At 63.7% G+C, this 57,671-nt stretch carries 44 protein-coding genes (2 of these 44 cut by a window edge); 22 read left to right on the forward strand and 22 right to left on the reverse strand.

Going from position 1 to position 57,671, the window contains the following annotated elements:
- The 7 genes in view from RA21_RS16325 to RA21_RS16355 are tightly spaced (at most 5 nt apart) and all read left to right on the forward strand, a layout consistent with a single transcriptional unit that may run on beyond the window.
- Positions 1-5,458: the 3' portion of a type I polyketide synthase gene (locus RA21_RS16325; RefSeq protein ID WP_039150853.1), read on the forward strand. Its footprint begins 992 nt before the window's first position; only the last 5,458 of its 6,450 coding nucleotides appear in the window; the start codon falls outside the window, past its left edge; its stop codon occupies positions 5,456-5,458.
- A gap of 5 nt (positions 5,459-5,463) precedes the next feature.
- Positions 5,464-6,480, forward strand: coding sequence for a glycosyltransferase family 2 protein (locus tag RA21_RS16330; protein ID WP_039150958.1), 1,017 nt, complete (start codon positions 5,464-5,466; stop codon positions 6,478-6,480).
- Positions 6,477-11,042, forward strand: a complete 4,566-nt coding sequence (locus RA21_RS16335; protein WP_039150855.1) for a MupA/Atu3671 family FMN-dependent luciferase-like monooxygenase — start codon at positions 6,477-6,479, stop codon at positions 11,040-11,042. Before RA21_RS16330 ends, RA21_RS16335 begins: the two co-directional genes overlap by 4 nt.
- Positions 11,039-11,728: a 4'-phosphopantetheinyl transferase family protein gene (locus RA21_RS16340; protein ID WP_039150857.1), complete on the forward strand. Its 690-nt coding sequence runs from the start codon at positions 11,039-11,041 to the stop codon at positions 11,726-11,728. The genes RA21_RS16335 and RA21_RS16340 overlap by 4 nt, the downstream gene beginning before the upstream one ends.
- Positions 11,725-12,663, forward strand: coding sequence for a hypothetical protein (locus RA21_RS16345; protein ID WP_039150860.1), 939 nt, complete (start codon positions 11,725-11,727; stop codon positions 12,661-12,663). Before RA21_RS16340 ends, RA21_RS16345 begins: the two co-directional genes overlap by 4 nt.
- Positions 12,660-15,164, forward strand: a complete 2,505-nt coding sequence (locus RA21_RS16350; protein ID WP_039150863.1) for a hypothetical protein — start codon at positions 12,660-12,662, stop codon at positions 15,162-15,164. The genes RA21_RS16345 and RA21_RS16350 overlap by 4 nt, the downstream gene beginning before the upstream one ends.
- Positions 15,161-15,997 (forward strand): glycosyltransferase family 2 protein, encoded by an 837-nt coding sequence (locus RA21_RS16355; protein ID WP_039150865.1) that lies wholly within the window; start codon positions 15,161-15,163, stop codon positions 15,995-15,997. The genes RA21_RS16350 and RA21_RS16355 overlap by 4 nt, the downstream gene beginning before the upstream one ends.
- Before the next feature lie 132 nt (positions 15,998-16,129).
- On the opposite strand, the gene RA21_RS16360 is transcribed toward RA21_RS16355, so the two are convergent.
- Positions 16,130-17,338, reverse strand: coding sequence for a glycosyltransferase (locus RA21_RS16360; RefSeq protein ID WP_039150868.1), 1,209 nt, complete (start codon positions 17,336-17,338; stop codon positions 16,130-16,132).
- Positions 17,339-17,574: 236 nt separating this feature from the next.
- Between RA21_RS16360 and RA21_RS16365 the strand changes: the two genes are divergently transcribed.
- Positions 17,575-18,945, forward strand: a complete 1,371-nt coding sequence (locus RA21_RS16365; protein ID WP_039150870.1) for an oligosaccharide flippase family protein — start codon at positions 17,575-17,577, stop codon at positions 18,943-18,945.
- 65 nt (positions 18,946-19,010) lie between these two features.
- Here RA21_RS16365 and RA21_RS16370 read toward each other — a convergent pair whose 3' ends face one another.
- The 3 genes from RA21_RS16370 to RA21_RS16380 all read right to left on the reverse strand — a co-directional run bounded on the left by RA21_RS16370 (position 19,011) and on the right by RA21_RS16380 (position 22,049).
- Entirely contained in the window at positions 19,011-20,252 is a 1,242-nt protein-coding gene (locus RA21_RS16370; RefSeq protein WP_039150873.1) for a chain-length determining protein, read from the reverse strand.
- Between the two features lie 116 nt (positions 20,253-20,368).
- Positions 20,369-21,286 carry a CpsD/CapB family tyrosine-protein kinase gene (locus RA21_RS16375; RefSeq protein ID WP_052257692.1) on the reverse strand — a complete coding sequence of 306 codons (918 nt, stop codon included), beginning with the start codon at positions 21,284-21,286 and terminating at the stop codon, positions 20,369-20,371.
- Between the two features lie 73 nt (positions 21,287-21,359).
- The gene (locus RA21_RS16380) at positions 21,360-22,049 is read right to left on the reverse strand and encodes a sugar transferase (protein WP_019298154.1); all 690 of its coding nucleotides are present in this window, start codon (positions 22,047-22,049) and stop codon (positions 21,360-21,362) included.
- 849 nt (positions 22,050-22,898) lie between these two features.
- Here RA21_RS16380 and RA21_RS16385 point away from each other — a divergent pair.
- Positions 22,899-23,750: a 2-dehydro-3-deoxygalactonokinase gene (locus tag RA21_RS16385; RefSeq protein ID WP_039150876.1), complete on the forward strand. Its 852-nt coding sequence runs from the start codon at positions 22,899-22,901 to the stop codon at positions 23,748-23,750.
- Positions 23,751-23,813: 63 nt separating this feature from the next.
- Here RA21_RS16385 and RA21_RS16390 read toward each other — a convergent pair whose 3' ends face one another.
- Both RA21_RS16390 and RA21_RS16395 read right to left on the reverse strand, forming a co-directional pair.
- Positions 23,814-24,614 (reverse strand): TIGR03084 family metal-binding protein, encoded by an 801-nt coding sequence (locus RA21_RS16390; RefSeq protein ID WP_039150878.1) that lies wholly within the window; start codon positions 24,612-24,614, stop codon positions 23,814-23,816.
- Positions 24,615-24,709: 95 nt separating this feature from the next.
- Positions 24,710-25,828: a THUMP domain-containing class I SAM-dependent RNA methyltransferase gene (locus tag RA21_RS16395; RefSeq protein WP_039150880.1), complete on the reverse strand. Its 1,119-nt coding sequence runs from the start codon at positions 25,826-25,828 to the stop codon at positions 24,710-24,712.
- A 267-nt stretch (positions 25,829-26,095) separates the two neighbouring features.
- Here RA21_RS16395 and RA21_RS16400 point away from each other — a divergent pair, with 267 nt between their 5' ends.
- From RA21_RS16400 to RA21_RS22060, 9 genes are all read left to right on the forward strand, one after another.
- Positions 26,096-27,829, forward strand: coding sequence for an ABC transporter substrate-binding protein (locus tag RA21_RS16400; protein ID WP_019298159.1), 1,734 nt, complete (start codon positions 26,096-26,098; stop codon positions 27,827-27,829).
- Between the two features lie 157 nt (positions 27,830-27,986).
- Positions 27,987-29,051: an ABC transporter ATP-binding protein gene (locus RA21_RS16405; RefSeq protein ID WP_029205027.1), complete on the forward strand. Its 1,065-nt coding sequence runs from the start codon at positions 27,987-27,989 to the stop codon at positions 29,049-29,051.
- A gap of 7 nt (positions 29,052-29,058) precedes the next feature.
- Positions 29,059-30,159 (forward strand): ABC transporter ATP-binding protein, encoded by a 1,101-nt coding sequence (locus tag RA21_RS16410; RefSeq protein WP_039150881.1) that lies wholly within the window; start codon positions 29,059-29,061, stop codon positions 30,157-30,159.
- The gene (locus RA21_RS16415) at positions 30,159-31,022 is read left to right on the forward strand and encodes a carbohydrate ABC transporter permease (protein WP_039150884.1); all 864 of its coding nucleotides are present in this window, start codon (positions 30,159-30,161) and stop codon (positions 31,020-31,022) included. Before RA21_RS16410 ends, RA21_RS16415 begins: the two co-directional genes overlap by 1 nt.
- A gap of 13 nt (positions 31,023-31,035) precedes the next feature.
- The gene (locus RA21_RS16420; RefSeq protein ID WP_019298163.1) at positions 31,036-31,833 is read left to right on the forward strand and encodes a carbohydrate ABC transporter permease; all 798 of its coding nucleotides are present in this window, start codon (positions 31,036-31,038) and stop codon (positions 31,831-31,833) included.
- Positions 31,833-32,111, forward strand: coding sequence for a DUF2160 domain-containing protein (locus RA21_RS16425; protein ID WP_039150888.1), 279 nt, complete (start codon positions 31,833-31,835; stop codon positions 32,109-32,111). Before RA21_RS16420 ends, RA21_RS16425 begins: the two co-directional genes overlap by 1 nt.
- Positions 32,112-32,355: 244 nt before the next feature.
- Positions 32,356-32,772 carry a BlaI/MecI/CopY family transcriptional regulator gene (locus tag RA21_RS16430; protein WP_019298165.1) on the forward strand — a complete coding sequence of 139 codons (417 nt, stop codon included), beginning with the start codon at positions 32,356-32,358 and terminating at the stop codon, positions 32,770-32,772.
- Positions 32,762-33,904, forward strand: a complete 1,143-nt coding sequence (locus tag RA21_RS16435; protein WP_019298166.1) for a M56 family metallopeptidase — start codon at positions 32,762-32,764, stop codon at positions 33,902-33,904. Before RA21_RS16430 ends, RA21_RS16435 begins: the two co-directional genes overlap by 11 nt.
- A gap of 401 nt (positions 33,905-34,305) precedes the next feature.
- Positions 34,306-35,700, forward strand: coding sequence for a M10 family metallopeptidase C-terminal domain-containing protein (locus RA21_RS22060; protein WP_052257693.1), 1,395 nt, complete (start codon positions 34,306-34,308; stop codon positions 35,698-35,700).
- 33 nt (positions 35,701-35,733) lie between these two features.
- Here RA21_RS22060 and RA21_RS16445 read toward each other — a convergent pair whose 3' ends face one another.
- The 10 genes from RA21_RS16445 to RA21_RS22070 form a co-directional block, all read right to left on the reverse strand.
- A complete protein-coding gene (locus tag RA21_RS16445; RefSeq protein WP_039150891.1) occupies positions 35,734-36,831 on the reverse strand; it encodes a GNAT family N-acetyltransferase in 1,098 nt (365 codons plus the stop codon).
- A 13-nt stretch (positions 36,832-36,844) separates the two neighbouring features.
- Entirely contained in the window at positions 36,845-37,780 is a 936-nt protein-coding gene (locus tag RA21_RS16450) for a sulfotransferase family protein (protein WP_082008984.1), read from the reverse strand.
- A complete protein-coding gene (locus tag RA21_RS16455; protein WP_241483515.1) occupies positions 37,777-38,829 on the reverse strand; it encodes a lipid II:glycine glycyltransferase FemX in 1,053 nt (350 codons plus the stop codon). Before RA21_RS16455 ends, RA21_RS16450 begins: the two co-directional genes overlap by 4 nt.
- Before the next feature lie 56 nt (positions 38,830-38,885).
- Entirely contained in the window at positions 38,886-40,061 is a 1,176-nt protein-coding gene (locus tag RA21_RS16460) for a GNAT family N-acetyltransferase (RefSeq protein WP_039150898.1), read from the reverse strand.
- Complete coding sequence (locus RA21_RS16465; RefSeq protein ID WP_052257694.1) at positions 40,054-41,217, reverse strand: glycosyltransferase family 2 protein; 1,164 nt, start codon at positions 41,215-41,217, stop codon at positions 40,054-40,056. Before RA21_RS16465 ends, RA21_RS16460 begins: the two co-directional genes overlap by 8 nt.
- Positions 41,214-42,437, reverse strand: coding sequence for a glycosyltransferase family 4 protein (locus RA21_RS16470; protein ID WP_039150900.1), 1,224 nt, complete (start codon positions 42,435-42,437; stop codon positions 41,214-41,216). The genes RA21_RS16465 and RA21_RS16470 overlap by 4 nt, the downstream gene beginning before the upstream one ends.
- Position 42,438: 1 nt before the next feature.
- Positions 42,439-43,881, reverse strand: a complete 1,443-nt coding sequence (locus RA21_RS16475; RefSeq protein WP_039150902.1) for an O-antigen ligase family protein — start codon at positions 43,879-43,881, stop codon at positions 42,439-42,441.
- On the reverse strand, positions 43,857-44,810 hold the full coding sequence (locus RA21_RS22065; protein ID WP_206540070.1) for a polysaccharide deacetylase family protein: 954 nt from the start codon (positions 44,808-44,810) through the stop codon (positions 43,857-43,859). Before RA21_RS22065 ends, RA21_RS16475 begins: the two co-directional genes overlap by 25 nt.
- A 349-nt stretch (positions 44,811-45,159) precedes the next feature.
- The gene (locus RA21_RS16485) at positions 45,160-46,626 is read right to left on the reverse strand and encodes a hypothetical protein (RefSeq protein ID WP_039150905.1); all 1,467 of its coding nucleotides are present in this window, start codon (positions 46,624-46,626) and stop codon (positions 45,160-45,162) included.
- 85 nt (positions 46,627-46,711) lie between these two features.
- The gene (locus tag RA21_RS22070; RefSeq protein WP_199275839.1) at positions 46,712-47,734 is read right to left on the reverse strand and encodes a sugar transferase; all 1,023 of its coding nucleotides are present in this window, start codon (positions 47,732-47,734) and stop codon (positions 46,712-46,714) included.
- Between the two features lie 552 nt (positions 47,735-48,286).
- On the opposite strand from RA21_RS22070, the gene RA21_RS16495 reads away from it, so the two are divergent.
- Positions 48,287-49,852, forward strand: coding sequence for a lipid II flippase MurJ (locus RA21_RS16495; RefSeq protein ID WP_039150907.1), 1,566 nt, complete (start codon positions 48,287-48,289; stop codon positions 49,850-49,852).
- Positions 49,849-50,946 carry a DegT/DnrJ/EryC1/StrS family aminotransferase gene (locus RA21_RS16500; protein WP_082008987.1) on the forward strand — a complete coding sequence of 366 codons (1,098 nt, stop codon included), beginning with the start codon at positions 49,849-49,851 and terminating at the stop codon, positions 50,944-50,946. Before RA21_RS16495 ends, RA21_RS16500 begins: the two co-directional genes overlap by 4 nt.
- 7 nt (positions 50,947-50,953) lie before the next feature.
- Here RA21_RS16500 and RA21_RS16505 read toward each other — a convergent pair whose 3' ends face one another.
- Positions 50,954-51,688 (reverse strand): hypothetical protein, encoded by a 735-nt coding sequence (locus tag RA21_RS16505; protein ID WP_039150912.1) that lies wholly within the window; start codon positions 51,686-51,688, stop codon positions 50,954-50,956.
- Positions 51,689-51,806: 118 nt separating this feature from the next.
- On the opposite strand from RA21_RS16505, the gene RA21_RS22075 reads away from it, so the two are divergent.
- Positions 51,807-52,970, forward strand: coding sequence for a glycosyltransferase (locus RA21_RS22075; protein ID WP_052257696.1), 1,164 nt, complete (start codon positions 51,807-51,809; stop codon positions 52,968-52,970).
- A gap of 48 nt (positions 52,971-53,018) precedes the next feature.
- Here the strand turns inward: RA21_RS22075 and RA21_RS16515 are convergent, their stop codons facing one another.
- Positions 53,019-54,248, reverse strand: a complete 1,230-nt coding sequence (locus tag RA21_RS16515; protein WP_082008988.1) for a polysaccharide biosynthesis/export family protein — start codon at positions 54,246-54,248, stop codon at positions 53,019-53,021.
- A 27-nt stretch (positions 54,249-54,275) separates the two neighbouring features.
- Positions 54,276-55,406, reverse strand: coding sequence for a GNAT family N-acetyltransferase (locus RA21_RS16520; RefSeq protein ID WP_039150920.1), 1,131 nt, complete (start codon positions 55,404-55,406; stop codon positions 54,276-54,278).
- A 321-nt stretch (positions 55,407-55,727) separates the two neighbouring features.
- Between RA21_RS16520 and RA21_RS16525 the strand changes: the two genes are divergently transcribed.
- Positions 55,728-55,976: a calcium-binding protein gene (locus tag RA21_RS16525; protein ID WP_019298184.1), complete on the forward strand. Its 249-nt coding sequence runs from the start codon at positions 55,728-55,730 to the stop codon at positions 55,974-55,976.
- A 117-nt stretch (positions 55,977-56,093) separates the two neighbouring features.
- Here the strand turns inward: RA21_RS16525 and RA21_RS16530 are convergent, their stop codons facing one another.
- The 3 genes in view from RA21_RS16530 to RA21_RS16535 are tightly spaced (at most 1 nt apart) and all read right to left on the reverse strand, a layout consistent with a single transcriptional unit that may run on beyond the window.
- On the reverse strand, positions 56,094-56,318 hold the full coding sequence (locus RA21_RS16530) for a hypothetical protein (RefSeq protein WP_019298185.1): 225 nt from the start codon (positions 56,316-56,318) through the stop codon (positions 56,094-56,096).
- Positions 56,315-56,488, reverse strand: coding sequence for a hypothetical protein (locus RA21_RS22900; protein WP_019298186.1), 174 nt, complete (start codon positions 56,486-56,488; stop codon positions 56,315-56,317). The genes RA21_RS16530 and RA21_RS22900 overlap by 4 nt, the downstream gene beginning before the upstream one ends.
- Position 56,489: 1 nt before the next feature.
- Positions 56,490-57,671 carry the 3' portion of a nitric oxide reductase activation protein NorD gene (locus tag RA21_RS16535; protein WP_039150924.1) on the reverse strand. Its footprint extends 699 nt past the window's final position, so the window shows 1,182 of its 1,881 coding nt (coding positions 700-1,881); its start codon lies beyond the right edge, outside the window; its stop codon occupies positions 56,490-56,492.

Below are 57,671 nucleotides of genomic sequence, written 5' to 3' on the forward strand. Positions count from 1 at the left end.
TCTGGGCGACCCCATCGAAGTCTCTGCCCTGACTGACGCCTACCGGGCCACGACCCAGGACAGCGGCTTTTGCCGCATCGGCTCGGTCAAGACCAACATCGGCCATCTGGACACCGCGGCGGGTGTTGCCAGCCTCACCAAGACGGCGCTGGCGCTGCACCACAAGGAAATCCCGCCCTCGCTGGGATTTGAAGCCCCGAACCCGGCGATTGATTTTGAAGCCTCGCCGTTTCGCGTGAACGCGGAGCTCACCCCGTGGACCCCGCATAAGGGGCCGCGGCGCGCCGGCATCAACTCTTTGGGCGTCGGCGGAACCAATGCGCATGTGATCCTGGAGGAAGCGCCGGAGCGCGCGGCCTCGGAAGAAAGTGATTTTCCGTTCCAGATCCTCTGCGTGTCCGGCCAGTCCAAGGCGGCGCTGGACGCCAATACGCAAACCCTTGCAGAGTACCTGAAGACAAACCCGGAGGCCGATCTGGCCGACGTTGCCTATACCCTCAAGGAAGGCCGCCGCGGCTTTGCCAAGCGCCGGGTGCTGGTGGCAGAGACCGCCTCCGAAGCCATTGACCTGATTGAGGAAAACGACCCCCGCAAGGTCTTCACCCACGACCGGCTGGGCGGCAGCCCCGAGGTGGTGTTCATGTTCCCCGGCGGCGGCGCGCAATACGCAGGCATGGCGCGTGACCTTTACGAGACTGAGCCAGTCTTTGCTGACTGGATGGACCGCGGCCTGGATCACCTGCAACAGAGCCTCGACTACGATATCCGCGCGATCTGGCTGCCGGAGGACGGTGAGGAGGACGCCGCCAATGCCAAGCTCCAGCAGCCCTCGGTGCAGCTGCCGCTGATCATGATCGTGGAATACGCGCTGGCGCAGCTGTGGATCAGCTGGGGCGTCAAACCCGCCGCGCTGGTCGGCCACTCGATGGGAGAAAACACCGCCGCCTGCCTGGCGGGCGTCATCTCCTTTGAGGACTGCATCGACATGGTGCTGCTGCGCGGACGGCTGTTCGACACTGTGCCAGCAGGCGGCATGCTGTCGATTGCCCTGCCGCTGGCCGAGGTTGAGGCCATCATCGGCGAGGATCTGGATATCGCCAGCGTCAACGCCCCCTCCCTCACCGCGGTCTCTGGCCCGCAGGAGGCGCTGGACAGGCTGTCAGCCGACCTGACTGCCCGCGAGGTAGAACACCAGCGCATCCCCATCGACATCGCCGCCCACTCGCGGATGCTGGACGGCATACTGCAGGAATACGGCGATTTCATCCGCTCCTTGTCCCTCTCGGCGCCAACCCTGCCGGTAATCTCCAACCGCACCGGTGTCCCGCTGACGGCAAACCAAGCCACCAGCGCCGATTACTGGGTCGGCCAGCTGCGCAATACCGTGCGCTATGCCGACTGCGTCGAAACCCTAGCCAAGACCCCGGACCGGGTGTTCCTGGAGGTCGGCCCCGGCAAGGCCCTCAGCGCCTTGGCGCAGATGTCGCCTGCGGTGAAACAGGGCCAAGTGCTCAGCACGCTGCGCCACCCGGATCACCAGGTGATGGACGACAGCTATTTCTTCGGCGTCATCGGCCGGCTTTGGGCCTGCGGGGTGGAGGCCGACTGGCCGCAGATCTGGGGCGACGCGCGCCGCAACCGCTTGCCCCTGCCCGGCTATGCCTTCCAGCGCAGCCGCTATTTCATCGAGCCCGGCAAACCGGCAATCGAAGAAGAAGCCCAGACCCCGGCGCGCCATGACGATCTGAGCAAATGGGGCTACCGCCCGGCCTGGCGCCCGCGGCTGGCAGATTGCGCGCTGGATGTCGCGCAAGAGCTGGCGCAGGAGCCGTACAACTGGCTGATTTTCGAGGACGAGGCAGGCCACTCGGCCCGTGCTGCCGAAAGACTGGAAGCAGCGGGCCACAGCGTTGTGCGCGTCCGCGCAGGCGACACCTATGCGCAGCTTTCACCCGCTTCCTATATCCTGCCGCCGGAACAGGGGCGTGCCGCCTATGGCGCGCTGCTGGCTGATCTGGCAGAGGCCGGGCTGCTGCCGGACCGCATCGCGCATTTCTGGCTGGTGACGGAGCGAGAGAGCTTCCGCCCCGGCTCCTCCTTCTTTGATCGCAACCTTGAGATGGGCTTCCATTCCCTGACCGCACTGGCGCAGGAGCTGGGCAATACCGATCTGCCCGGTCCAGCGCATCTGACGGTCTTTACCACCGGTGCCGCGCAGGTCCGCGGCGAGGCGCTGCCCTACCCGGAAAAGGCCATGATCGCAGGCCCCCTGGGCGTGATCCCGCGCGAGCTGCCGGGGCTGACCTGCTCGGCTGTGGACATTGAACTGCCGCAGGCGCCGCAAGGCCTGTTTGCCCGCCGCAATCCGGCGCAGGCCGGTATCACCTCCCGCTTGCTGGAAGAGCTGATGGCAGAGCCGGCCAGCAGCACCGCCGCCTGGCGCGGCGAAAAACGCTACGAGCTGAGCTGGCGCCCGCGGCCGCTGCCCGCGCCGGAAACGCCTCCTTTCAAACAGGGCGGCCACTACGTGATCACCGGCGGCTATGGCGGCATCGGCCTGACCATCGCAGGCCACCTGATGCGCGGCTACGCCGCCAAGGTCTCGCTGATCTCCCGCGACGGACTGCCGCCGCGCGAGACCTGGGAGCGGTATCTGGCCAGCCACAGCCCGGCCAACCGTACCGCCCAGCGCATCCGCGCAGTGATGGCGCTGGAGGCGGGTAGCAAGGGTGCAGTACTACCGCTGGCCGCCGACGTCTGCAACAGCGGCGACCTGCGTGCAGCGCGGGAGCAGGCCGAGACGGCCTTTGGCCCCGTCACCGGGGTGATCCACGGTGCCGGCGTTATCAGTGATGGCCCGCTGCTGGCCAAGGACGAGGACCAGATCGCCCAGGTTCTGGCTCCCAAGGTCAGCGGGCTGCGGGCGCTGGATGCAGTATTCCCGGACGGCAGTCTGGAGCTGATGGTGCTGTTCTCCTCCTCCTCCACCGTGACCCGGCCTGCGGGGCAGGTGGATTACATCGCCGCCAACGAATACCTCAACGCCTGGGCCAAGCACCGCGCAGGCGGGCAGACCCGTGTGATCGCGGTGGACTGGGGCGTCTGGGCCGACACCGGCATGGCCGCCGACGCCATGGCAGGGCGCAATGGAAACACCGGCGCCAGCACGCCCGAGCCCTGCCCGCAGCCGCTGCTGCTGCAGCAGGCTTTCGATGCCGCCGGAAACCGCATCTTCACCCCCGGCTTCAGAACCGCGGACTGGCTGCTGGATGAGCACCGCACCAAGGATGGCACCGCGCTGGTGCCCGGCACCGGCTATATCGAAATGGCCGCCGAGGCGCTGGCGGCCATCGGTGTGGAAGATCCGTTTGAGATCCGGGACCTCTACTTCCTGCGCCCGCTGATCGCCGGCGAAGACAGCCCGCGGGGTGCGCTGGTAAAGTTAGAAGCTAATGAAAATGGTTATGAACTGTTTGTTTACTCGAGATTTACAAATGGTTACCGTCTGAACTGTCAGGCTTTGCTGGCCTTAGCGGCGGCGGCAGAACGCCCCGCCCCCCTCCCCCTCCAGACGATTTTCACCCGATGCCCGGAGGAGCAGGCGCCTGTGCGCGGGCGCCTGCGATCCCCGCAGGAGGCGCATCTGAACTTCGGGCCGCGCTGGCATGTTCTGGACCGCGCCGCACTGGGGGACGGCGAAGGCATTGCCGCCCTGTCGCTGCCGGATGCGGCGGCGGCTGACGGCTGCCTGCTGCACCCGGGCCTGATGGATCTGGCAACCGGCTGGGCCATGAACCTGATCCCCGGATATGAAGGCACCGCGCTGTGGGTGCCGGTGTCCTACGGGACCATCCGGGTCTTTGCGCCGCTGACACCGCAGGTCTTCAGCCATGTTCGCCTCTCCGAGGGCTCCGGCAGCGGCTCAGCAGCTTTCGATGTGACTCTGACCGGCCCGGACGGCACTGTGCTGGTCGAAATCGAGGGTTTCCGGATGCAACGCCTGGCGGGCGGGTTTGATGCGGCAGCGGAGCAGGGTGAAGCAGATGCCACCGCCGCCCAGCTGGGGCTGGAACCCGCCAGCAGCCCGCAGCCGCTATCGCCTGAGGAACGACGTCTGCAGCTGAACATCTCCAATGGCATCAAGGCAGAGGACGGCGGCGAGGCCCTTGCCCGCGCCGTGGCCTCTGGCCTGCCGCAGGTGGTGGTTTCTTCGCTGGACCTGCCCGCGCTGATTGCCCAGGCAGACCAGAGCACACCGGCCGAGACCGAGGCCCAGACATTCGACCGCCCGCAGCTCGACACCGATTACGTGGCACCGCGCAACCCGGTGGAGGAGCAGCTGGCCAAGCTGTTTGCCTCCCTCCTGGGCGTCAGCCAGGTCGGGATCGAGGACAGCTTCTTTGACCTTGGCGGCCATTCCCTGATTGCGGTCCGGCTGTTCGCACAGGTCAAACGCGCCTTTGGCGTGGAATTCCCGCTGTCGGTGCTGTTTGAAGCGCCCAGCGTCGCCGCCCTGGCAGAGCGGATCATCGAACGCACTGGCGGCGGTGTTGCCGAGGAACCGGGCAGCGAACCGCAAGCGGCGGAAGATAAACCGAAATTCACCCATCTGGTGCAGCTGCATCCGGGCGATGGCACCGGGCGGCGGCCCTTCTTCCTGGTCGCGGGAATGTTCGGCAACGTGCTGAACCTGCGGCATCTGGCGCTGCTGGTGGGCAAGGACCGCCCGGTCTACGGCCTGCAGGCCAAGGGGCTTGTGGGCAATGATGCACCGCACGACAGGATTGAGGACGCCGCCCGCAGTTGCCTGAGCGAAATCCGCCAGATCCAGCCCGAGGGCCCTTATCTGCTGGGCGGCTTCTCCGGCGGCGGCATCACTGCCTATGAGATGGCGCAACAGCTGAAGGATCAGGGCCAGGACACCGCGGCGCTGATCCTGCTGGACACGCCGCTGCCGGTGCGCCCGGTCCTGAACCGGCAGGACAAGGCGCTGATCAAGCTGGCCGAGCTGCGCAGCAAGGGGATAGGCTACCTTGGCGAATGGGCCAGGAACCGCATTGCCTGGGAGTTCGAAAAGCGCCGCGCCAAACCAGCCGAAACCGGCGCCCAGCCGGAGTTCAACAACCGCAAGATCGAACTGGCCTTCCGCGCCGCGGTCGAAACCTACGGCCTGCAGCCATGGCACGGCCCGCTGACCCTGTTCCGCCCGCCGCTCGACCGCAAATGGCAGGTCTCGGGCGGCAATTGGGTCAGCAGCGAGCGCGAATACGTGTTTGCCGACAACGACTGGACCCGCATGGCGCCCGCCGTTGAGGTCGAAGAGGTGCCGGGCGACCATGACAGCATGGTGCTGGTGCCAAACGTCAGCGTGCTGGCGGCAGGCGTCAAGGCGCGGCTCGACGCAGCGGACCGGGCAGCGGCCTCCGCCCCGCCGCGCACGGTCCGGGCGGCGGAGTGACTACCATGGCCCAGCAGCGTATCCTCATCATCCTGTTGAATTTCCGCACTCCGGAAATGACCCTGCAATCCGCCGAGGCGGCGCTGCAGGAGCTGGAGGATTTGCCGGGCGAGCTGCTGATCATCGACAATGGCTCCGGCGACGGCTCCTATGAGCATGTCCGGGCGGCGGCAGAAACCCGCGGCTGGCTGGACAGCAACCGGGTCCGGGTGATCGCCTCGCCGGTGAACGGCGGCTTTGGGGCCGGCATGAACATCGGCCTCAGCACCGGTTTGGCGGACGGCAGCCCGCCGGAGTTCTACTATCTCCTGAATTCGGACGCTTTTGTGCAAGGCAGCACTATCCGCACCCTGCGCGACTTCCTGCTGCAGCATCCGGGCGCCGGGCTGGCGGGCTCCTTTGTGCGCGGCACCGACGGGACCCCGCACCGCACCGCCTTCCGCTTCCCCTCCATCGCGGGCGAGTTTGAGGCCAGCGTGCGCACCGGCATCTTCACCCGGCTGCTGAAACCCTGGGTGGTCGCCATGGAGATGCCGCAGGCAGAGGTTCAGGTCGACTGGACCGCCGGAGCCAGCCTGATGATCCGCCGGGAGGCGGTCGAGGCCGTTGGCGGCTTTGACGAGACCTTCTTTCTCTACTTCGAGGAAACCGACCTCTGCCGCCGCGCCGCCCGCGCGGGCTGGCGCACCCACTATGTGCCGGCCAGCGAGGTGGCGCATATCGGCTCCGCCTCCACCGGCATGAAGGGCTGGCAGCGCACGCCCGGCTACTGGTTTGACTCGCGTCTGCACTACTTCGTCAAGAACCATGGCCGCGCCTATGCCGCCGCAGCCACATTGGCCCGCATCAGCGGCAGCGTGATCTATAGCCTGCGCCGCCTGATCCAGAACAAGCCGCAGGCTGATCCGCCGTATTTCCTGCGCGATCTCTGCCTGCACAGCCTGCGCGCGCTGTTTGCGCCGCGCCGCACAACACTTACGGAAACGCGCCTCCCTTCTCCGCTTGCAAAGGAGCAGAAATGACCGCATTCACCTGTGCCCTGATCGGCAATGAATCCCTTCTGATCGGCTGCGCCGATGCGCTGCTGGCGCGCGGCCACCTGATCCGGGCGGTGGTGTCCCAGGATGCGGACATTCGCACCTGGGCCGCAGGCAAGGGCTTGGAACTGCTGGACACTCCTGCAGACCTCAGTGGCGGCTTTGACTGGCTGCTGTCGATTGCCAACCTGACGGTGATCCCGGATGCGGTGCTGGCGCAGGCGGCCAAGGGCGCGGTCAACTTTCACGACGGGCCGCTGCCCCACTACGCGGGCCTCAACACCCCGAACTGGGCGCTGATCAACGGCGAGGCGCTGCACGGCATCACCTGGCACCTGATCGAGGGCGGCGTGGATGAGGGCGACATTCTGGCCCAGCGGTTGTTTGATGTGGCCGAGGATGAGACCGCCTTCAGCCTCAACTCCAAATGCTACGCTGCCGCGATGGACAGCTTTGGAGAGGTAGTTACCCAGCTGGAAACCGGTGATCTGAAACGTCAGAAACAGGACCTGAGCCAGCGCCGCCTGTTCAGGAAGTCGGACCGCCCGGCGGCAGGCGGGATGCTGGAATTCACCCGCCCCGCGGCGGAACTGGCGCGGCTGGTGCGGGCGCTGGACACCGGCGGCTACTGGAACCCGATGTGCGCCGCCAAACTGCGCATCGGCGGCACCGTGGTGCTGGCTGGCGCTGCAGAAGTTGCGGAGGGCAGCGGCGCACCGGGCACCGTCCTGGAGGTCAGTAAGGCCAGCGTAAAAATCGCAACCGGCAGCGGTGCCCTTACACTGTCCCGCCTGACCACATTCGCGGGCCAGCCTCTGGACGTTTCAAAACTGGCCGCAGCCGGAGACGAGGTTCCCTCCCTGACCGCAGCAGAGGCCGAGGCACTCACCGCCCGTCTCGCTGCGGTCCAGGGTGGTGAAAGCCACTGGCGCCAGCGGCTCGCCGCGATGCAGCCGGTGCAGGTCCCGCTGACATCGGATACTGGCGGCAGCGGTTTCAACCGCTTGGACATCGCCCTGCCCGCCGGTCTCAGCGAGGAACAGGCCGCAGCTGCTGCCCTCGCCTTTGCCCTGCTCAGCAGCGGCGCGGAAACCGGCGATGTGGCGCTGACGGTAGAGGGGATGGAGGGCCTGCCCGGCCTGATTTCCGGCTGGGTGCCGTTGCAGGCGCGTCGGCAGGACCGCGTTGCATACCTCGTTGAACGCAGCGCGCAAGAGATTGCCAAGGCCCGCAAAACCGGCGGCTTTGCCGAAGACATTGTGGCCCGCGCGCCGGAGATTTCGGCGCAGGCTATGCCCGGTTTCGGTCTTATGCTGGGGTCCGATGCAGCGATTGAGGGTTGCGCTGCTACAGCCTCCCTGACCAATGGCACCATGGTGCTGCACTGCGACGCAGCCGCTCTGACACCAGACGCCGCAGCCCTGCTCGCCGCGCGGCTGGAGCTGGTGCTGACTGCCATCGCAGAAGACGGCAGCTGCAACGTGGCAGAGCTGCCAATCCTGCCCGAAGCCGAGCGCAAACTGCTGCTGGAGGACTGGAACCAGACCGCCACGGACTACCCTGCGGACCTGACCATCCACGCCGCGTTTGAGGCCCAGGCTGTAAAGACCCCGAAGGCCACCGCGCTGGTGTTCGAGGACCAGAGCTTCACCTACGCCGAGGTCAACGCCCGCGCCAATGCAGTAGCGGGGCGCTTGCGTGAAATGAACGTAAAACCGGGCGTGCATGTCGGCATCCACATCCGCCGCGCGCCGGATCTGGTGTTTGCAGCGCTTGGGGTGATGAAGGCCGGCGGCGCCTACGTGCCGCTGGATCCCGCCTACCCGGCCGACCGCATCGCGCATTACATCATCGACAGCCAGGCGCAGGTGATCGTGACCCAAGGCGCACTGGCCGCCAGCCTGCCTGCCTCAGACGCGCAGGTGCTGAAAATAGAGGACGTCCCTGCGGGGACAGAAGGTGAAAACATTGATGGCGGTGCCACCGGCAGCGATCTGGCTTATCTGATCTATACCTCCGGCTCCACCGGCCTGCCCAAGGGGGTGATGGTCACTCACGACAATGTCGCGAACTTCTTTATCGGCATGGATCAGCGCATCCCGCACCAGCCCGGCGATGCCTGGCTGGCAGTGACCAGCCTCAGCTTCGACATCTCGGTGCTGGAGCTGTTCTGGACCCTCTCGCGCGGGTTCAAGCTGGTTTTGTCCAGCGATGAAAGCAGACTGGAGCTGTCCAAGGGGCCGGTGGCGCTCAGCGACCGGAAGATGGATTTCAACCTGTTCTACTGGGGCAATGACGACGGGCCGGGGCCGCAGAAATACCACCTGCTGCTGGAAGGCGCCAAATTCGCTGACCAGCACGGCTTCAACGCGGTCTGGACGCCGGAACGCCACTTTCATGCCTTTGGCGGGCCTTACCCGAACCCGTCCGTCACCGGCGCCGCTGTCGCCGCGGTGACGCAAAACATCGGGGTGCGCTCCGGCTCCTGCGTGGCGCCGCTGCACCATCCGGCGCGGATTGCCGAGGAGTGGGCAGTAATTGACAACCTGACCGCGGGGCGCGCCGGCATCGGCTTTGCCTCCGGCTGGCAGCCGGATGACTTCATCCTGCGGCCCGAAAATACCCCGCCCGCCAACAAGCCCGCGCTGTTTGAAACCATTGAGACCGTGCGCAAGCTGTGGCGCGGCGAGGAGGTGGGTTTTCCCCGCAGGGACGGCGGGGAGCACAGCGTCCTCACCCAGCCCCGCCCGGTGTCCAAGGAGCTGCCGGTGTGGGTCACCACCGCGGGCAACCCGGAGACCTGGCGCGAGGCGGGTGCGATCGGGGCAAATGTGCTGACCCACCTGCTGGGCCAGAGCATTGAAGAGGTCGCGGACAAGATCCGCATCTACCACGATGCCCTGCGCGAGGCCGGCCATGACCCCGCGGATTTCAAGGTCACGCTGATGCTGCACAGCTACCTGGCGCAGACCCGCGAAGAAGCCCGCAAGGTGGCGCGGGAACCGATGAAGGACTACCTGCGCTCTGCCGCAGGGCTGATCAAGCAATACGCCTGGGCCTTCCCCGCCTTCAAGAAACCCGAAGGCGTGAAGAGCCCGTTTGAAATGGACCTGGGCTCACTGTCGGAGGAAGAGTTGGAAGCCATCCTCGACTTTGCCTTTGAGCGTTACTTCGAGGACTCCGGGTTGTTTGGCACCATTCAGGACGCCTGCCAGCGGGTGGAGCAGCTGAAGCGGATCGGCGTCGATGAAATCGCCTGCCTGATCGACTATGGCATCGCGCCGGATGTGGTGCTGGAGGGGCTGAAACCGCTGGCAGAGGTTCTGCGCCTGTCGAACGCGCCGCAGGAACTGGCGGCGGATGACTTCTCGCTGGCGGCGCAGATTGTGCGTCATGGCGTCAGCCACATGCAATGCACCCCGTCGATGGCGCGGATGATTTCTGCAGATGCTGACGCCAGCGCCTGCCTGGGCCAGCTGCAGCATCTGCTGGTGGGCGGCGAGGCGCTGCCGGGGGATCTGGTGCAGGCCTTGCAGGACACCACAAACGCGAAGCTGCACAACATGTACGGGCCGACCGAGACGACGATCTGGTCGACGGTGGAGAAAATCAGCGCCGTCCCTGCGGGGACAGCCGGCATTGGCACGCCAATTGCCAATACGCAGGTCTATGTGCTGGATGAAAAACAGGCGCCTGTCCCCGCGGGGACTCCAGGCGAGTTGTATATTGGCGGCTCGGGTGTCACGGCGGGCTATTGGCAGCGGGAGGAGCTGACCTCTGAACGCTTCGTAAAGGCACCGTTCGCTGCAACACCCCTTTACCGCACCGGCGATCTGGTGCGCTGGAGCAGCGCGGGCAGTCTCGCCTTCCTGGGCCGCACCGATCACCAGGTGAAAATCCGCGGCCAGCGGATCGAGCTGGGCGAGATCGAGGCCGCACTGGTGGCGCAAGCCGGTGTGACGGGCGCCGTTGTGGTGCCGCTTGGCGAAGCTGGCGCAGAGCAGCTGGTTGCCTATATCACCGCCTCCGCACCTGTGTCCGGAGAGGCCCTGAAACAGGCGCTGGCGGCGCGGCTGGCTGAGGTCATGGTGCCGGCGCATATCGTCACCCTGGACGCCTTCCCGCTGACACCGAACAAGAAAATCGACCGCAAGGCGCTGCCAGACCCGCAGCCCGCGCAGGCCAATGCCGCCCCGGCAGTTGCGCTGGACGCAGGCGCGCAGGCCCGTATCGCCACGGTCTGGAGCCGCATTCTGGGGGTCAGCGGCATCGGGGCGCAGGACAATTTCTTTGCCCTGGGCGGCCATTCCCTGCTGGCGGTGCAGGCGCACAGGGAATTGCGCGAGGAACTGGGCACCGCGAAACTGTCAATCACCGACATTTTCCGCTTCCCGACCCTGGCAGGACTCGCTGCCCACATCGAAGGGCTTGCAGGTACCCCGGCAAATACGGAACAACAGCCTGAGGCAGCCGCAGCCCCAGACCGCAGCGACATGATGTCGAAACGGCGGATGATGCGGGCAAACCGCAGGGCAAGAACCGGATGACAGACAGCAACAGCAAACTGGCAGAGCGGCTGGCCCTGGTCCGGCCGCTTTTTGCCGCCGATGTGGCATTGGCCGGGGCGGACCCGCTGGGCACGCCGCCCGCGCCGCTGGCGGAGGAAGCTGCAGGGCTGTCGCCCAACGCGGTGGAGAAACGGCGCAACGAGTTTGCCGCAGGACGGTCCGCTGTGCATCAGGCGATGCGGCAGCTGGACGTGCCCCCTGCCCCAGTACAGGTCGGCAGCGACCGGGCGCCGGTCTGGCCCTTGGGGCTGGTCGGCTCCATCACCCACACCAGGAGCTGCGCCATGGCGGTTCTGGCGCGGGCCGGCGAGGTGCAAGGGCTGGGCATTGATGTGGAGGAAGACGTGCCGCTGAAGGACGAGCTGCTGCCAGCTATCTGTTCCGACCGTGAACAGGCCTGGCTAAAGCGGCAGGACAATCCCGGCCAGATGGCCAAGGTGATCTTTTCCGCCAAGGAGGCGGCCTATAAGGCACAGTACGCAATAAGCCGGGCGTTTTACGGCTTTGACGGGATGGAGCTGGAGTTTGATCTGGCCGCAAGCGCATTTCAGGCGTTTTTCACTGCCGACCGGCCACCTTTCAAGCGCGGTGAGGCGGTGGGCGGGCGGTTTGCCATTGGTGCGGGCCTGATCATGACCACGGCAGAAATCCGGGGGCGCGGATGATGGGGCGGCGCGGGCTTCTGGCCGCAGGCGCTGCCGCGGCCACGCTGGGGCTGATGGCGTTTGTCACCCGAAGCCGGCCGGTGCCGGTGCCGCCGCCGCTGGACCCGCCGCAGGGGCCGCTTAAGGTGTTTCACCTCGGCCATTCGCTGGTCGGGCCGGACATGCCGCATATGCTGGCGCAGCTGGCACCGGAGGGCCACGGATACAACAGCCAGCTGGGATCGGGCACCTCGCTGAGGGGGCATTGGGAGCCAGACGAGGCGATCCTTGATTTTGAGACTGCCAACAAGGCGCCAGCCTACCGCGATGCGAAGGAGGCCATCGGGTCGGGTGAATACGGCGCCGTGGTGCTGACCGAGATGGTCGAGCTGCGCGATGCGCTGAAGTATTTTGATGCTGCCAAGTATCTGGGAAAATGGGCTGATCTGGCGCGCGGGGCCTCGCCGGAGACGCGTCTCTACTTGTATGAAACCTGGCACCGGCTGGATGACCCGGATGGCTGGCTGGAGCGGATTGAGGGAGACCTTGAGGCCCTGTGGACGCGGCAACTGCTGGGTGCCGACAGCCGCCGCACTCCGCAGCAGCCGGTCCACCTGATCCCCGGCGGGCAGGTGCTGGCCGCAGTGGCACGAGCGGCGGAGGCCGGGGAAATCCCGGGGCTGGCTTCACGTGAATCGCTGTTTGCCCGCACACCCGAGGGAGACCTGGACACCATTCACATCAACGATCTGGGGGCATATGTGATCGCCCTGACCCATTATGCGGTGCTTTATCAGAGCTCACCGGAAGGTCTGCCGCACCAGCTGACCCGAGCGGACGGTTCCCCGGCGCAGGTATTCCGCCCTGAGGCGGCCGCCAAGGTGCAGGCTATCGTCTGGGAAACCGTGCGCGCCCTGCCCCGCACAGGGATTGCTGCCGCGGGAGCGCCAGCATGAAACTGGAAGCGCTGATCACCTCGGTTGTGATGATCGGCCATTCGCTGTTCGGGCCGGACAATCCGCAGATGCTGGAGCAGCTGCTGGACACGCAGGCAGAATCCCGGGTGGAAGCGCAGATCATCAATGGCGCGCCGCTCAGCTATAACTGGCAGCACAGCGACAGCGCCGAAGGTGTTGATTCACGTGAAAGACTGAAGGCGCCCGCGGATGCGGTGATCGTGACTGAGGCGATCCCGCTGGCCAATCACCTGAAATGGAGCGGCACGGAACAGGCGGTCACGCAGTTTTATGAGCTGGCGCGCACGGCCAATCCGGAGGTGCAATTCTACCTGCAGGAAACCTGGCACAGCCTGGACAGCGGCACCGGTGCCGATGTGCCTTTTGATGACGGTGCGGATGTGCCGTGGCGGGTGCGGCTGGAACAGGATCTACCGCGCTGGCAGGCGGTGGTGGAGGACGTGAACGCCGCCACCGGCGGCACCGTGAAACTGCTGCCAGCCGGCCAGGCAATGGCGCGGCTGGATGATGCGATCCGGGCCGGCACGATGCCGGGGCTCTCTAGCATCCGCGACGTCTTTGCCGATGACATCCACCCCAATGCCACCGGTTTTTATTTTATGGCACTGCTGCAATATGCGGTGCTGACCGGGGAAGATCCCGCGGGGCTGCCGCATCAGCTGAAGGACCGCTGGGGCAAGCCCTACCGTGCCCCCTCACCCGAACTGGCGGCACGGCTGCAGCAGATCGCCTGGGCCGCCGCCCGGGGGGACGGTGTGCGCACTGCGGCTTTGCCCGCAGATCCCGCGCCGCTGCCGCAGGACCCGCCTGAACCCGTGCTCAATGCCGCAGTGCTGGAAGCTACGGTGGCGCCGGCAAGAACAGCCTCCCGTCAGCCCATTGCTGTCAACCTCGCGGGCATCGCGGACTGGAGCACCCAGGCCCCCTTCCTCGACCATTTCAAAACCGCGCGGCCCTGGATCGGCCATCTGCCCAGGCGCTGGGGCGGCGCGGATCATGGTGATCTGCTGGCGGCGGGCTATCTTGATCCGGCGGGCTGGCCCACCGCAATCCCGCCGGAGCTGAGCTCTATCGGGACGGTGATCCTGACAGATATGCCAGAGGAAGCGGTGTCGCTGGCCGGCCGCTATGTGCTGCGGTTCGAGGGGGAAGGCATCGTCGAGGTTTTGGGGCGGGCAAAGAACGTCCGCTATGGCAAGGGTGAGGTGCGGTTCGACTTTACTCCCGGCCCCGGCCCAGTGGAGATCCGCATCCAGCGGATGGGCCGCGACGGCGGCTATGTGCGCAATATTACCGTGGTGAAGGAAGAGCATCTGGACGCCTACGATAGCGGCGCCCTGTTCAACCCGCTGTGGCTGGGCCATCTGGACGGATTTGCCGTGCTTCGGTTCATGGACTGGATGGCCACCAATGACTCACAGCAAACGGGATGGGAGGACCGGCCTTTGCGCTCGGATTACACCTGGGCGCAGAAAGGGGTGCCGGTGGAAGTGATGCTGGAACTGGCTAATACGCTGGGCGCCGATCCCTGGTTCAGCATGCCGCATATGGCAGATGACACTTATGTCCGGCAGTTCGCGCAGCAGGTGGAGCGCGGGCTGGACGAGGACCTGCGTGCCTATGTCGAATATTCCAACGAGGTCTGGAACTGGCAGTTCCTGCAAGCCGCATGGGCCGATGCGCAGGCAAAGACGCGCTGGGGCGGCGACGGGCTGTGGATGCAGTTTTACGGCGGCCGTGCAGCGGAGGTGGCGCAAATCTGGACCGGGGTGTTCGGCGAAGACAGCCAGCGGCTGGTGCGGGTAATCTCTTCTCAGACCGGCTGGCTGGGGCTGGAGGAGCAGGTGCTGGCTGCACCGCTGTGGAAGGCAGAGCAGGCCGGGCGCCGGGCACCAGCCGCATATTTTGATGCCTATGCGGTGACTGGCTATTTCGGCGGCGTGCTGGGGCTGAAGGAACGCGCCGCGCAGGTGCGGGCTTGGATCGCCGGCAGCCGGGAACAGGCGCAGGCGGTTGCCGCCCGGCGCGGGCTGAGCGGTGCGGCCGCGGAGGAGTTCACGGAACAGCACCGGTATGATGCCGCAAGCGCCCAGGCCGGCGCTGAGCTGCGCGACGGGCTGATTTCGGGCGAAGCAGCCGACACGCTGACCGACCTGCTGGGCCGGGTGCTGCCGTATCACGCAGAAGTTGCGCAACAGCACGGGCTGGAGCTGATCATGTACGAGGGCGGCAGCCATGTGGTGGGCATCGGCCCGATGGTCGAGGATGCGGCGCTGACCAGCTTCTTCACCCATTTCAACTACACTCCCGAGATGGGCGCGCTCTATCAGGAGCTGCTGGCGGGCTGGCAGGCGCTTGGCGGCAGCTTGTTCACCGCCTATTCCGATGTCGGGGCGCCAGGAAAATGGGGCAGCTGGGGCGCATTGCGGACATTGAGCGACCAGAACCCGCGCTGGGACGCGCTGGTGGCTGTGAAATGACGCCTCGTGTCTCGGTCCTGATCCCGGCCCATAACGAAGCGGGCTATATCGGTGATTGCCTTCAGGCGGTCTTCGCCTCTGATCCGCTGCCCGAGGGCATGACGGCGGAGGTGCTGGTGCTGGCCAATGGCTGCACCGATGCGACTGCCGCGCTTGCCCGGGATGCCTTGCCCCCCGACGGCTGGGATCTGCAGGTGCTGGAGCTGCCGGAGGGCGGCAAGCTGGGGGCGCTGAATGCGGGTGATGCTGCGGCACGCGGGGATATCCTGATCTACCTGGATGCCGATGTGCTGGTTTCGCCCGGCCTGCTGCCCCAAATCGCCGTGGCATTGGACTTGGAGGCGCCGCGCTATGCCAGTGGCTGCCCCCAAGTCTCCTCTGCACGTAGCCCGGTGACACGGGCCTATGCGCGGCTGTGGATGCAGCTGCCGTTCTTTTCCAGCGGAGTGCCGGGGTTCGGTATCTTTGCCATGAACCGGGCCGGACGGCAGCGCTGGGGGAACTGGCCGGATATCATTGCCGATGACATCTTTGCCCGGCTGAAATTTGCGCCCGGCGAGCGGGTGCGGGTTCCGGCAAGTTACAGCTGGCCGATGGTCGAGGGGTTCCGCAACTTGGTGAAAGTGCGGCGGCGGCAGAATGCCGGCGTGTCGGAAGTGGCGGCGAAATTCCCTCAGCTGACGCGCAACGAGGACACCGTGAAGGCCAGTGCGGGTACTGCGCTGCAACTTCTGTTGCGGGATCCGTTGGGCTTTCTGGCCTACGGCGCAGTTGCCCTGGCCGTAAAAACACCGCTGTTCGCCTCCCGAACCCGCTGGACCCGCGGCCGCTAAACGCTGATTTGCCGGGGCGCTCCCGCGCCCGCAGGTAGGCAGGCTGCGCCAGACCACCCTTCGCGGCCTCGGGCCAGGCTCAGCGGGAGCGGTGCATCTACAGATGCGCAGGCGACGGGCGGGAGGTGCCGCTTATTGTTTGATTGCCTCGCGGAAATGCGCGGTCAGCTTTGCGGCTTCGATTGCACTGGCGTGGCGCTCCAACACCCGAATGCGCCCCGCCTGCCCCATGGCGGCCAGCTGCTCCTCGGGGGTTTCCGCCAGATCCAGTACTGCTTGAGCCAGTTCAGTCTCGTCCCCCGCAGGCACCAGCCAGCCGGTCTGCCCCGGCACCACCAGTTCCGGCGTGCCGGCGATATAGGTCGCAATTACCGGACGGGCGGCGGCCATTGCCTCCATCACCACCATCGGCAGGCCTTCGGCAAAGGAGGGCATCACCAGCGCATGGGCGCGGGCCAGTTCCGCCCGCACGCCGTCCTCTGCCAGCCAGCCGGTGAGGGTGATATTCCGCTGCAGCCCAAGGTCGGCAATTGCCGCCTCCAGTTCCGGACGCATTTCACCATCGCCGATCAGCGCCAGATGCACATCCGGGATATGCTCCACCAGCTGCGCCATGGCGCGGACCAGCACCATTTGGCCTTTCTGTTCCACAAACCGCCCGATAGCCGCCAGCCGCAGCGGCCCTTGCGGCAGCGGTGCCGGGTCCGCGAAGTGTTTCGCTTCGATGCCGCAATGCACCACCTTCAGGCTGTTCCATTTGCCAAAAGGCGCCCATCGGCTCAGCTGGCTTTTACCGAAGCTGCTGACTGCCACGGTGAAGGCGGCGCGGCTGATCTTCTCGCCCAGTGACAGCGCATGGGGGGCGTCGAATTCCTCTGGCCCGTGCACGGTGAAACTGTAGCCAGGGCCACCCAGCACATGCGCCAGCATCGCCACCGCCGCGGAATTGGTGCCGAAATGGGCGTGCATGTGCTGCACGCCTTCTGCCTGACAGCGCTGTTTCACATGGGCCGCTTCACCCAGATAGACCAGATGCCGCAAGACGCCCTTGTCCGAAGCACGCGCCAGTTTGAAAGCCAGCCTCAGCGCCTTTGTAAAATGGAGCGGGCCTGCCAAAGCCTCTCGCGTCAAGGCGGCCAGAAGACCGGCCGCGCCAGCCTTCAGCACATACACTGTGCGAGCGGCCTCTGCCTGATCGCCCGGATCGGCCAGCGTTGTTTCGGAAGGGCGCATCGCCAGGCGCAGGACCTCCAAGCCCTGATGCTCCAGCGCCTGCAGTTCACGGCGGATGAAGCTGTGCGAGGGCTGCGGATAAGTGTTCAGAACATAGGCGATTTTCAACGCAGCGGGTTCCCTGCAAGTGCATGTATCCGCGGCAGGTTAGCGCCGGTTTGGCAGCTTGCCCAGCACCCGCTGCCGCTTGTCCCGCGGGCGTGGAGAATGCGGCACAGGCAGCAGGATTGTCGCTGCGTTTCAGCCGCTTGCACGGTTCCCGGCCTCCGCAGCCCCCACAAGATTGACGCCCCTGCCCCGCCCGCCTAGCCTGCGGCACCGGAGTTTTAAGGATGTGCGACAGAATGCAGCGGGTTGCCTCGCTTTTTGCCGGTCAGGGGATGATGGCGCGGGTGCTGCGCTCCGCCTCCTGGCTGATGATCGGATACGGCGGCAGCCAGGCCTTGCGGCTGGCTTCCAACCTGATCCTGACGCGCATCCTGTTCCCGGAAGCCTTCGGTATGATGGCGCTGGTTACGGTGGTGACGGTGGGGCTGTCGCTGTTTTCCGATGTAGGCATCGGGCCGTCGATTGCCCAGAACAAGCGGGGAGACGATCCAGCGTTTCTTGATACGGCCTGGACCATTCAGGTGATCCGGGGGTTCGGGTTGTGGGCGCTGACGGCTCTGCTGGCTTGGCCTGCGGCCGCGTTCTATGGCACTCCGGAGCTGCTGATCTACTTGCCCATCGCGGGAGCGGGGCTGGCGGTTGCCGGCTTCAACCCGACCCGGATCGAGACCGCACACCGGCATCTTCTGGCGGGGCGGGTCACGGTGCTGGATCTGGCGGGCCAGGTGATTGGGCTGGCGGCGATGGTCGGGCTGGCGCTGGCTACGCAATCGGTGATCGCGCTGGTGCTGGGCGGGGTCATTCAGGCCGCAGCCAAGCTGGCGCTGTGCCACTACGGCCTGCCGGGGGCGGCCAACCGCTTCCGCTGGGAGAAGGCCGCAGCGCGGGAATTGATCCATTTCGGCAAGTGGATTTTCCTGTCCACCGCGTTCTGGTTTCTGACCTCGCAAGGGGACCGGGCGATCCTGGGGAAATTTGTCAGCTTGGAAGTGCTGGGTGTCTACAACATCGGCTATTTCCTGGCGAGTTTTCCGATGCTGCTGGGCCATGCGGTGAACCAGCGGCTGATGATCCCTGTGTATCGCGACAAGCCCGCACAGGCGGCGCCGGAGAATCTGCGGCGGCAGCGGCAGCTGCGCGGCGGGCTGACCGGTGGTATCCTCGGGTTGCTTCTGGCGATGGCTTGGGCCGGGCCCTGGCTGGTTCAACTGCTGTATGATGACCGTTACATGCAGGCCGGGCCGATGATGGTGCTGATCGCGCTGGCACTGGCGCCTGCGGTGATCACCATGACCTATGACCAGGCGGCGCTGGCGGCGGGCGACAGCCGCGGGTTCTTTGTATTCTCCGCCGCGCGGGCCTGCCTGCAGACAGTCATGTTTCTGGGCGGGGTTGCCTGGTTCGGGCTGGCAGGCGGCATTACGGCGCTGGGTCTGGCAATGCTGGGGGCTTACCCGGTGCTGGTGCGGCTGGCGCGCAGGCATCACGTCTGGGATCCCCTGCATGATACTGGCTATGCGCTGCTGACACTGGCCGCTGGCGGGGCGGCGCTGCATTGGCATTGGGCAGAGGTAACTGCAATGGCGGGGGCGCTGGGAACACCCTGATCTCAATAACCAGGGAAAACTGACTCATCGGCCAGCTAACGGTTGCTGATTTCAGACAAAATTTCCTACGCCTTGCGCCGGAACAGCCCGCGGCGCGGCGGGCGCGTGTCCATTTCAGGGATGGACACCACCGGTACCAGGCCGGTTTCCCGCTCCATTTGTGCGGCGGTGCGCAGCACTGGATGGCGCAGTTCCTGCAAGAAAGCAGCCAGCAGGGCAAGAATCGCACTGACCGCCGCGCCCATAAGCGCCTTCGTTTTACGGGCACCGGTCACCGGGTAGTCCGGCAGAGGTGCCGGCTCAATCACCGTCAGCCGTTCTGCCTGACGGCTGGTCTCCAGCCGGAACCCAACCTCAGCCTCGTTGCGGCGGGCCGTCATTTGCGCCAGCTCCCCCTGCAGCTGCGCCAGCCGCCGGTCATAGGCGCCCAGCTGGCGCTCCACCTCCGGGGTGGTCTGCAATGACGCCTCAAGCCCGGCCTTGCGCTGGGTCAGCAGTGCCTCCTGGGCGTCCAGCGTGGCCAGCTGCTGCTCGGCCTCTTCCTGCATGCGCCGCGCAGTTGCAGGGCGTTCGGTAGTCTGGGCCTGATCAGCAGCGCGGCGGATCTCGATCCGCTCGCGGGCGATTTCCAGGAGACCCTCGTTCATCGCGGCGATTTCGGCCCGGCGGAATTCAATTGTGCCAGGCAAGGTCACATCATTTGCGTTGCGAAAGGCGGCGATCTCATCCTCCAGCGCCGCGACCTGATCCGCCAGGGCCGCTTCCTTTTCTGCAAAGAAGCTGAGCGTTTCGCGGGCCTGGTCGATGCGGGTGGCGATGCTGAGTTCTATGGTGCGGCGCCCGAATTCGCTGGCGACCTGCTGGGCCTGCTCTGCGGTTGGCATCCGGGCGGTAATGGTCAGTACCGAAATAGTGCCGTCGTCGGCAAAGCCTTCGCGAGCGGCTGCAACGCCCGTAATCTGCACGGAAGTCCGCAGCTGCACGACCTTTTGCAGATCGGTCAAGGCGTTCTGGTCAGCGTAAATGCCATATTTTTCGATGATTTCCAGCAGGGTGCCACGGGCCATCAGACGCTGTTCGATCAGCTGCATACGGCGGGCAGAGGAGCCTTCGACGGTGGATTTGGCCAGCTCTCCGGCGATCTGCGGCTGGGTGATCTGAAGTACCTCGGCGGTTTCATATTCATGCTGCTGACTGGCGGCGAACCACAGTGACACCAGGCAGCCGAGGACAAAAACGCAGGCGATCATGAACAGCCTGCGCTGCACCATGTCCAGAAAATCACCCAGAGAATAAATCGGCCCCATCTGTCTGCTCTCATGCTGCCGGGGTGCCCGGTGTGTTCAAATGCCAGCCGGCCTCATACGGACCGCCGCCCGGTTTTACACCATAGCAAACAGGCGAAACTATGGCGTTTGCGTCTTCAGTGCAGGGGGCAGTCGGATTTGCGCGCCCGGTTCAGCACCACGCCCAAAAGCTGAGTGTGTCCCGCCAGCACTTTTTCGCAGGCGGCCAGCTGCGCGGTGGTTGTGCTGGTGCCGTCGGAGATCAGCAGCACCCCGTCGACCTGCGGCAGGACGGCGGCAGTGTCGTCATGCTCCAGCACCGGCGGCAGATCAAACAGCGCGGTATCGGCACCGCTGCGAAGCATCAGTTCGTCCAAAGCGGCGCTGCAACTGCGGCTGTGCAGGATTTCGGCGGCGTTCTGATCCGCCGCGCTGTTCAGGCCAACCGCCAGCGACGGCAGCGGGCGCAGCAAGTGGTCTTCCATTGGGGCAGCGCCGGACAAAAACGCGTTCATATCCGCCTGAACCGGTATCCCCATGGCTTGTGCCACCCCAGGGCGGCGGAAATTCATGTCAAGCAGCACGGTCCGGCTGCCCGGCACCCTTGCCAGGCTAAGCGCCAGGTTGACCGCCGAGAACGTGGTGCCGCAGCCCCCGGCAGGGGCCGTCACCGCCACCCGCTTCCAGCCGCGGGCCTTCAGAGTGTGCAGCAGCCGAGTGCGCAACAGGTCAAAGGACTTGGACGCGGGCGCAGTGCGGAAGCGGCTAACCAGAGGCAGGCAACGCGACCCGTCTGCCCCTGCATCAAACGGGACTTGGCGGATCCGGTCCCAAGGCTCCGGCAGGGTGGCGGGCAACTGGGCGGCAACAGATGAGGCGGGGGCAGATAAGGGACGTTCCGCCGCGGCAGCGGAGGGTGTGGCATCCGCCGGCGCGCGGCGGCGGAACCGCTTGAAACCTTGCTCGGTCATGACGTCCTCGTCGTCCTTCTGTGTCTTCTGCTGGCCGCGCACCGGGCTGGCGGTGACGGCTCCTGATGACGCAAAATGCTTCACAACCTTGCTCCCTGCAATGGCTGGCTGATCTGCTGCATGCGCCTGACGGCCCGGACAACAGATCAAACTGGCCTTAATATCCCGTGCCTTTCAGCACGACACCGACGGTCCGCCAGATCAGCGACAGATCCCCGGCAAATGACAGCCCGCGCTTGTAGCCGGCATCCGCCTGCGCGCGGCTGGCGAAGCTGCCCTCATTGCGAACCGACACTTGCCAAGCGCCGGTAATGCCCGGCCGCAAGGCAAAATAGGCCCGCGCATCGCCATATAACGGCAGCTGCTCCGGCATCATCGGCCGCGGTCCGACCAGGCTCATGTCCCCCTTGGCCACGTTCCAAAGCTGCGGCAGCTCATCCAGCGAGGTGGCGCGCAGAAACCGCCCGACCCGGGTGATCCGCGGATCGTTCTTCAGCTTTTGAGTTTCCTCCCATTCCCGGCGCAGAGCCGGGTCAGTGTCCAGGTAGTGCTGCAGCAGCTGGTCAGCATCCCGCACCATCGTGCGCAGTTTCAGAATGCGGAACACCTGACCACCGCGGCCCAGCCGTGCCTGAGTGTAGAAGGGGCGGCCGCCCTCCAGCGCCAGCGCAGCAGCGCAAAGAGCGATCAGCGGAAGAACCACAGGCAGGCTCAGCAGCACCAGCAGCACGTCCAGCCCGCGTTTACCGCCGCCGGCGTATGCTCCGCCGCCAGCGCCCTTTACGGCTTGCCGAGCCGGTGAAAGGCCGCTCAGCGAGGCATTCATGTTTGCTGCCTTCAAATGCATAGAATTGAACAGGGGAACGGCCGTTGCAGACCGTCCGCCTTCCGCATCAACGTGCACCAAAGACAGCCCCGCCCCTCCGGGAACCATGTCTTTCATTCCACACCCCTCGATCCAGCCAGTCGCCTGGCCGGGCCGCCGCTGAATGCGGCGGTCATTCAAAACTCACATTGACAGTCCGCAAGCCAATGGCCGCGGAATGCCGCTACTGATTTTCCGGTTCAAAACCGGGCACGCCCCCACGCGCCCGCGCCATTTTTTTAATGCCGCCCAATTCCCAGGCGGCGGTGCGTTGCAGCACTCCGCCCTAATTAGGACAAATTTAGGCAATTGCGCGCAAAATTTTCATTTTCCTGCAAAACGACCTCAAACTGCGCCTTGCACAGGAAGAATCAGGAAACAATGGAAGAAGACTGATTAGAATTGTTTCCGCAAGAGTTCGAACGTTTCCCGGAATCAATGTTCCGCTGCTTTCGGGAATTTTCCGGGCCGCGAAGCCGCGGGAAAATGTCCCTTGCCACCCTCAACTTATTCGGAACCGAGCGGAGTAAACCCATCCGCCAGAGACGGTACCAACTGCACAGCAGACTGAAAATCGGGGCCAACAGAAAGCACTCGCCTGCTGATAGCCTATTGCCGGTGGATATTGCAATTCCCCGGGAATGGGGAGGAGCGATTGAATGATCAATACCGCAATTGCCCTATTGAACAGCAACAGTGCGGAGCATGAATATTGCAGAAAGTCCCAGTATTCCTGCATCTCCTCGCTGTGAACCGGCAGGCCGCACACTTGCCGGAAACCGGAAACACAGCCATAAGCCTCAGCAAAGCGATGGCAGAAGGGGCGTAGCCATGATGCAATCTCCCAGCAGCGGCGCCAGCTGGCTGGCCGCCAACCTGGACGGAACCGCACTGACCGCCTGGACCATGACCGGCAGCACTGCAGGCCCGGCACAGCGGCTGCACCTGCCCGGCAACGGCCCGGATAAACTTGCTGCAGGTTTACGGCAGCTGCTGGCAGGCGGGGCACTGCCGGTAGTGCTGGGTGGCAGCACCCTGGTGCCTGTGCAGACGGTGCCCGCCGTTCCTGCAGACCTGCCTTTGACGGCAACCCCGCTGGAAGAGCTGAACGTTCATGCCCTGCCAGGGCTGAGCCAGTCTGCGCCGTGCGGACTGATACAGGGTGCCGCAGCCCGGCTGAGCGGCTTCTTGCAGCTGAACCCGGACTGGGACGGCGTGGTCTGCCTGCCGGACACCGGTGTGACCCATTGGGTGCAGGTCAGTGCCAGAGAAGCAGTCAGCTTTCAAAGCGCGCTTACCGGGCAGCTGGCGGCTGCGGTTGCGCAGCCAATGGCGCTGGAAGCCGCAGGCAGCTGCAGCAAGGCAGCGCTTGCTGAGGCGGCAGCCGACGGCATTGCCAAACCGGAACTGCTGGCAGCGCGGCTGGCGTCTTTGCAGGCGGACGCCGCGCTGGGGCAGTTGCAGGCGGACACAGCGCGGGGACGGCTCTGGGGGCTCCTATTGGGGGCGGAGCTGGCTGCTGCCCGCCCCTACTGGCTGGGCCAGAACCTGGCGCTGCTGGCTGAAGCGCCGCTGCAGCCGCTTTATGCCGCGGCGCTGGAGGCCCAAGGGCTGCCGGTCACCGTGGCAGACCCGCTGCGCATGACGCTGGAAGGGCTGACCCGGGCCTGGGCCGCGAACTGATCGCGGCACCGGCTTGCGGCATGGGCGTACTTCGGGGCTTCCAGAACCCGCAGCGCCAAAACTTCAGCGGCCGGTCCTGAAGCGCGCACCCTTGCCGGGCGGGGTTTCCGGCGGTCCGGCAAAGCACTGTGCGATGCGCATCCAGTTTTCCGCTGCTGCACCAACGGCCTGCAGCCGGGTATCCTGGATATTGCGCACTTGAGTGACAACTTGTGCAAACTCCACCGCAGAGCCTTTGATATAGTTCGCGTCCTGCGGGGCATTCCATTCCCAGAGCGCTCCCGAAGGCCCGGTCAGCTGGACAAAGGGCGCTGGCTCCGGCACGTCCAGCCCGCGGTTGCGGAAACTCCAGCCATATGTGGCTACCCCCAGATGCGCAATGTTGCGGATGCGGTCCTGCTCCTGCCGCTCATGCCCCAAGAGGTCGAACACCTCCTGCCCGTGCGCCCAGGTCTCCATCTGCCGTGCTGTGATAGAGCTGAGCGCACTCATGTCCGGCCCGATCCATTTCAGCCGCGCCTTGGGATCTGCCGCAGCGAATGCATCGGCGCAGCGCTCCGCCCCTTCACGCCAGGCCGCAAGCAACGCCCGGCCGCTGAGGCCGTCCAGCCAGGGAAACTGGCATTCGAGGATGGTACGCCCAGCTTGCATGTCCTGCAGGACCGGCGCGATGAAGGAGGTAAAGGCGCCCTCCCCTTTCAGCGAGGCCTCTGCCGCAGCGTTGAACAGGTGCAGATGCCCCAGCACATGATCAATGGTCCAGTCTTTGAACTGAGTTGCGCGGTGAAACTCCGCCTCCGGCAGTTCCTCAAGGATGGCTGCCAGGGTGCGGCTTTCGGCGCGGAAATCTTCAGCCTGCTGCATAGTTCTCCCCTTATGCTCCGCCTGGCAGGATAGCCGGGCCGGGCGCAGGCCGGAAACAGGAACGAAACGTCACAATTTGGGGCGCCGGGACGGGCTCAGGGCAGCGGATCGGTCTTGAACAGGCGGATTTTCAGCCCGCCGTGGGCCACCGGCGCGCCAAAAGGCAGGAACGGCAGATTGGTCGCCTTGGCGAGGCTGGATTCCGAGGTGACAATGCCCACGCGCCAGCCGGAGAACCGCTCCGTCAGCACCTGCCCCAACGCGCCGTAAAGGGCATAGAGCAGTTTCTTGTTGCCGATCCGGGCGCCATAGGGCGGGTTGACGATGACCAGACCCGGCGGGCCATCCGGGCGCTGCAGGGCGCTGACCGCGGCCTGTGCAAATCGGGTGCAATCGTCCACGCCCGCCCGCTCCGCGTTTGCAGCGGCCATCTCCACGGCGCCCGCGTTGCGGTCGGAGCCATGGAACAGGATGTCCGTTTTCCGCGCCTCGCCCTGCTGCTTCAGCTCTGCCCAGGCGTCCGCATCGAAGGTTGCCAGCTGCTCAAAGGCAAAGTTGCGGCTGCGGCCGGGCAGCAGGCCCTTGGCGATCTCTGCCGCCTCGATCACGAAGGTGCCGGAGCCGCACATCGGATCGACCACAGGCTCGCTGCCGTTAAAACCGCATTCGCGCAGGAACAGGGAAGCGAGATTTTCCCGCATCGGCGCCTTGCCAACAGCGGATTTGTGGCCACGCTTGTGCAGACCCTCGCCCGAGGTATCGACGCTGAAGACACAGAGGTTGTCCTCAATGCGCAGCTTGACCGTCAGCTCTGCGTCCTTGGTGACGGGGGCGCCGAGGGTCTCGGCAATTGCCTTTTCCACCCTCTGGGCAGCGGCGCCGGCGTGGTAGATCTTGGATTTCTTGTTGGTGGACACCTCCACCTTCACCGGCACATCCGGACGCAGCACGTCACTCCAGGGGAACTTGCGCGACCGTTTGTCGAGCTGGGCCAGATGGAAGGCGCGGAATTCGCCGATCCGCGCCAGCACCCGCGCAGCGCCGCGCAAGCACAGGTTTGCGCGCCAGACCTCGCGCCAATCGCCCTGCACCGTGACCCCGCCCGGCACCGCCTTGGGCGCGGCAAAGCCCAGCTCCTTGGCCTCAGCCAGCAGCGCCTGTTCCAGTCCCGGCGGTGCGGTCAGGAAGATCTCGAATGTGCTTTCTTGCGTCATGCTGCCCTCCTTAGACGCAAAGCAGATCCGCGGCGACTGTTTTTTCCGGTCGCGCCATGAGAGAAACTGCCGTTGCGTTACAACCGCAGATGCCGCGCTGCGGCATAGCGTTGACGCTCAACAGAGGAAACAATTTCCAAATGAATTCAATACAATAAGCATTACTAAAAAATTAGTTTGACAATGCAATCCAACCTATGAAAGCTCTATGCCAGTCAGGTGCAGGCAACGCGCAGCTGGCCTCAAGAGACTTTCAGGGAGGAAGAGATGCGTAAGTATCTTCTCTCCGCAGCAGCCGTTTGTGCGGTGGTTGCGGGATCAATTGGCTATGCCGACGAAATGGCGGCCAAAAAATGGATTGATGAAGAATTCCAGCCGTCGGCTTTGACCAAGGATGAACAGCTGTCAGAGATGCAGTGGTTCATCAAGGCCGCGGAACCTTACAAAGGCATGGAGATCAACGTGCTGTCGGAAGGCATTCCGACGCATAGCTATGAGTCCGAAGTGCTGACCAAAGCGTTTGAGGAAATCACCGGCATCAAGGTGAACCACCAGATCCTGGGTGAAGGCGAGGTCGTCCAGGCCGTGCAGACCCAGATGCAGACCAAGCGGAACCTCTATGACGGCTACGTCAATGACTCCGACCTGATCGGCACCCACTCGCGCCTGCAGCTGGCGTACAACCTGACCGACATGATGGCAGGCGAGTTCAAGGACGTGACCAATCCCGGCCTCGACCTGGATGACTTCATGGGCACCCAGTTCACCACCGGCCCGGACGGCGACCTGTACCAGCTGCCCGACCAGCAGTTCGCAAACCTGTACTGGTTCCGCAAGGACTGGTTCGACCGCGAAGACCTGCAGGCCGCGTTCAAGGAAAAATACGGCTATGACCTGGGCGTCCCGGTCAACTGGTCCGCATATGAGGACATCGCCGAGTTCTTCAGCGAGCAGGTCAAGGAAATCGACGGCACCGCGATCTATGGCCACATGGATTATGGCAAGCGCGCGCCGGACCTTGGCTGGCGGATGACCGATGCGTGGCTGTCAATGGCCGGTGCCGGCTCGAAAGGTGAGCCGAACGGGGTGCCGATCGACGAATGGGGCATCCGCATGGAAGAAGGCTCCTGCAACCCGGCTGGTGCCAGCGTGACCCGCGGCGGCGCGGCAAACGGCCCGGCAGCGGTCTATGCGATCCGCAAGTGGGACGAATGGCTGCGCAAATACGCGCCTCCGGGTGCCGCGTCCTATGACTTCTACCAGTCGCTGCCGGCACTGGCACAGGGCAACGTGGCACAGCAGATCTTCTGGTACACCGCCTTCACCGCCGACATGGTGAAGCCGCAGTCCGAAGGCAACAACACGGTCGACGGCGACGGCAACCCGCTGTGGCGGATGGCGCCCAGCCCGCACGGCCCCTACTGGGAAGAAGGCCAGAAGGTCGGCTATCAGGACGTGGGCTCCTGGACCTTCCTCAAGTCCACCCCGCTGGACCGTGCCCAGGCGGCCTGGCTTTATGCCCAGTTCGTGGTGTCCAAGACCGTGGACGTGAAGAAATCGCACGTTGGTCTGACCTTCATCCGCGACTCTTCCGTGAACCACGAGAGCTTCACCGAGCGCGCACCCAAGCTGGGCGGCCTGGTCGAGTTCTACCGCTCGCCTGACCGTGTGGCATGGTCGCCGACCGGCATCAACGTGCCGGACTATCCGAAGCTGGCCCAGATCTGGTGGCAGCAGATCGGTGACGTGAACTCCGGCGCCTTCACGCCGCAGGAAGCGATGGACCGTCTGGCCGAGGAAATGGACATCACCATGGGCCGTATGCAGCGTGCAGACGAGCAGGCGAATGTCTATGGCGGCTGCGGCCCGCGTCTGAACGAAGAGAAAGACGCGGAATGGTGGTACGCCAATGGCGGCGCCAAAGCCCCGCTGGAAAACGAGAAGCCGCAGGGCCAGACCGTCAACTATGACGAGCTGGTGGCCCGCTGGGCAACCAACTAAGGCCTCCTCCCGGCCCGGCCAGCGATCCCCATCATCTGGCCGGGCTGCATCAGGCCCCGGAAGACCCTTTCCCGTCATCCGGGGCCATCTTCCCCAAGATCAGAGCGCGCCCCTGCCCCGCGCGCGAACAGGCCGCCTGCCAGAAAGTCAAAGCAAGATGGCACTCGAACTCAAGGGTGTGACCAAGCGCGTCGGCGCCATTCAGCACATCAAGGAAACCTCCCTGCTGCTGGAGCCCGGTCACTTTAACGTCCTCCTCGGCGCTACCGGCTCCGGAAAGACCTCACTCATTAAACTGATGGCGGGCCTCGACCCGATGGCCAGCGGCCAGGTGCTGATGGATGGCGAGGATGTCAGCCGTCTCAGCACCCAGAAACGCAACATCAGCCTGGTGCATCAGTTCTTCATTAACTACCCGCATATGACTGTGTATGAGAACATCGCCTCGCCGCTGAAAGTGGCTGGGATGGCGAAGTCGGAAATCGAAGGCCGCGTCGAAGAGGCTGCGGAAATCCTGCAGCTGAAACCGATGCTGCACCGCCGCCCGCACGAGCTGTCCGGCGGTCAGCAGCAGCGCTGCGCCCTGGCCCGTGCAATCGCCAAGGAAAGCCGCGCGGTGTTCCTGGATGAGCCGCTGGCCAACCTCGACTACAAACTGCGCGAGGAGCTGCGCGACCAGCTGCCCGAACTGTTTGCAGGCCGCGGTGCGGTGGTGGTCTATGCGACCTCGGAACCGGAAGAGGCGCTGCTTCTGGGCGGCAAGACCGCGCTAATGCGCGACGGCCGCGTGACCCAGTTCGGCCCCACCGCAGAGATCTATCGCAACCCCGGCAATGTCGATGCGGCGCGGGTGTTCTCCGATCCGCCGATCAACACCGCCGAGATCACCAAGCAGGGCAGCATGGCCCGCTTGGGCGCCGGCGTCACCTGGGAGCTGGCTGGCGACGCAGCCGGTCTGGCCGATGGCACCTATACCATCGCGATCCGCCCGCACCATGTGTTGCCGCAGCCCCGCAACGGCGCTGATGTGCAGCTGTCAGGCCAGGTGCAGGTGACAGAACTCTCCGGCTCTGAAAGCTCTGCCCATTTCGACATGGGCTCCGGCAGCTGGGTCTCGCTGGCCCACGGCGTCCACCCCTACCAGGTGGGTGAGCTGCACGACTTCTACATGGACCCCGCGCAGGCATATTTCTTTGCCCCCGACGGCAGCCGCGCGGCGTGAGGCATCAATGGCTAAAATAACACTCTCCAAACTGCGCCACAGCTATCTTTCGGCACCTAAGTCCGACTCGGATTACGCGCTGAAGGAAATCGACCTCGACTGGACCGACGGCGGCGCCTATGCACTGCTCGGTCCCTCAGGCTGCGGCAAATCCACCCTCTTGAACATCATCTCCGGCTTGCTGGTGCCATCCGAGGGCCAGATCCTGTTCGACGGCAAGGACGTCACCGCCCTGCCCCCGGACCAGCGTAACATCGCCCAGGTGTTCCAGTTCCCGGTGATCTACGACACCATGACGGTCTACGATAACCTGGCTTTCCCGCTCAGGAACCGCGGCCGGGATGAGGCCACCGTGCACCAGCGGGTGATGGCAATTGCCGAGATGCTCGAAGTCACCGAGATGCTGGAGCAGAAGGCAGCAGGCCTCAGCCCCGACAACAAGCAGAAAATCTCCATGGGCCGCGGCCTGGTGCGCGAGGACGTCAACGTGGTGATGTTCGACGAACCGCTCACTGTGATCGACCCGCACCTGAAGTGGAAGCTGCGCTCCAAGCTGAAGGAGCTGCACCAGCGGGTGAAGGCGACGATGATCTACGTCACCCACGACCAGACCGAGGCGCTGACTTTTGCCGATCAGGTTGTGGTGATGCAGCTGGGCGAGGTTGTGCAGATCGGCACCCCCGTCGAGCTGTTCGAGCGCCCCGCGCACACCTTTGTCGGCCATTTCATCGGCTCGCCCGGGATGAACATCCTGCCTTGCGAGCTGCAGCACGGTGCGGCCGTGTTTGCCGGTCAGCAGATTGCGCTGGAAGGCCCCATTCAAGGCGCCGCGGAGGGTCAGACCGAAATCGGCATCCGGCCTGAGTTTGTCTCGCTGGCGGGCCACGGCTTGCCTGCCATAGTCACCAAGGTCTCTGACATCGGCCGCCACACAGTGGTGGAGTGCGAGGCCGGCGGCTGCCGCATCAACGCCGTGACAGAAGGCGCCGCGCCGGAAAAAGGCAGCGCCGTGCACCTGGCCTTCCGCCAGGACATGACCCGGCTTTACGTGGACGGCTGGCTTGCCACCGCCCCGGCCAATGCCACCGGCGAACAAGGAGCAGCCTGATGAAAACCGAAAACCAGAAAGCCTGGTTCTTTGTCCTGCCGGTGCTGGCGCTGGTCGCCTTCAACGCGCTCATTCCGATGATGACGGTGGTCAACTACTCTGTGCAGGAGACCTTTGGCGACAATGTGTTCTTCTGGCAGGGGCTGGACTGGTTCCAGCAGATCCTGCGCTCCGACCGGTTCCACGCGGCGCTTGGCCGCCAGTTCCTGTTCACTTTCCTGATCCTGATCATCGAGGTGCCGCTGGGCATCGCCATTGCGCTGTCGATGCCGCGCAAGGGGTTCTGGGTGCCGGTGTGCCTGGTGCTGATGGCGCTGCCGATGCTGATCCCGTGGAACGTAGTCGGCGCGATGTGGAACATCTTCACCCTGCCCGACATTGGCCTCTTGGGCTATTTCCTGAACCATGTGCTGGGCATCTCCTATGACATGACGCAGGACCCCATTGCGGCCTGGGTGACCATCGTCACCATGGACGTCTGGCACTGGACCTCGCTGGTGGTGCTGCTGAGCTATGCCGGCCTGGTGTCGATCCCCGACGCCTATTACCAGGCGGCCAAGATCGACGGCGCCTCCAACTGGGCGGTGTTCCGGTTCATCCAGCTGCCCAAGATGAAAACAGTGCTGACCATCGCCATCCTCCTGCGTTTCATGGACAGCTTCAACATCTACACCGAGCCGTTTGTGCTGACAGGCGGCGGTCCCGGAAACTCCACCACGCTCTTGTCGATCGACCTGGTGAAAATCGCGCTTGGCCAGTTCGACCTCGGCCCCGCTGCGGCCATGTCGCTCATCTATTTCGCAATCACGCTCCTGGTCTCCTGGCTGTTCTACACGCTGATGACCAAGGACGATCTGAACTAAGGGAGGGATCCAGATGCAGAAACGATCCATCGTCCCCATCGTCTATATCCTGTTCCTGATGCTGCCGATCTATTGGCTGGTGGCGATGAGCTTCAAGACGACCAATGAAATCCTGTCGGGCTTCTCGCTGTTCCCGCAGACTTTCACGCTGGACAATTACGCAACCATCTTCACCGATCCCAGCTGGTACTGGGGCTATATCAACTCAATCGCCTACGTGTCGATCAACACGGTGATCTCCATCGCGGTGGCGCTGCCGGCGGCCTATGCCTTCAGCCGCTACCGGTTCCTGGGCGACAAGCAGCTGTTCTTCTGGCTGCTGACCAACCGGATGGCGCCTGCCGCGGTGTTCGCGCTGCCGTTCTTCCAGCTCTATTCCGCGGTGGAGCTGTTCGACACCCATCTGGCGGTGGCGCTGGCGCACTGCCTGTTCAATATCCCGCTGGCGGTGTGGATCCTGGAGGGCTTCATGGGCGGCGTGCCCAAGGAGCTGGACGAAACCGCATTTGTCGACGGTTATTCCTTCCCGCGCTTCTTCGCGACGATCTTTATCCCATCGATCAAGGCAGGCGTGGGTGTGGCGGCCTTCTTCTGCTTCATGTTCTCCTGGGTGGAGCTGCTGCTGGCCAAGACCCTGACCGCCGTCGCCGCCAAGCCGATTGCCGCCACCATGACCAAAACCGCCTCCAGCGCGGGTTATGAACTGGGGCTGCTGGCGGCTGCGGGAACTCTGACAATCATTCCGGGCGCCATCGTGATCTGGTTTGTCCGCAACTACATCGCGAAGGGTTTCGCGATGGGGAGGGTGTAATGCTTTCATGGATGGCCTGGACCTGGCCCACTGCCCTGTTGTTCATCGGTATCTTCAGCGCCATCGGTGTGCTGATCATCGCCGAAATCCGCCACCCTGGCGGCGCAGCCCGCAAGGGCGTGCTCGGCCTCACCACCACCCGCGGCGACCGGCTGTTCATCAGCCTGCTGGGAACCTCCTACATCTTCCTGGCCTGGCTGGGGCTGGTGGGGATGCCCTTGTGGTGGCCGCTGGGGCTGTCGATCGCCTGGGGCATCTTCTGCTTCTGGAAGGTTTGACCCGCGACTTCAAACAAAGTCGGGACAGGCCTTGAAGGCAAACCCGTCCTTCAAGGCCGTCTCAGCCAAGACCCCGAACGGATGCGCCAGGCACCATCGCGAATACTGGCCATCACCCTGCAACCTGCTGAGAAGACTCGCGCGGCAGCGCACATTGTGACAACAAAAGCCCCGCTGCCGCGCATCTTCTAAAAAAATAGTTTTCACGGAAGCCTGCTTCCCCTAGCATGACTGGAACGATCACATGAGCCGGACTGCCGAGGCGATGCGCAAGAAACACGACACTTCCCTGCTGACCGAGGTTGAGCTGGAATTCATGACCGTGGTCTGGGACATGGGCGGCGGCACCGTGCGTGATATCCTTGCCGAGCTGAACAAGATGCAGGAACGCGCCTATACTTCGGTGGCCACGGTTCTCAAGATCATGGAACAGAAGGGCTTTCTCACCAGCGAGCGCAAGGATCGCTCCCTGGTGTACCGCCCCGCCGTTCCCAAGGCAGAGTATCAGAAAACATCTCTGAAAAACCTTTCGAGCAAGCTTTTCAACGGCGCGCCCGCCGCATTGGTGGCGCGGCTGGTCGATGATGAGGATGTGACCGACGAGATGCTCGAGGAGATGCGGGCGCTCTTGGAGGAAAGGCTGGGGGATAATGAACGCTGATGTTCTGCTGAATGCCTATATTGATCTGAATATCCTGCTGCTGGCGGGCACCCTGTTGTGGTTCGCCGCCCGCAAGGCGCTGGCGCGCAGTCCGCTGGGGCGCGCCTACCGGCCGCAGCTGCGGCTGCTGAACGGAATGACGGTACTGCTGGCGGCCTCGCCGCTGCTGATCCTAGCGTTTACCCGCTTTGTCATCGCCCATCCGCCTAATTTCTCTGACATGCTGGTTTCGCAGTATCTGCAGGGCAATGTCAGCATGAGTGCCGGAACTTTTGAGGCCACCCTCGGCCTGCGCGAAGATGCGGTACGCGGCCTCACCAGCCTGCAACCCGGCTGGGCGCAGGCCGTTGCAGCGGCTTTTGCTGTTGGGGCGCTCATCTGCCTGGCGCATGTGGCGGCCTCTGTCTTCCGCCTGCGGCAAAACCTGGCCGGCTCCTTCCTTTGGAAACGCATTGGCCGGGTACAGCTGATGGTGTCCGATGACATCCGCGTGGCCTATTCCACCCGAGGGCTGCTGCGGCGCTATGTGGTGCTGCCCTCGGCATTGCTGAATGATCCGCGTGACCTGCGCCTGACCATCGCGCATGAGCTGCAGCACTTCCGCCAGCGCGACATCGAATGCGAGTTTCTGCTGGAGCTTCTGCGCCCTGCCCTATTCTGGAATCCCGCCTTCTACCTTTGGCGGCGCGAGGTGCGTCTGTTGCGCGAATTTGCCTGCGACCAGGCGCTGATGGCGCGGCCTGCGTTTGATGTGCGCGCCTATTGCGAATGCCTGATCCGTGCCTGTGCCCTTGCCGCGCGCGGCCCGGCACTGTTCACCCGCCGCAGCCCCGCTGTGGCGCTGGTAGACCGCCGCGAAACCCGCCGCGGAGCCTCCCTGCAACGCCGCATCATTGCGGTGACAGCGGTTCAGCCGCGGGGGCCGAACTCCCTTGGCTGGGGGCTGGTCTCTTTGACGATGGCCGGGGTGGTGCTGGCGACGGCGGTGCTGCTGCAACGCCCCAGCGACTGGAGCCATGACCGCATCATGCTGTCGACGATCGTCAACCTGGAGCGCATGGCCAGCCGCAACAGCACTCCGGAGCTTGCCGTCAGTGCCCTGAACGGCGGCTTTGCTGTGCCAAGCCAGTAACTCTCCCGGCCAGTCGCCACCTGTGAACACAGTGATCTTGGCAGGTGGCACCGGGAGCTGCCACCAGTTAACTTAAAGACGCAATCTTGCGCAGGCGATCCACCCTTTCAAGAAAAAACTCCGTTGCTCCCTCCTCTGAGAGAGGTCAGCGCGGCGGAAAATGACTGCTTCAGCGCGGCGCGAAGCGGGAAACATGCGTTCTTAGCCCCCGAAAACTGACGCTAAACCGCTTCAACCCCAGGCGGTTAGCGCCTTAGTCAGCGGGTTTTCACCTTTCATCTGCATGTATTTGGCAGGTTCCCGCTGTGGCAGCAGCACGGCGGAGCCTGAGGGTTTTCTTTTGGTACATGCCAAGTCCACAACAAGCGCAAGTGTTAGCTTACGGGTAAAAGGTGACGGGCATGTACCAGACGGACTACAAACCGATTGGCGGATACGGCCAATTCAATACTATTCTTCAGCTTCAGGACGGCCGCATCGACATCTCGGAAGATGGCAGCGTTTCCCTGATGCGGGCAGGATCGGCAGGCGAAAAGGTTGGCAAGTCGGCCTATAGCACTGCAATCAATTCAACTGATGCCTCCGGTCTGATCACCGCCGAGTTTGAGTTCATGATCCCGGATGGCAATCCGCTGAGCCATATTTATCTGGCAGACCTTGAGAGCAACGCCTCTAGCAGCGGGTTCAACCCGGGTGTGCGAATTCAAGTCCGTGACGGGTTGATCCGGGTCGAACGCGGCAAGATCGGTATCAAAGAGTTGTGGCCGGCGGATCAGGATGAACTGCTGCAGACCGGAAAATGGTACACTTTGAAGATCGTCATGCGTCCCGGTGATCAAAACAGCGGAGAAATTCAGCTGTATCTGGATGGTAAGCTCGTCGTGGACGAGCAGGGCCAGACCATGGACACGCGCTATGCCAATGGGGAAATCGACCGCGTTCAAATCGGCCTTACCGCCAACGTAAACGACTATGACGCGGCCTTGGCGGTTCGGAATGCCGAAATCACCGTTGACCATCCTGGCACTGGCAATGATGGCCACTACAGCCTGAACCCGCTGGATGCGCTTCAGCACTCGGTTGGCATTTACCGCAATGGCACCGAAGCTGACCCCGTATATGTCAGCGAAATCAATCCGGATCAGCCTTCAACACCCGAACCGCCGGTGGAAGAACCCGGTTTTAACACCATTACCGGCACCCCGAACGACGATGTTCTGAAGGGAACCGGCAATGCTGATGCCGTTCGAGCATTCAATGGCAGGGACTGGCTTGATGGGGCCGGAGGCAGCGATCTGCTTCGGGGCGGTGGTGGACTTGACACCATCTCTGGCGGCAGCGGCGATGATACAGTTTATGGCGGAACCCGTGGTGACAGGCTGTATGGCGACTCTGGCCGGGACGAAGTTCACGGAGGGAAGGGCTACGACCAGATTCACGGCGGAGGCGGTGAGGACAAGCTGTTCGGCGGCAACGGAAAGGACAAGCTTTTCGGAGGCAATGGCCAGGACGTGCTGTACGGCGGCGCCGGTGAGGACACGCTAAAGGGGGGCAGCGGTAATGATACCTTCACGTTCAAAACCGGGGCGGGCCAGGACATCATCACTGATTTTGCAGTGGGTTCCGATCAGGTGCACCTTGATTTCACCTCGGAGGAATTGAACGCACTACGTTTTCGGAGTGTTGCAGGCGAAGACGGTGGAGTGCTGATTATACAGGGAGAAGACAGCCTTCTGCTTCAGGGGGTAAGCTACTCTGATCTGTCCAACAGCGACTTTCTGCTGAACGGGTCCTGAGCAGGGGTTGCTGCCGTCCTGCCCGTCCCTGTTTCAGGTCCGCGGGCGGGGTTTTCCTGATCTGAGAGATTGACGCAGAAGCTGCAACTGGCTGGCAGTCTCCAGACGCAGACGCGCGCCCAGGCTGGCACGGCTGATACGCAGGCTGCAGGTTTGCATCCGGCTGTTTGCCATCCGCTTGAGGTTATGACGCGCGGACCAGAGATTGAAGGACACAGCCCCCTCATCCAAGCTGTGTTTGATAGACTTGAACATCAGGGCGGTACCGGCCCCCAGCTCGCCCCCGTTGGGCGTAAGGGCTGTGAAGTAACCGTGATGCGTTCCGCCCCGGTCTGCCAGATTGAAAACAAAGGCAACAGGCTGCCCCCGGAGTGAAGCCGACCAGAACCGCAGTGTTCCGTCCCTTGCGCAGCCGCGAATCTGGTCTTCGTATAGCTGTAAGCCGACGTGGCGCATGCGCGGGCAATTCTTCCAGCTGGCAGACACCACCGCCCTAAGCACGTTTACCGCGGCCTCCGGGTCATCGTCAGGCGGGCTCAGGCAGACTTCGCAGCTGGCTGCCAGTTTCCGCTCGGCTGAACGCAGGTTGCGGCGGTTCTTGCTGCTGAGCTGTGCCTCCAGCTCAGCGCCGCTTGCCACGCCTTCTACCAGGTAATAGCCCAAGCCGGCACGGTTCCCGACGCAGTAGCCCCCCCGTTCAAATGCCTGAGCCAGACAGCGGCCCAGGCGGTTGCTCTCCGGCAGGTTTTCAAAGGTAAGGTCCAGCCAGCGCATCTGTTCCAAGGCCTGAACCAAGGCCGAGGACAATTCGTGCTGGTCCAGCTGCGGGTCAAACAGCAGATCAAAAGCCGGGGATGACCCGTAAACAGGCGGCCCTGCGCGCCAGGCCAAGGCCGCTTTCCAGTCGCGCCGGCGGAACAGCGGCAGGAAGGCGGCCAGGTCCCCGCCCCGCCACAGACACAAGCACACAGGTCTTTGCCCTTCGGCAATTGCAGCACGTGCCCACGGCAGGAAAAAGCCTGGCCTGTCAAAGGCACTGGCGCCGGCCGCCGCAGACAGGGCCGTCAGCTGCCCTTCCAGCGCCTGCAGTTCAGGCAGGCTGCAAGCAACTTCGGCACGCAGTGTCGGCATTCAGGTTTCCTCCTTATTCTGCCGGATCCCGGGACCAGGCGTCCCGCGGGGGGCCATTCACGGTTGCCGGCCAGACCCAGACAGGAAAGTCTGCCGGCCGCCGGCTGGCACGCCGCCGCTGAGCTGCTGCAAGCAGCGTCTGCGGCACGCCATAGGCAATCAATTGCGCGGCCTTTGCGACAGCCAGATCCGCCGCCGTCAGTGCCTGTTTGCGCTGGTCCCGGCTGGCAAAGCTGGAGTTCGGAGCATATTCCGGCGGCCGGATGCTGTCCGCCTCCAGCCCGGCGGCCGCGAGCACCGGTGCCAGTACCTTGCCCGGATCGGCGCGCAGGGTTTCATAGTCCGCCAAAAAGACGCGTTTCCTGCCCAGTTGCCGCTGCAGCTGGCGCATGCAGCGCTGATGAAACACATTCGAAGCACAGGCCCGCCCGATCAGAAGTGCGCGCCGCGGGTAAGATGGCGGACGGCGGCCATAGGACCACAGCCGCGATCTCAGGAAGCCCGGGTTGCTGCGGCTCACGCATAAAAACAGTGCTCTGGGCACAGCCTTGGCTATATCTGGCCCCAGCAGGGTGTGGTGCGGCGATTTCTCAACCCAGGCCATTGCGTTCTGCCGTTGCGACAGCGCTTCCATAACCCCGCAGAACAATTCTGCAGGGCTGGCGCTGGCTTCGGCTGCCTGCTCTCCCCACCTGCGCGAAAACCCGCATAGCCGGTAGTATTCGCTGCGCAGGAAATCCCCTGCTGCATCGGCGCGCCAGCCAGCACTTGGCCAAGGCTCCATGGCTGGTGCGAAGTGCGAGAAGAAAATACTTTCATGCACCCCGTGGTGACGCTCCGCCGCCACGGCGGCAACTCCGGGTTGCGCCGCCAGCAGATTGGCAGCCAAAGTGGTGCCGGAGCGCTGCAAACCCAGAACAAAAATGGGCATGGCACGATGCGTGGTCATACGCCCGCCCCCGCCTGCTGCCGCAACCCGCGGCACGCGCGGCGCAGGTTGAACAGCAGAGCATGGCTGGGCTGGCGCAGCGGCAGAACATAGGCCGGCACCAGCGGCACTGCTTCCGGCCTGAAAGCTGACTTGAACTGCGCGCGGTTTCTGGCCCCACCGGAAACTTCCGCGCCGCCAGCGTCAGGCACGCTCACAGCACCGGCCATGTCATATTGCGCAAACCCCTGCGCCTGGGCGGTTTTCATGGCCTCCCAGACGAGCGGATACCCTGCAGCCGCACTGGAATGCTCCTCACAACGCGCGAGGGCCAGCCAGAACGCCCGGCTGCCATCGGCAATCATGACATGCCCGGCCACAAGCTTTCCCCGCTGCCATGCCAGAAGAAACGCGCCCTTGTTTCGCGTCATCTGCCATTGCGACTCTACCGGCGGCACAGATTCCAGACCCAATCCGCGCGCGCGAAAGAATGCCTTCATCAGCGGTTTGAACTGCAGGGCTTCTTCCAGGCTTGCAGCAGGGCGCACCTCAATCCCTGCCTTTTGCGCCTTGCGGATCTGCCTGCGGCAGCGCTGCTTCAGCCTGGATTGCAAATCCTCTGCGGAGCCGTGCAATCCGACCAGCGCCGTTTCCGTGTGTTGAGATTGAGCACCAACTGGCAGCCGGACACAGCCTGCGGCCTGTAACATTTCACAGACTCTCTGGACTTCCACTTCACCGCTCCAGCGCGGGTTGAGCTGCATCGAGCAGCAGCCTTCGCGGCGCAAACGCGCTGCAAAGGCTGGCAGTACTTGCGCCAGCGCCTCCGGCGTCCTGGTAACAGGCCCGCGCCGGAAACTAGCAAAGTACCGCCCCGGCGCGAGCCATGATAGACGCGCGACGCCAAAGCCGGCGATGCCGCCATCCGGGTAGCATGCAGTCAGCACAAGATAACGGTGGCGCGGCGGCGGCGGGCAGACAGTGGCAAAATCAGGAGACTGCAGCCAGGTAGCGGGCGGGCAATCCTGGAGGAAAGCTTCGACACTGCTGCTGGCCGCAGATTGCGGCACCTGATCCAAACTGACATGGATTTCTGCATTTTCAAAGCTAAGGCGCTGCAGCATGATCAGGTCCTTCCCTTGCCACCAGCAAGGATGTCGGCCCGCCGCGGTTTGCGGTTTGGCAGCAGACCGCGCACCCCTGTCAGTTCCCGCAATGCATCCTCAAGCTTCAGCAGCCAATAGGCCGGGCTGCCCCGCCGTACCCCCCGAAGGCGCCGGACCTGATAGGATCCGGTTTCGAATTCACGCAGGTAGTGCGTCCTGCGGCCGAATTCAAAGCGTACAGGCCGCCCCTGGCTGATCACCTCCCGCAGGCTCCGGTACATGACGCTGCGGCCTGGCGACAACTCGGAGAACTCCTCGTCAAACTCCGAGAACAGGCCATACCAGGTGTCTTGGCAGCGGACCGCGCAAAAAGAAGCAATGTCCTTCTCCCCGGCCCGCAACAGGATCAGGCTGCCGCAGCCTCGTGCGGCCAAGCGGCGCCACAGTTCATGCAGGAAAGTGCTGCCCCCTTGCAGAGCAGCCAATCCGGTTCCTGATGTTTGCTTCCAGCTGCGTTGCGACAACACGAGCATCCTTTGCACTGGCGCGGTGTCCTGCGACTGAAAAACTTCCAATTCCGCCTTGGCCTCTTGCAGCAGCCTGTCGCTGATGCGGACTTTCTTGCGGAATGAGCGGCTGCGGGTTTCACAGTAACTGTCCCAATCGGTGAGGTTCTCTGCGATTGAGCTTCCCTGGGCGCGATCCTGCCGCAGCTCCAGCCCTCCAATACGCAGGCATCGGGTGGCAAACACGTCACGGGTGCAGACGCGGAACAGTGCCAGTTCAATGCCGGCCCGCGGCGCAGACTTGCATACGGCTTCCAGCAGCGCCCTCAGCGTTTCACGGCTGGTGGCGAGAAATTCGAAAAAGCCCGCGTAGTGGCACAGCCAGCCGGTCAGCACCCGCGGCCGGAAGAAGGGCAGCAGCTTGCTGAACCGTTTCCGGATCAGGCACATGGGTGCGGCCGCGACCATTTGGCTGGCCTGCCAGATTGTGATGACCCGCAACTCGCCCGGCGAGCCAAATCCAGCGTACTGTGCCGCCAGCCAGTCAAAGGAAGAAAACAAGCGCCCGCGGCAGCGTTCGTGCATGCGGCGCCATTCCGGCTCCAGAACGGCCAGGTCTTCCCAGCAGTTCAGGATGCGGGTTTGCAGCGGTTCCAGCGCTGCGCATCGCAGGGCCGCGCCATCACTCATCTGCCACCCTCCGCGCCGGAGCCCAGCGCACACTGTGCACCCCGGCCATCGCCCGCAGAATGCCAAACCCCATTGCGGCATGGCCCAGCACAAAGAAGCGGCAAAGCCCTGACCCAGGCAACCGGGCCAACAACGGCCACAGCAGCGATCCGGCTGCGACGCCGTAGATAACCATCTGCATCAGCAAGACCGCAGTATAAATTCCGCCATGTGCCGTTGCAGCCGCGAGGCTCAGCACCAGCAGCAGCGGCAACAGGAAGGCCACGATCCGCCGCAGACCCTTGTGCAAAAGCAACTGCAGTGCATAGAGCCCGTATTTGCCAGGGTTCATAAGACGGCGCATCCGCATCAGGCCGCGCCAGCCTCGTTCCGTGGAACGCACCCGCCGCATAAACTCCTCCCCGGTGCGGCTTGTGACCGCCTCCTGCGCGACCGCCCGCGGCTCAAACACAAGGCGCCGGTGCTGCGCAGGGGCCTGTACTGAGATGAAAAAGTCATCTGCAACATCGCCAGGCACCCGCTCAGGCACCAGTTTCCGCCGCATAGCGTAGAGCGTACCCTGAGCCGACACCGCACCGCCCAAACGGCTCTCTGCTGCTTTGAGGGCCGAGTCATACACCCAGAACAGGCGTTCTGCCCGCGCCAGCCAACCGCCGCGGCCCTTGCGATGCTGCGGCTGCAGGCGGCCGCATACACCGCCTGTGTCCGGCCGTGCAAATGGCGCCAGAAGTTGCCGCAAGGCGCCAGGTGACAGCATGCTGTTGGCGTCGGAGAAAACCACCACATCCGCGTCGATCCGGGCCAGCCCCGCGGTCAGCGCTTGCGCTTTGCCGCCATGCTCCGGCGTCTGAAAGGCGCGGATGCGCGGGCTGCCAAGCGACAGCGACTGCTCCAGCGTCGCGTCCTCAGAACCATCGGAAACCACTAGCACATCCAACCGGTGCGGGCCGCAGTCCTGTGCCAGGACCGTTTCCAGCTTGGCTCGGATCGCGGCTTCTTCGTTGCGGGCCGCAATCAGCACCGTAGCCCTCAGCGGCTGTTCCGGCGGCAGCGGCGCCCGGCGCCCGAACACCGCGGCCAGCAGGCACCAAAGCAGCCCGTAGCCCGCTAATGAGAAGCCAATCAGCCCAGCGCAGACCCAGAACAGCAGAGTCATTCCGCTGCCCTCCCCAAAGCCGAAGCTGAATAGGCGCGGAATAGATCGAACTGGCGGCGCGCATTGACCGCCAGCGAAAATTCCTCCTCCACCAGCCGCCGCCCTTGGCAGGCAATGGTGTAGGCCGCCACGGGATCTGCCTGCACGTCTTCCAGCGCCCGGACCAATTCCTCAACGGAGCCCGGTTCGATCAGGAAACCTGTCCTGCCCGGGCGGATCAGTTCCGGGATGCCGGACACATTGGTGGAAATCACCGGCCGCTGGAACGCGAGTCCCTCAATCGCCACGTTGGGGATACCTTCAGTGCGCCCGGAGGGGCCGATCACCGAAGGCACCGCGATCACATTGGCGCTTTGATAGAGCTTGCCAACTTTGGAAAAGTCCTGCTTTCCAAGGAACGCAACCCGCTCACCCAGGCCTAGTTCCGCCGCCAATGCCTCCAGCTGCGCACGCTCCGGCCCATCGCCTGCCAGCGAGCAACGCCAGTCCGGCACCTCCATCGCAGCCAGCGCGCGCAGCAGCAAGTCCACGCCCTTCCGTACTTGCAAGGAGCCTACATAGAGCACGTGAAACGGCCCGTCCTGCGGTGGTGGGCCAAGCTGCGGGATCGTCTCCACATCGACGCTGGAGTGGATCACCTGAATTTCCCCGGCGCAGAGGCCGCGGACATGTTCCGACAGAAAATCCCGTCCGTAATTGCTGATGGTGCGGACAAAGGCGGCCTCGCCCAGCTTCTCCGCCAGCAACCGCTGGGTACGGAAAATGTCATGGGCGCGGCAGCTCACGGAATAGGGGATGCCTGTCAGCCGGTGGATCACCCACGCCGCGGTCGCCGGATGGCCTGCGAACTCTGCATGCACATGATCGGCGCCCCAGTCTGCCAGTTCCCGGGCTATTGCGCTGGCGGCAACAGACACCACGGCGGACTTCCCGGCCAGAACCGGCTTGCGGCCCTGTTGCGTGCCGATCACTGCCGGGGGCCCCGCCATATTGCCCAGCTGTGCCGTAAAGCTGGCCAGGGTAGCCGGGCTGATCAGCCCGACGTGACGGGCAATGGCGCGGGTTGGCTGCGCAAACTCATGCAACACTTCGGAGGTGTTATAGGGCGACAGATGGTACAGCCGGACCTCAGCCCCGAACTCCAGAAACTTCAGCACATCCCTCAAGATGAAGGTTTCAGTGAATTTCGGATATTCCGTAACGATAACTGCCAGCCGCATGTCAGTTTCCCCCACCCCCGTTGCCCGCCTGGCCTGTGCCGGCTGTCCCGGTGCCTCCCCCAAGGCATAGCGTCCGGGCCGCCACACAGAGTGCGGGCAGGATCCACATAAACTTAGTGTCTTCATTGGGCATGAACAGCGATGCGATCAAAAAGGCTGCAAAGCCGTAGGCCAACGCCTTGGCAAAAACCGACAAGCCTGGCACCGCGGCGCGCGCGGCCTGAACCGCCGATCTCATGGCGGTCAGCATCACCCCCATAAACAGCGCCAGGCCGATTAATCCAAGCTCTGCCGCAACTTCCAAATAGCTATTGTGCAGCTGCCGCGGTCCCGGCTCCCGGCCCGGATACCAGCGGAAATCATCCCCGGCATAGAAATGCGGGTAATTGCCGGGGCCGACGCCGAAAACCGGGTTCTCCCACAGCAGCTCCAACCCGATCAGGTTATAGGAAAACCGCCGCAGCAAGGTCCGGTCAGACCCCTGCTCAAAGATCGTACCCATACGCTCCCAATAGACCTCAGGCACAAACGGCAGCGCCGAGGCAAGGGCGGCGGCAAGGCATATCAGCATCAGCGGGAACAGCCGGCGGGTCCGGTTCTGCCACATGTAAGTCAGCGCGATCAGCATCAGGGCAATCGCCGCCGACCGGGCCAGCGTCAGCACCAGCGCAGCCATGCCCACCAGCACCACCGCGCCGCTGAACCACCTGTAAGGTTTGTGTTCGAAGAACAGAACCGCAGCAATCACAACGGTGCAGAGCAGCATATGCGCCGCAGTAGTTGGATTGTAATTGGAAGCGCCGGCGCTGCGGGCCTGGCCCTCGAACTGGGCGGTGGTGGCAGCAGCTTCGGTTGCCACCAGCCGCACGCCCAGCATACTTTCTGCCAGCACGAATAAACCCGATACCAGCCCGGTCCCGACCAGCACCCAGACCATAGCGCGCAGCCGTCCCGGTGTGTCAGCCAGGGCAACAATCAGGAAGAACAGCACAATCACGCTGGCAAAGCCAATGACATGCTCTTTGCCGGCTGCGCGGAACTCGCAGGATAAAAACGAAATGCAGAGCCAGATCAGGAACAATACAACCAGAGACTTGGTCCGGCTGGGCGGTCCCAAGCGCAGCGGACGCGGCTTGCGGTAGCTTTGAATCAGCATCCCTCCTACGGCTGCAACGCTGAGCAATTTGAACGCCGACAGCGGCAGAGCCTTGGTCAGGAGGCCCGCCAGAGCATCGAGATGGGAAAAGACGACCAGCAGCAGCGCCGCGGCATAGGGGTTCAGAGTGAGTATTCCGCCGGCGGCGAGGCCGGGCACCAGCATCAGGCCCTTCTTTGGGGACTCGGCGGCATAGGCGACCAGCAGCAACGCCAGAAAGCCAAGCCCGCCTGCCAGCAGCAGATATCCGGTCAACCGCCAGATCATGCCGCGGGTGCGCCCTGGCATTGCCGGCTGCGTTGCCGTCGCGCATTCACGCGCCTATGCAAGGCCTTGCTCACCCCCGCAGCCAGGATCACCAGATACCAGTATGCGTTGCCCTGAAAGCAGCGCACCGTTGCGTGGAAATGCCAGGTGTCAATCCAGGCACTTTCAAACCCAGCGGCGTTTTCCCCCGCATGCACCCGGCTGATCACCGCCGGATCCTCCCCCGCCCGGTTGCTTCCCTGTCCGGCCGTGGTCGCCCAATAGCCCTCCTGCGCGGCAATGCGGCGGGCGAGGCTGGAGGTGCGGTTCTGGGGCCAGCAGAACAGTTCGGGTGCTTTGCCAAGCCGGGCCTTGAACTCTGTCCGGCAGCGGGCCAGTTCGGCCCGAACCCGGGCGCCGTATTCCGCCGCCGTCTCCTGCTGCCCGCCTGTAAATGCCGGCGCCGCCAGAGCCGCATCGCTTTCAGGAATCGCCGTCCCTGCCGGGACCGCAGGCGGTTCCTCCGGCAGATACCAGTCGTGCTTGCTGCCGCGCATGGCCGCCCATTGCATCCAGGCGTGACGTTTCCAGTTTTCACGGGTGAGCCGCCCCACTGATCGCGGACCGACAGGCACCCGGATATGATCCACACCGTGCGGCTGCACGTCAAAGACCTTGTCCGGGCCAGCTCTGTCCAGCGCCCGGATCTCGCCCCAGCTAAGATACCCATCCCAGCGCGCCGGGCTGCTGGTATCGTCCAGGGTTTGCGGTTCGGGGCGGTCGGGTGCCGCGAATTCCAGTGAGACAAACAGGGTCGCCTGCATGCGGTGGCGGCGCAGGATCGGCGCGGCGGCAACCCAATTGTCCAGATATCCGTCGTCAAAATGCAAAAGCACCGTGCCGGAGGGAACGGGCTTGCAAGCGCGGCGGCGGCGAATGAACTCCGCCGTGTTCATTACAGTGCAACCCATCTTCCGAAGCTGCGCAAGTTGCCGGTCCAGGGTTTCGGGCCTGACCGATGTCTCTGCCGCCCAGGGCAGCCAGGACGCATCCGCGCTGACGCTGTGCCAGGTAAGGCACGGCACGCCCCCGCGCCTCCGCATCCAGCCATCGGCGACCCACAGCCAGCCTCCCAAGGCTGCCGCCCCGCTCCATCCCGGCACATCTGCTGCGGAAAAAATGCCCGCGGCCAGCAGGGCCCAGGCAATCAGAATGAGAGTAACGCCGCCGCTCCAGAGAATAAGCGCCAAGCGCCGCTCTGACTTGCGGCGGCCGCCAGCCAACGATGTGTTGTGCTGTAGCACCCCCGGTCACCTCCTGTCAGCCTGTCAAGAAGACCCCAAAAATGTTCTCCACCCCCTGCGCCTGCAGACGGGCCGTCAGGCCTTGCAGTGCTTCCTCTGCCACGGCGCCGGGACGGATGCCGACCACCACCCAGTTGAATCCTCCGGCATTGCCCATTGAGAAGCTTTCATCAGCGCCGCCGAGATCAGTTACTTTGACACCGTTTACACGTGCTGCCCCGGCACGCCCGTCCAGCAACCGCCCAAGGTGAACAACCGACTCGCTGGTGTCGCTGGGCACCGCCCGAAGGGTTGCTGTACCGCTCTGAACCCCGACCTTGTCGGCCAGGGTTTCCAGGTGCGCCTCCCTCTGCTTTTGGCGGCCTTTGAGCCGGCGCAGGGCAACCTCGATCACTGCAGTCAGCCGGCGGCTTTCCTTGTCACTGCCAAGAGCCGTCACCGCTCCCTGCCAGGGAATGGCATTGCATTGCATGTTCATTTTCTTGGCGAGTTCCGCCAGTTTTGCCCGGTTGGGGCGATGCAGCGGTATTGTGCCCAGGACCCGGGGTCCGAACAATTGCCGCAGGTCCGCATCGGTTTTGACGGTGTTGGAGAATGTATCTGCGCAAATGACCAGAAAGGCCGATGCCATCACCCAGCCGGCTATGGCAAAGACAGTGTTGACGATCACCCGCGGAAAGGCCGGGTAGACTGGCGCAATTGCAGGATCAATGACGCGCAACGCGGCAAAATTGTTGGCACGCGCCAGCCGCAACGCGTTGATCTGATCCTCCAATTCGGAAAAATTGCCGTTGCCTTTGGCAATTTCCTGGCTCAGCACTTCCTCCATCTGCCGAGAGGCAGTTTCAGCCTGGGCGCGGGCATATGCTACATATTCGTCGGCCAGGAAGTTGGCGGCGGCGGCGGCCAGCTCTGGCTTGTTCCAAAACACCTTAATCTTCAGGATGTAGGTCCCTTCGATCATGTCGACTTTTATGGAATCCTGCAAAGACAGCACTGCGTCGGTGTAGGGGTCAAGCTGCACGTGCCGCCCCGAATTCAGGATGTTGTAGATCCTGCGGGCACTGCGCCGGAAGCTGGTGAAACGCTCCGCCACCTGCTGATTGAGACGCGCCGGTTGCGGCTCTGCTCCAACAGGCCCGGCGGCTTCCTCATCTGCGGGCTGTTCAGGCGATGGACCTGCGTAAAGCTCCGCCGCCATACGGTCCACGGTCTTGGCTGCAATTTCACGGCTTAACAGATACTCGATATGAGTTTGGGCGAGCAGGTTTGCCGGGTTGATCGTGGTTGACCGGACGAAATTCTGGCTGAACGCCAGTTCCGTTTTCGTCGGCAGCAAGGAAACCTTGGCTGATGCCACGTAGGCTGGCGAGACATAGAGAAAAAAGGTGCTGATTGTGGCCGTGCCGCCGACCAGAATTACAAAGGCAAAGGCAACCAGCCCCCAGTAATAGCGCAACAGCTGGCGGTAATGGGCAATCATGGCCGGCCTCCCCTGAGATCCGCCTGCGGCCCGAAGTGCTGTTCTGATAAGCGGGCGGCGGCCCGCTGCTGCCGCCTGCCTAAGGTCATGACGAAATCACCGACGATTGCAATAAGTAGCGCTCAACAAAATGCCTGGCTCCCCTGGTTGTGGTGGAGTAGGTCGCATAGTTGGCAAATCCGCTGCGGCCGATACCAACAGGTTCGCAATGTTCGATTTTCGCCCGCACCTTCAGGCGGCATATGCGGCCGGACTTGCGGGTGCGCACCAGCATCACGAAATGCTCGCCCGCGGGAAAAGGGCGGGTTGAAACAAATTGCACAACCTCATCCGAAATACCGCAAATCGCTCCGACATGAGTGCTGTTGCCTGCCGACAGCTCAACCTTGCTGTCTGGCGGGCAATTGAAGCCAGCCCGCAGCCATTTGTGCGCGGCAAGCGGACGGAACTGGTCCGCGATCCCTGACAATGCGAGACGGGCTGATTTTGCCAGCACGCAAAAGCCGACATAAGCCAGAAAGCCGAAAGCAGCACGGTAGCGGATTGGCGTACGGCAGCACATGCGGTTGAACCGGGCCCGCAGATGCTTGGGGGTTTCGTGGGTCATCAGCGCCTGCGCAAAGCCGACCAGCCCCGGGCGGATGCGGAAGCGTTCCTCGTAGGCGGGTGCTTCTTCACGATAAAGGTCTTCAATTTCCGGGCGTATCGGCCGCGGGCCGACAAACACCATGTCACCGCGCAGAATGTTGATCAGTTGCGGCAGCTCATCCAGCCGCGAGCGGCGCAGATAAATGCCAATTTTTGTCTCCGTCATGGACCGGCGCGGCAGTGTCTGGTCGCGGGTCACCGTGCCGGCGTTGAAGCTCAGAGTGCGGAACTTCAGGATCTTGAATTCCTTGCGGTCCTTCCCAAGACGGCGGCCGGCATAGAACACAGGACCGCGCACCAGCAGTTTCTGCATCACGATGATCAGCAGCATGAGCGGACTGACAAGCGGCAGCAGCAGCAGCGCCAGCCCGCGGTTGATCACCGCATCCAGAAGCGGACTGGAAGGCATGTAGCCGGTACGCAGCTCGGCACCGCTCAGCAACCCCCTGGTTTTCGCCACCGGGGCGGATGCAAGTGCCGGTGCAGAGACAACGCCGACCACACCTGCATCCTCTGCCGCCCCGGCGGCACGCCTTCGCTGCGGCTTAGGCTTGGTCCTGCGTTTTGCAACACTTGCCCTTTTTGCAGAAACGCTAATCTGGCCATCAATACGAGTTGCAGCGCCGCCCCCAACGGGCGGGCCGCGAAAGAAAACCCGGTTCATTGTATACCCCCATACAATTCCCAGTATTTGAGATAGTTCCGCAGGCCCGTTCACCAACCCCACAAAATAAAGGCCGACGAAATCTGCGATGTCCCCTGTATCCGATGCAACGGAACGAGGCGATTCGTGTCAATTGACCAACCGGCATACGCCGAAGGGCTTACTGAACCGCAGACCTCTGCTTTTAAAACAAAATTGCTGACACACGCGATGTAACTTCAGGCCGTTTGGCTGCGGGTTCCGTTGCGGAAGAACATAAATGTTCAGCTAAGAGATGGCCGTTCCCCGGAATGAAACTAAGCTGAAGTAACGGGGGGAATTTTATTTGGTTCCAGGAAAGTGCCGCTGATGAAGCAGCGGGGGACACTGCAAAACATTATCTCTGTCACTTTCTGGAAAACCGCCGGAATGGGGCTGAGCCTCGTTGTCGCCTTGGCGATTGCAAATCTATTTGGCGCCGGGCTTGCTACGGACGCCTTTTTCTTTGCCCGGCGCCTGGTTTCAAATATTGCCGCAGGACTGGAACGCGCATTTCATCTGCTGCAGGTTCCGCCGCTGGTGCAGCTGGCGGAAACCAAAGGACTGGCCATACTGAAAGCACATCTGCGTAAGCGGCTTTGGCAAGTGTTCGTGGCCGCGTCAGTCTTCAGCGCAGCCGCCTTTGTTCTGTCGGAGGATATCATAACCTTTCTGGCTCCGGGGTTTTCGGAGGAACAGCGCCAGACGGCCGAAACCTATCTCCGGGTGCTGCTGGCAGTGCTGCCGCTCTCCGCCGCAACTGCGCTTGCAGGAGCAACTCTGAATGCGCTCAGGCTATTCAGGATGCCGGTGATTGCCCGGCTGATGCCGCGTCTGTTTGCGGCCGCGGCACTCGCACTGGTGCCTGTCTTCGCTTTTGGCCTGGGTGCCGTCGCAGCTGCCATTGCCGCAGGCACCGTGGCGATGGCGGGCATCTTTGCTCTTGGTCTGCGGCATGCGTTGTCCCGCACCTGGGAGCCGGTAAAATCTCCCAACTTGCAACCGCCCTATTCCCGGCGGCGCATCTGGGCGATGCTGCTGACGCAGTTTCATATGATTGGCGCGGGCTGGATTGACCTGGCCATGGCATCGCTGACCGGAGAAGGCGGCGTCGCCACGCTGGAATTTGCCCAGCGGATGACCAGCATGGCGCCCGGAGTGGTTACGAGCAGTGTGGTTATCGTCTATTACACCGAGTTCGCAAGCCATTTGGCTCAGGACAACCGCGACGCCTTCCGGACCAGCGTGCAGGACGCCCTGCGCGCCACCTTGCTGTTTGTGATGCCGGCCGCCGTGGCGATCTTCATGCTGAACAAGCCGCTGGTTTCAGTGCTGCTCGGTCACGGTGCATTTGAACCCTGGGCGGTTGCGCAAACGGCGGGCATAATTGCCTTGCTTGCTCCGCTGCTGGTGGTCAATGCAACACTGGGGACGCTGACATCGGCTCTGTTTGCAAACCCTGCGCTGCCGCATGTCAGGATCATCGCAACGTCGATCACCGCAGCTTTGGCGCTCCGCATTGTTCTCAACTGGCTGTTTCTCCCGGTTTTTGGCGTTCTGACAGTGCCAGCGGCCTCGCTTGCTTCGATGACCTTGCTGATGGCGCTGTTGTACTTCTGGCTGAGCCGCACGTTCGGCTCTCTGCTGCGGCTTCAGGAGCTGCGGCCCTTTGCTGCCATGGCGCTTGCGGCCGCAGCCGCGGCCATCGCAGTCAGGCTTGTGCAAGCCGCAGCCGGGCCCGGCATGACCAACCGGGGTGAGGAGATCCTGGTGATTGCGCTTTGTGTGCTCTGCGGCGGGGTGGCCTATGTTGGTGCTGCGACGCTTCTGCATGTACCGGAAACAGCGCGGATCCGCACGCTGCTGCGCAAGGCAGTGCGCGGGGGGGCGGCATGAAGCCGTCAAAGTATATCCAAAAGTCGCCTCCGTTGCCGCTGAGGCTGCACCGCAAAGCCCTGCCGTTTCCCTTTGACAGCCCGCAAACGCATCTTACCCGCAACGGGCGCTTTGCAATCCGCGAGGGCTTGCTCGCCCTTGGGCTGCCGCAAGGTGCCAAGGTGCTACTACCAGCCTGGCATTGCGGCTCGGAAACAGACGCGGTCCTCGCTGCCGGGATGCAAGTCGGCCTCTACAGGCTGCATCAGGACCTGTCAGCCGACTTGGACGACATCCGGCACCAGCTGGACGGCGGAAGTATCGCGGCCATTTATGCCATACACTACTTCGGTTTCCCGCAACCCGTCGAAGAGATGCAAGCACTTGCCAAGCAACATGGCACGGCAGTGATCGAGGACGCAGCCCTGGCGCTTTTCTCCCGCACTGCTAAGGGCGTTCCACTGGGCTGCCAGGGCGATATGTCTGTGTTCAGCCTGGTGAAAACCCTGGCGCTGCCGGATGGCGGCGCTTTGTGGCTGCGCCATCCGCAGCCACAAGCGTTGGAGCGGCTGTCTGCCGCCCCCTTGCGGCCTGCACTGGCCGGGCTGAAAGGCGTCTTGCGGCGCAGTTTCGGCAAGCCCCGTCCTGCCTTGCCGGCAGTGCCAGTCCCGCAGCGGCAATTGGAGGCGTGGCATCCGCGGGCGGGGATAGCTCCTGCGGACATGCGCGGGCGGATATCCCCCTTGTCCCGGCTGCTGCTGCGAATGCCAGAGGCCACGGACATCACCTCGGCCCACCGCGCAAATTTTCTGGTATTGCAGCAAGGTGTCCCGCGGCGCAGCCGCATGCGGCCGCTGATGCCAAACCTGCCCGCTGGCGCCTGCCCGGCCTTTTTCCCGCTGTTCACCCCAGACGCCGACCGGGTGCATGCTGCACTGCAGGCAGAGGGTATTCAGTCTGTGCGCTTCTGGCGGCAGTTCCATCCCGCAGTGGACCTATCCGGCCATCCCGAAGCGCAGCAACTGAAGCGGTCGGTGCTGCGGCTTCCGGTGCATTCGGGGCTGCGGCTGCAGGAACTGCAGCGGATCTGCGAGGCACTGCACAGGACTGTCTGACTTGCGGTCAAAGCTGGCAGAAGCTGACATCATCCAGCAGCATTTCCACTGCTTGCGGGTTCGAATTGGCGGTCAGCCCAACCTGAAAGCGGTCGGCCTGCTCCTGCACTGCGACGTCCATATGGCGGGAAACGATCTCCTGCGTCAGCAGCGTGGTGCCGCGAACATCGCTCACCCTTTCACCGTCCAGCATCACAATAGAGCGGCCTTGCTCGCCTGTGCCCAGGGTCACTTGCCAAGACACCTCGTGCCAGCCCCCGGCCGCAACCATATGCGGTGCGGTTGGCAGAAACGCCTGTTTGATGCCGATCTTGGAGCGATCCACCCGCAACATACCGCGGCGCAGATACAGCCGTACACCGGGATTGGTCTCCAGCCCGCAGGACGCGCATTCCAGGTCCATCAGGATCAGGCTGTTGAGCGGTGTACCCAACGGGAAATAGAACCTTGCCTGCATCAGGATCACGCTGCCGGCCTGCAGCGGTTCAAACCGGTGGATATAGTCAGCCTTGCCCACCTTGCCCTTCTGTTTGGGTCCTGCTGTCAGCCGCGCCACCTGGTTTCCCGGCTGCACCGGATCATTTACCAGAACTGCAGTGCCGCGCTGCAACTGCACATGAGCGAAGCCGCCATGCTCTCCGCCGCTGCCAAAGCTCCAATACCGGCCCTCGGACGGGCACACATCCTGCGCACTGCTGCCGCCCGCCGCCAGAGCAGCAGCAATAGTCAGGACAGGAAACACGCTCCTGCGCAGGCGGCACTTGAGCAATCGCATGGCGGACCTACTCTCAGTTGAACACAAACTAAGGATATAGGGCTCTTTTCCGGTTTGCCCGGAAACTGCCCTGGTGGGACAGGACATGAATGCCATTCAGCCGCAGACCCTCACCTTTGCCCTGCCGCATCTGAAAGCAGGCGGAATCGAAATGGTTGTGAAAGCGCTGCTGTGCAACCTAGACCGCAGCCGCTGGGCACCGGTCCTGATACTGAACCGCGCCGAAGGGGAGCTTCTGGCGCAATTGCCCCCCGACGTGCCGGTGCTGAATTGCGGCGGTAGGGGGCTGCTGCAGAGGTCCCGGGCATTGGCGCGGCTGCTGAGGAAACATCCCGCCGCAGTCTTATACTCCGGCACCAATGCCATGAATCTTTCGGCTGTCCTGGCGGTCTCCCTGCTGCCGCCGCACCTGCAGCCAAAGCTGGTGATTTCCGAGCACACGACAGCGGAAACCTATCTCGCCACAGCACGGCACCCCTTGCTGCGGAAATTGCTGATCCGCGCGCTCTATCCGCGGGCGGATCACCTGGCGGTGCCGCTGCACGCAATCGGCGAAGGATGGCAGGTCGCGCTCAACTTACCCGGGCCGCCGCTGGCCTGCCTGCCAAACCCTGTTCTGAACGAAGCCGATCTGGACCGGCTGCGACGCGACCCTCCGGCCCGCGTGCCGGGGAGGATCGTGGCTGCCGGGCGGCTGATACCGGACAAGGGGCATGACGTGCTGATCCGGGCCTTTGCCGAGGTGCGGCGGGCCACGCCCGGCGCTAAGCTGTTGATCTACGGTACCGGACCGCAGCATCCCAGTCTGAAGACACTCGCACAGGACTTGGGCGTGGCGGATCATGTGCATCTGATGGGGTATTCATCGGATCTGCTTCGCGATTTTGCCCGCGCAGAGCTGGCCGTGCTGCCGTCCTTGCGCGAAGGTTTCGGAAATGTCGCGGTCGAGGCCTTGGCTGCAGGCACACCGCTGGTGGCGAGCCGCTGCCTGGGCCCCGAAGCAATCCTCCAGGGTGGTAAGCTGGGCGTGCTGGTGCCTCCGGGTGACGCGGACGCGCTTGCCGCTGCAATCCTCAAGGGGATGCAATCCCGGCCGGACGCAGAAATACTGGCCCGCGGGCAAGAGGCCGCTATTAAATACAAGATACCTTCTGCAGTAGCCGCGTTCGACAAATTCGCCAGCGGGATTCTAAGAGCGGATGGAGCCGTGCCTTTGCAGCCAGCCCGCAAGGCCGCGGACATCCGGTAGCTTCGAGACAGCATTTGATGCGGGAACAGCGCTTCCGCACTCGCAGCTTCAGCCTGGCTCTAGCTCTGCAAACCCGCCGCGGCGCACCTCCACCAGGTCGCCTGGCAGGACCTGAGTGTTCAATGCGGCTGGCAGAACCTGTTCGCCCTGCCCGGTATTTCGGCGGATGCGGTATTCCGGCGGCAGCAGCGGTGCGGTGGCGGGCACTTGCCCCAGCGCCGCAGACAGCGCCCGGATCAGCTCGCGCGAGGCGGTGACCTCCGCTTCTTCATTTCGGATGGACGCCATGACCGTTGCCAGCTCTGCGGTGATTTGCTGCGCCCGCACCCGGCGGGCATCCTCGACCGAGGAAAGCAGGTTAATTTCCGTCTGCCGTGCGCGGGCCTCATAACTGGCCGAGAGCATCAGCTCGATGTTCTCGTCGTTGTAGATTGACCGCAGCTGGCGCACCCGCTCGGTGCTGGTCAACCCGCGGTCAAGCAGGCTTTCCAGATCTTTCAGGGCTTTGGCACTGGCTTCGATCTGCTCGCGCAGGATCGTCTGCTGGCTGGACAAGGCGCTCGCTTCCTGGGCGGCCAGGTCCGCCTGGGTCTGGACAGAAGCCGCCCGCACCTGGTCGCGTTCCGCCCGGGCCCGCAGGATCGCAATCTGCTCAGCAATCAGAGAATCCGCTTCCGGCCCGGCCAGGGCAGAGAAGGCGGCGTCCGGCTCCAGGGACACCACACCAGAGCTTTCGGCCAGCAGCCGCAACCGCTGCGCATGCAGGTCCACCATGGCGGATTGGCGCACGGCTATCTTGGAGCGTTCATCGGCGATCCGGATATCCAGCTGGCTGGAGGCCGCTTCGCTTTCGCGCGGAAATAACCCCCCGGACACTGCTAGAATGCGCCCGACCGTAAGGCCCTCGCGGTAAGCAACTTCGCCGGGTGTCACGACATCGCCAAGGGCATAAACCGGGCGCCAGCGGCTCACGCTGACGGCAACTGAGGCCGGCAGGCCGGTGCGCTCGCTCAGCAGCGCTTCCAGGCTGGCTTCCAGTGCGGCCGGTGTTTGCCCCGCTGCGGGCACTTCGCCGACCACATGCAGGGACAGCCTGCCGTCGGGGCGGACCCTGTAGTCCCGGGTGAGGTCTTCGCGGTTCAGAACGGAGATATTTACCTCGTCCCCCGGCCCCAGCACCGGCGTTTGCGCAGCTGCGGTAATGGCGGCCAGACAGACCAATAGGGCTGCCCCCGCCAAGCGGGCCTGCAGTCTCGTGATGAATGTGCGGCGGGCCATATGCGGTCCCTCCTTTTACCAGTTTGGTCAGCCCACGAAGGCGGACCGCTTTCGGGTACGCAGCTGCTTCATCTTGCGCGCTTTTTTTCCAACCGGGCGCAGAAGATCCTGGGCTGTCAGCATCAGGTCAGCCACGCCGTAGCGGCGGCAGACGCGCAGCCGGTGGAAGGTTTCAAATTCATCCGCCAGACGGTCGAGGAACGGTGTTGAGCGCAGCGTGTTCGAGCTTTTGCAGCCTCGCGCGATAGCAGCCTCGACCCCCCTCCAGGCCATGATCCGTCCGGGTGAAATCTTGCTGTATGACTCGTCGAAATCCAGGATCAGCCCGTAGGAGGTGCCACCAGCCTCCACACACAGGCTGCTGGCGGCCGGACGGCCCTCGATGGTCAGAAGGTGCACAGCCATGGTGCCGCTGGCCGACATCCGCCGCCAAAGTTCCTGAAAGAAGTCACGGGTGCGCCTGCTGGAGCCGATGTCGGTGCCGAGCCGGGCTTTCCAGGTCCGTGCTGACAGGCTCAGTGCAGCATCCAGAATGCGGTCGGAAGCGTCGCCAGGACTGTCAGCAGTCAGCATCTCATGCTCCCGCAGATTCAGCGCCCTGTGGCCTGCGCGCAGCGAACTGCGGAACTTCCTGCTGCGCCGGGCCAGACAAGCATCCAGGCCGTCATCATGGCGGCAGACAGCCGCCCGGATCTCTTGACGCTGACGGCGGCGCAGACCGCCCTTGCCAGATGCTTCGCTGAACCGGCTGAGCGCCGGTGTTGTCCGCACAGGTGTCAGATCCGCGAAATCACACTCCTTTGCCGCCAGCATTTCCTCCAGAAGCGCACCAGCATCCGCCTCCTGCCCAGGTGCGGCCAGAATGTCGTGAAACCCTGCACGGTCGCTGCACAGCATCATCAGCTTGCGCACCTGCGGCCCGCCTTGCCACAGCGGCACGCGTTTCACGCCCATAGGCAGTGCCGCTGTCAGCTGGCCATCACGCCAGACACAGCCAATCCGCGGTGCCGCCCCCTCGCCAAAGGCCCCGGCCCAGGACAAAATCCAGTCCATTGACGAAAACGGACCGCCGTCTGACGCGGCATGCAGCTCCGCCCAGGCAGGCTGCAGCGCGGCCAGTGCACCAATATCCGTTATGATTTCCGTCTTTGAAGCCAAAATACCCGCCCGTCAGAACACTTCTATGCAACCTAGATGGCATTCGGTGCTTGTCCACGCAGGCTTGTGAAATAGCGGCAGCCGTTGGAACTGGCAGATAACCGCAAGAAACGGCCAGCGCGTTAGGCGGAGAAAGGATCAGGAGGTTCCCGGGGCGGCAAAGCGCCGGGCGGATCAGGCAGTTCCGGCATACAGGTGCCGGAAACGGCCATCTTACACCGAGAGGATAGAAGCAGGCTCTGCATCGGCCTAGCACTTGCCCATGGCACGCGGAATTCCGTGGCCTCAGGAAGATCAATACAATTAGTTGGAGTGTCTCACATGAAAAAACTCGCACTGACCGCCACCGCCCTTGCTGCTTTGGCCGCTTCGCCGCTGGCGGCGATGGATTCCATCACTGAGGCCGATACCGACGGCAATGGCACCTATTCGCTGGAAGAGCTGCAGGCGGCGTTTCCCGACCTGACAGAGGAAACCTTTGCGACCATCGACGCCAATGCCGACGGCGAGGCGGATCTGGCTGAGGTGAAGGCAGCGGAGGAGGCCGGCCTGCTGGCAGCGGCTGGCTGACCCCGCGGCAAGGCGGCTCCCCCCTCAAAACCAGCCGCCTTGCCACTTGCGGTTCCCCCTGATGTTAAATGGTGCAAGGCCCTGCTCGGCAGGGCCTTTTTACGCGTCCATGAAGGATTAGCTGCCGTCGGCCTGCCGCTTCAGCCGCTCGATATGGCGGGCAAAAATGTAAGTTGCCGGCAAGCCGAGCAGCAGTCCCCAAGCCACTGACTCATACGGGGTCAGCACCTGCCAGCCGATCCAGCTGGCAATCAGCGATGCAAAGAAGATGTTGACGGCCGCCGCCCCCGCCCCGAATGGGTAAAGCGCTGCCAGCAACCGCCAGGAGGGCCGCGGTGTCATCGCCGGCTCACCAGGTATTGGACGAACCCCAAGCTGACGATCAGCGCGATGGAACCCATCAGAAACCAGAACTCCGCTGTTTCGGTCTGCGGCTGCGGGATCGGCCGTTCAAAACTGGTGGCAAATACGCTGGACGGGGCCAGCAAGGCCAGAGCGAGGATACGTTTCATCTCAGTGCTCCATGGTCAGGGATTGATAGATTTCCGGCAGCGCGCGCGGCAGCCGGTCAGGGTCAGGCAGCAGGGTGAACCCGGCGCGCCCGAAGATGCGGGCAAACCAGTCCTGCCCGTCGGCGTCGATCACAACGCCATGCACCGATTGGCCCAGGGCGCGCGCCTCTCGCACCGCCATGCGGCTGTCCTCGATGCCATGCACGCCTTCGTAGTGGTCCAGATCGTTTGGCTTTCCATCGGTCAGCACCAAGAGCAGGCGGTGTTCGGACCCTTCCTCTGCCAGTTGGGCAGAGGAATGGCGGATTGCTGCGCCGAGCCTTGTGTAGTGGCCGGGCTTGAAGCCGCCGATGCGGGCGGTGACCGCTTCTGACATCACGTCTTCGAACCCTTTGGCGCGGGTCAGGAACACCCGGTCGCGGCGCAGGGAGGAGAACCCCCAGATGCCCAGCCGGTCGCCCGCGGTGGCGATGCCGCTGGCCAGAGCCGCAAGCGACTCGCGGGCAGTTTCGATCACCGGGCGGTCGCCGACCGTCGCCTCGGTAGAGCGGGAGCAGTCCATCAGCACCGCCACGCTCAGGTCGCGGGCCATCGGGCGGCTGGCCTGCCAGACGCGGTCGCTGCCTTGCTGGCCGCAGGCCAGATCGACATGGGATTTGACCACCGCTTCCAGGTCCAGCTCGTCACCGTCCAGCTGCCGCGGCAGCATCACCCGGCGCGGGTGCAGCGGCGCAAACTGGCGGCGCACGCGGCTAACCAGCCGCGGATCGGGCTGGAAGCTGTCTGCGGGGATGCCCTCGGCCTCCAGCACGCAAGTATGGGCGGGCATGTGCTTGCCCAGCCGGTGGTTCCATTCCGGATAGGTGAACTGCCCCGCCAGCCGTTCATGCTCGGCATCCTGCGGCGACAGGTCCAGCGAGATCCGCAGCCGCGAGGCCGCGCGTTTCATATGCTGCGAGAGGGTCAGGTTGTCCTGGTCCTCCGCCGCTTTCTGTGCGTTCTCGTTGTCGTCGTCATCCACCATGCGGTTGATGTTCAGGCTTTCGGCCCAGGACAGGATGGATTCGAACCGGTGGACGATGAAGCTGTCTTTGCGGGTGGTCTGGTCCTGATCCTGCCGCTTGGCCGTCTTGCGGGTGGAGATGGCGAGGCCCGGGGTTTTCATCGCCTCATCCGCTGCGGG

Origin of the sequence: Leisingera sp. ANG-DT, from assembly GCF_000813785.1 — a bacterium.
In the GTDB taxonomy this organism is placed as follows: domain Bacteria; phylum Pseudomonadota; class Alphaproteobacteria; order Rhodobacterales; family Rhodobacteraceae; genus Leisingera.

Bases quoted from the DNA above. Each gene is read 5' to 3' on its own strand.
- RA21_RS16370 (WP_039150873.1), bottom strand. From the start codon at position 20,252: ATGGGGCCGATTTATTCTCTGGGTGATTTTCTGGACATGGTGCAGCGC.
- RA21_RS16450 (WP_082008984.1), bottom strand. From the start codon at position 37,780: ATGACCACGCATCGTGCCATGCCCATTTTTGTTCTGGGTTTGCAGCGC.
- RA21_RS16465 (WP_052257694.1), bottom strand. From the start codon at position 41,217: ATGACTCTGCTGTTCTGGGTCTGCGCTGGGCTGATTGGCTTCTCATTA.
- RA21_RS16515 (WP_082008988.1), bottom strand. From the start codon at position 54,248: ATGGCCCGCCGCACATTCATCACGAGACTGCAGGCCCGCTTGGCGGGG.
- RA21_RS16425 (WP_039150888.1), top strand. From the start codon at position 31,833: ATGCTTTCATGGATGGCCTGGACCTGGCCCACTGCCCTGTTGTTCATC.
- RA21_RS16400 (WP_019298159.1), top strand. From the start codon at position 26,096: ATGCGTAAGTATCTTCTCTCCGCAGCAGCCGTTTGTGCGGTGGTTGCG.
- RA21_RS16335 (WP_039150855.1), top strand. From the start codon at position 6,477: ATGACCGCATTCACCTGTGCCCTGATCGGCAATGAATCCCTTCTGATC.
- RA21_RS16395 (WP_039150880.1), bottom strand. From the start codon at position 25,828: ATGACGCAAGAAAGCACATTCGAGATCTTCCTGACCGCACCGCCGGGA.
- RA21_RS16410 (WP_039150881.1), top strand. From the start codon at position 29,059: ATGGCTAAAATAACACTCTCCAAACTGCGCCACAGCTATCTTTCGGCA.
- RA21_RS22060 (WP_052257693.1), top strand. From the start codon at position 34,306: ATGTACCAGACGGACTACAAACCGATTGGCGGATACGGCCAATTCAAT.
- RA21_RS16445 (WP_039150891.1), bottom strand. From the start codon at position 36,831: ATGCCGACACTGCGTGCCGAAGTTGCTTGCAGCCTGCCTGAACTGCAG.
- RA21_RS16340 (WP_039150857.1), top strand. From the start codon at position 11,039: ATGACAGACAGCAACAGCAAACTGGCAGAGCGGCTGGCCCTGGTCCGG.
- RA21_RS16475 (WP_039150902.1), bottom strand. From the start codon at position 43,881: ATGCCAGGGCGCACCCGCGGCATGATCTGGCGGTTGACCGGATATCTG.
- RA21_RS16530 (WP_019298185.1), bottom strand. From the start codon at position 56,318: ATGACACCGCGGCCCTCCTGGCGGTTGCTGGCAGCGCTTTACCCATTC.
- RA21_RS16365 (WP_039150870.1), top strand. From the start codon at position 17,575: ATGCAGCGGGTTGCCTCGCTTTTTGCCGGTCAGGGGATGATGGCGCGG.
- RA21_RS16500 (WP_082008987.1), top strand. From the start codon at position 49,849: ATGAAGCCGTCAAAGTATATCCAAAAGTCGCCTCCGTTGCCGCTGAGG.
- RA21_RS16350 (WP_039150863.1), top strand. From the start codon at position 12,660: ATGAAACTGGAAGCGCTGATCACCTCGGTTGTGATGATCGGCCATTCG.
- RA21_RS16385 (WP_039150876.1), top strand. From the start codon at position 22,899: ATGATGCAATCTCCCAGCAGCGGCGCCAGCTGGCTGGCCGCCAACCTG.
- RA21_RS16485 (WP_039150905.1), bottom strand. From the start codon at position 46,626: ATGATTGCCCATTACCGCCAGCTGTTGCGCTATTACTGGGGGCTGGTT.
- RA21_RS16470 (WP_039150900.1), bottom strand. From the start codon at position 42,437: ATGCGGCTGGCAGTTATCGTTACGGAATATCCGAAATTCACTGAAACC.
- RA21_RS16435 (WP_019298166.1), top strand. From the start codon at position 32,762: ATGAACGCTGATGTTCTGCTGAATGCCTATATTGATCTGAATATCCTG.
- RA21_RS16430 (WP_019298165.1), top strand. From the start codon at position 32,356: ATGAGCCGGACTGCCGAGGCGATGCGCAAGAAACACGACACTTCCCTG.
- RA21_RS22900 (WP_019298186.1), bottom strand. From the start codon at position 56,488: ATGAAACGTATCCTCGCTCTGGCCTTGCTGGCCCCGTCCAGCGTATTT.
- RA21_RS16345 (WP_039150860.1), top strand. From the start codon at position 11,725: ATGATGGGGCGGCGCGGGCTTCTGGCCGCAGGCGCTGCCGCGGCCACG.
- RA21_RS16390 (WP_039150878.1), bottom strand. From the start codon at position 24,614: ATGCAGCAGGCTGAAGATTTCCGCGCCGAAAGCCGCACCCTGGCAGCC.
- RA21_RS16525 (WP_019298184.1), top strand. From the start codon at position 55,728: ATGAAAAAACTCGCACTGACCGCCACCGCCCTTGCTGCTTTGGCCGCT.
- RA21_RS16330 (WP_039150958.1), top strand. From the start codon at position 5,464: ATGGCCCAGCAGCGTATCCTCATCATCCTGTTGAATTTCCGCACTCCG.
- RA21_RS16420 (WP_019298163.1), top strand. From the start codon at position 31,036: ATGCAGAAACGATCCATCGTCCCCATCGTCTATATCCTGTTCCTGATG.
- RA21_RS16355 (WP_039150865.1), top strand. From the start codon at position 15,161: ATGACGCCTCGTGTCTCGGTCCTGATCCCGGCCCATAACGAAGCGGGC.
- RA21_RS22065 (WP_206540070.1), bottom strand. From the start codon at position 44,810: ATGGGTTGCACTGTAATGAACACGGCGGAGTTCATTCGCCGCCGCCGC.
- RA21_RS16380 (WP_019298154.1), bottom strand. From the start codon at position 22,049: ATGCATTTGAAGGCAGCAAACATGAATGCCTCGCTGAGCGGCCTTTCA.
- RA21_RS16495 (WP_039150907.1), top strand. From the start codon at position 48,287: ATGAAGCAGCGGGGGACACTGCAAAACATTATCTCTGTCACTTTCTGG.
- RA21_RS22075 (WP_052257696.1), top strand. From the start codon at position 51,807: ATGAATGCCATTCAGCCGCAGACCCTCACCTTTGCCCTGCCGCATCTG.
- RA21_RS16460 (WP_039150898.1), bottom strand. From the start codon at position 40,061: ATGAGTGATGGCGCGGCCCTGCGATGCGCAGCGCTGGAACCGCTGCAA.
- RA21_RS16405 (WP_029205027.1), top strand. From the start codon at position 27,987: ATGGCACTCGAACTCAAGGGTGTGACCAAGCGCGTCGGCGCCATTCAG.
- RA21_RS16415 (WP_039150884.1), top strand. From the start codon at position 30,159: ATGAAAACCGAAAACCAGAAAGCCTGGTTCTTTGTCCTGCCGGTGCTG.